51 protein-coding genes and 2 pseudogenes (1 of these 53 running past the window's edge) are annotated in these 57,671 nt (G+C 39.5%); 38 read left to right on the top strand and 15 right to left on the bottom strand.

Annotation, left to right across the window (positions count from 1 at the left end):
• Positions 1-186 precede the first annotated feature (186 nt).
• The 4 genes from RFW85_RS09810 (at position 187) to RFW85_RS09825 (ending at position 5,387) form a co-directional block, all read left to right on the top strand.
• Complete coding sequence (locus RFW85_RS09810) at positions 187-1,809, top strand: BCCT family transporter (protein ID WP_170248869.1); 1,623 nt, start codon at positions 187-189, stop codon at positions 1,807-1,809.
• A gap of 118 nt (positions 1,810-1,927) precedes the next feature.
• A complete protein-coding gene (locus RFW85_RS09815; protein WP_170248870.1) occupies positions 1,928-3,994 on the top strand; it encodes a choline transporter in 2,067 nt (688 codons plus the stop codon).
• Positions 3,995-4,005: 11 nt separating this feature from the next.
• Positions 4,006-4,620, top strand: coding sequence for a MarC family protein (locus RFW85_RS09820; RefSeq protein WP_002117499.1), 615 nt, complete (start codon positions 4,006-4,008; stop codon positions 4,618-4,620).
• Positions 4,621-4,871: 251 nt separating this feature from the next.
• Positions 4,872-5,387, top strand: a complete 516-nt coding sequence (locus RFW85_RS09825; protein ID WP_005070756.1) for an acyl-CoA thioesterase — start codon at positions 4,872-4,874, stop codon at positions 5,385-5,387.
• Between the two features lie 132 nt (positions 5,388-5,519).
• Here the strand turns inward: RFW85_RS09825 and RFW85_RS09830 are convergent, their stop codons facing one another.
• Positions 5,520-5,720: a hypothetical protein gene (locus RFW85_RS09830; protein ID WP_000761577.1), complete on the bottom strand. Its 201-nt coding sequence runs from the start codon at positions 5,718-5,720 to the stop codon at positions 5,520-5,522.
• Between the two features lie 501 nt (positions 5,721-6,221).
• Between RFW85_RS09830 and RFW85_RS09835 the strand changes: the two genes are divergently transcribed.
• A complete protein-coding gene (locus RFW85_RS09835) occupies positions 6,222-7,220 on the top strand; it encodes a GTP-binding protein (RefSeq protein ID WP_170248872.1) in 999 nt (332 codons plus the stop codon).
• Between the two features lie 45 nt (positions 7,221-7,265).
• On the opposite strand, the gene dctA is transcribed toward RFW85_RS09835, so the two are convergent.
• Positions 7,266-8,528 (bottom strand): C4-dicarboxylate transporter DctA, encoded by a 1,263-nt coding sequence (gene dctA / locus RFW85_RS09840; RefSeq protein WP_170248873.1) that lies wholly within the window; start codon positions 8,526-8,528, stop codon positions 7,266-7,268.
• A 189-nt stretch (positions 8,529-8,717) separates the two neighbouring features.
• Here dctA and RFW85_RS09845 point away from each other — a divergent pair, with 189 nt between their 5' ends.
• The 5 genes from RFW85_RS09845 to pgaD all read left to right on the top strand — a co-directional run bounded on the left by RFW85_RS09845 (position 8,718) and on the right by pgaD (position 13,691).
• A complete protein-coding gene (locus tag RFW85_RS09845; RefSeq protein WP_033848544.1) occupies positions 8,718-9,248 on the top strand; it encodes a YaeQ family protein in 531 nt (176 codons plus the stop codon).
• 87 nt (positions 9,249-9,335) lie between these two features.
• Positions 9,336-9,674, top strand: coding sequence for an FKBP-type peptidyl-prolyl cis-trans isomerase (locus tag RFW85_RS09850; protein ID WP_002117532.1), 339 nt, complete (start codon positions 9,336-9,338; stop codon positions 9,672-9,674).
• 246 nt (positions 9,675-9,920) lie between these two features.
• Positions 9,921-11,915, top strand: a complete 1,995-nt coding sequence (gene pgaB / locus RFW85_RS09855) for a poly-beta-1,6-N-acetyl-D-glucosamine N-deacetylase PgaB (protein WP_170248874.1) — start codon at positions 9,921-9,923, stop codon at positions 11,913-11,915.
• Between the two features lie 13 nt (positions 11,916-11,928).
• Entirely contained in the window at positions 11,929-13,188 is a 1,260-nt protein-coding gene (gene pgaC, locus RFW85_RS09860) for a poly-beta-1,6-N-acetyl-D-glucosamine synthase (RefSeq protein ID WP_170248875.1), read from the top strand.
• 83 nt (positions 13,189-13,271) lie between these two features.
• On the top strand, positions 13,272-13,691 hold the full coding sequence (gene pgaD, locus RFW85_RS09865; RefSeq protein WP_216076560.1) for a poly-beta-1,6-N-acetyl-D-glucosamine biosynthesis protein PgaD: 420 nt from the start codon (positions 13,272-13,274) through the stop codon (positions 13,689-13,691).
• 102 nt (positions 13,692-13,793) lie between these two features.
• Here pgaD and RFW85_RS09870 read toward each other — a convergent pair whose 3' ends face one another.
• The gene (locus RFW85_RS09870; RefSeq protein ID WP_216076561.1) at positions 13,794-14,582 is read right to left on the bottom strand and encodes a crotonase/enoyl-CoA hydratase family protein; all 789 of its coding nucleotides are present in this window, start codon (positions 14,580-14,582) and stop codon (positions 13,794-13,796) included.
• A gap of 246 nt (positions 14,583-14,828) precedes the next feature.
• Between RFW85_RS09870 and pnuC the strand changes: the two genes are divergently transcribed.
• From pnuC to RFW85_RS09890, 4 genes are read left to right on the top strand one after another with little or no spacing between them, the layout of a single operon-like run.
• Positions 14,829-15,419 (top strand): nicotinamide riboside transporter PnuC, encoded by a 591-nt coding sequence (pnuC, locus tag RFW85_RS09875; protein ID WP_170248876.1) that lies wholly within the window; start codon positions 14,829-14,831, stop codon positions 15,417-15,419.
• Positions 15,420-15,465: 46 nt separating this feature from the next.
• A complete protein-coding gene (locus tag RFW85_RS09880; protein WP_170248877.1) occupies positions 15,466-16,065 on the top strand; it encodes a hypothetical protein in 600 nt (199 codons plus the stop codon).
• 21 nt (positions 16,066-16,086) lie between these two features.
• Complete coding sequence (locus RFW85_RS09885; protein ID WP_118978859.1) at positions 16,087-16,554, top strand: hypothetical protein; 468 nt, start codon at positions 16,087-16,089, stop codon at positions 16,552-16,554.
• Positions 16,555-16,576: 22 nt separating this feature from the next.
• On the top strand, positions 16,577-16,876 hold the full coding sequence (locus RFW85_RS09890; RefSeq protein ID WP_170248878.1) for a hypothetical protein: 300 nt from the start codon (positions 16,577-16,579) through the stop codon (positions 16,874-16,876).
• Positions 16,877-16,922: 46 nt separating this feature from the next.
• Here RFW85_RS09890 and RFW85_RS09895 read toward each other — a convergent pair whose 3' ends face one another.
• Positions 16,923-17,735 (bottom strand): IclR family transcriptional regulator, encoded by an 813-nt coding sequence (locus RFW85_RS09895; RefSeq protein ID WP_309171494.1) that lies wholly within the window; start codon positions 17,733-17,735, stop codon positions 16,923-16,925.
• Positions 17,736-18,008: 273 nt separating this feature from the next.
• On the opposite strand from RFW85_RS09895, the gene RFW85_RS09900 reads away from it, so the two are divergent.
• The 14 genes from RFW85_RS09900 (at position 18,009) to RFW85_RS09965 (ending at position 31,462) form a co-directional block, all read left to right on the top strand.
• A complete protein-coding gene (locus tag RFW85_RS09900) occupies positions 18,009-18,314 on the top strand; it encodes a non-heme iron oxygenase ferredoxin subunit (RefSeq protein WP_000118513.1) in 306 nt (101 codons plus the stop codon).
• Between the two features lie 27 nt (positions 18,315-18,341).
• The gene (locus RFW85_RS09905) at positions 18,342-18,641 is read left to right on the top strand and encodes a recombinase-like helix-turn-helix domain-containing protein (RefSeq protein WP_170248880.1); all 300 of its coding nucleotides are present in this window, start codon (positions 18,342-18,344) and stop codon (positions 18,639-18,641) included.
• 16 nt (positions 18,642-18,657) lie between these two features.
• Positions 18,658-19,725, top strand: a complete 1,068-nt coding sequence (locus RFW85_RS09910) for an aromatic ring-hydroxylating dioxygenase subunit alpha (RefSeq protein WP_005070727.1) — start codon at positions 18,658-18,660, stop codon at positions 19,723-19,725.
• Positions 19,718-20,482, top strand: a complete 765-nt coding sequence (locus RFW85_RS09915; RefSeq protein ID WP_161281796.1) for an SDR family oxidoreductase — start codon at positions 19,718-19,720, stop codon at positions 20,480-20,482. Before RFW85_RS09910 ends, RFW85_RS09915 begins: the two co-directional genes overlap by 8 nt.
• 11 nt (positions 20,483-20,493) lie before the next feature.
• Positions 20,494-21,423, top strand: a complete 930-nt coding sequence (locus tag RFW85_RS09920; RefSeq protein ID WP_069037295.1) for a VOC family protein — start codon at positions 20,494-20,496, stop codon at positions 21,421-21,423.
• A 28-nt stretch (positions 21,424-21,451) separates the two neighbouring features.
• Positions 21,452-22,663, top strand: a complete 1,212-nt coding sequence (locus tag RFW85_RS09925) for an NAD(P)/FAD-dependent oxidoreductase (RefSeq protein WP_170248881.1) — start codon at positions 21,452-21,454, stop codon at positions 22,661-22,663.
• Positions 22,664-22,705: 42 nt separating this feature from the next.
• Positions 22,706-23,929 carry an MFS transporter gene (locus RFW85_RS09930; RefSeq protein ID WP_005803015.1) on the top strand — a complete coding sequence of 408 codons (1,224 nt, stop codon included), beginning with the start codon at positions 22,706-22,708 and terminating at the stop codon, positions 23,927-23,929.
• A gap of 23 nt (positions 23,930-23,952) precedes the next feature.
• Positions 23,953-24,474 (top strand): cupin domain-containing protein, encoded by a 522-nt coding sequence (locus RFW85_RS09935; protein ID WP_170248882.1) that lies wholly within the window; start codon positions 23,953-23,955, stop codon positions 24,472-24,474.
• A gap of 35 nt (positions 24,475-24,509) precedes the next feature.
• Positions 24,510-25,334 (top strand): alpha/beta fold hydrolase, encoded by an 825-nt coding sequence (locus RFW85_RS09940; protein WP_170248883.1) that lies wholly within the window; start codon positions 24,510-24,512, stop codon positions 25,332-25,334.
• A gap of 15 nt (positions 25,335-25,349) precedes the next feature.
• Positions 25,350-26,144, top strand: a complete 795-nt coding sequence (locus tag RFW85_RS09945) for an SDR family oxidoreductase (protein WP_004703156.1) — start codon at positions 25,350-25,352, stop codon at positions 26,142-26,144.
• 15 nt (positions 26,145-26,159) lie between these two features.
• A complete protein-coding gene (locus RFW85_RS09950) occupies positions 26,160-26,951 on the top strand; it encodes an aspartate dehydrogenase (protein WP_057077353.1) in 792 nt (263 codons plus the stop codon).
• Positions 26,952-26,964: 13 nt separating this feature from the next.
• The gene (locus RFW85_RS09955; protein WP_005124539.1) at positions 26,965-28,431 is read left to right on the top strand and encodes an aldehyde dehydrogenase; all 1,467 of its coding nucleotides are present in this window, start codon (positions 26,965-26,967) and stop codon (positions 28,429-28,431) included.
• Between the two features lie 38 nt (positions 28,432-28,469).
• Positions 28,470-30,110, top strand: a complete 1,641-nt coding sequence (locus tag RFW85_RS09960; RefSeq protein WP_170248884.1) for a thiamine pyrophosphate-binding protein — start codon at positions 28,470-28,472, stop codon at positions 30,108-30,110.
• A gap of 155 nt (positions 30,111-30,265) precedes the next feature.
• Positions 30,266-31,462 (top strand): hypothetical protein, encoded by a 1,197-nt coding sequence (locus RFW85_RS09965; RefSeq protein WP_216076562.1) that lies wholly within the window; start codon positions 30,266-30,268, stop codon positions 31,460-31,462.
• 62 nt (positions 31,463-31,524) lie between these two features.
• On the opposite strand, the gene RFW85_RS09970 is transcribed toward RFW85_RS09965, so the two are convergent.
• A complete protein-coding gene (locus RFW85_RS09970; RefSeq protein ID WP_170248885.1) occupies positions 31,525-32,823 on the bottom strand; it encodes an MFS transporter in 1,299 nt (432 codons plus the stop codon).
• A gap of 235 nt (positions 32,824-33,058) precedes the next feature.
• Here RFW85_RS09970 and def point away from each other — a divergent pair, with 235 nt between their 5' ends.
• Both def and RFW85_RS09980 read left to right on the top strand, forming a co-directional pair.
• Positions 33,059-33,541: a peptide deformylase gene (def, locus tag RFW85_RS09975; protein ID WP_170248886.1), complete on the top strand. Its 483-nt coding sequence runs from the start codon at positions 33,059-33,061 to the stop codon at positions 33,539-33,541.
• Positions 33,542-33,719: 178 nt separating this feature from the next.
• Positions 33,720-35,042, top strand: coding sequence for a glutaminase (locus RFW85_RS09980; protein WP_068566367.1), 1,323 nt, complete (start codon positions 33,720-33,722; stop codon positions 35,040-35,042).
• Here RFW85_RS09980 and RFW85_RS09985 read toward each other — a convergent pair.
• Positions 35,009-35,797, bottom strand: coding sequence for a helix-turn-helix transcriptional regulator (locus tag RFW85_RS09985; protein WP_170248887.1), 789 nt, complete (start codon positions 35,795-35,797; stop codon positions 35,009-35,011). The two genes, RFW85_RS09980 and RFW85_RS09985, sit on opposite strands and share 34 nt — an antisense overlap.
• Positions 35,798-35,903: 106 nt before the next feature.
• Between RFW85_RS09985 and RFW85_RS09990 the strand changes: the two genes are divergently transcribed.
• Complete coding sequence (locus tag RFW85_RS09990; RefSeq protein WP_216076563.1) at positions 35,904-37,124, top strand: MFS transporter; 1,221 nt, start codon at positions 35,904-35,906, stop codon at positions 37,122-37,124.
• A gap of 67 nt (positions 37,125-37,191) precedes the next feature.
• On the opposite strand, the gene RFW85_RS09995 is transcribed toward RFW85_RS09990, so the two are convergent.
• On the bottom strand, positions 37,192-38,337 hold the full coding sequence (locus RFW85_RS09995; RefSeq protein ID WP_170248888.1) for an aldose epimerase family protein: 1,146 nt from the start codon (positions 38,335-38,337) through the stop codon (positions 37,192-37,194).
• A gap of 193 nt (positions 38,338-38,530) precedes the next feature.
• Between RFW85_RS09995 and RFW85_RS10000 the strand changes: the two genes are divergently transcribed.
• Positions 38,531-38,977 carry a hypothetical protein gene (locus RFW85_RS10000; protein WP_170248889.1) on the top strand — a complete coding sequence of 149 codons (447 nt, stop codon included), beginning with the start codon at positions 38,531-38,533 and terminating at the stop codon, positions 38,975-38,977.
• A gap of 24 nt (positions 38,978-39,001) precedes the next feature.
• Positions 39,002-39,226, top strand: a pseudogene (locus RFW85_RS10005) (transketolase family protein); the annotation flags it as partial.
• A gap of 80 nt (positions 39,227-39,306) precedes the next feature.
• On the opposite strand, the gene metH reads toward RFW85_RS10005, so the two are convergent.
• Positions 39,307-42,993 (bottom strand): methionine synthase, encoded by a 3,687-nt coding sequence (metH, locus tag RFW85_RS10010; protein ID WP_309171496.1) that lies wholly within the window; start codon positions 42,991-42,993, stop codon positions 39,307-39,309.
• A gap of 464 nt (positions 42,994-43,457) precedes the next feature.
• Between metH and RFW85_RS10015 the strand changes: the two genes are divergently transcribed.
• A complete protein-coding gene (locus RFW85_RS10015) occupies positions 43,458-45,089 on the top strand; it encodes an inorganic phosphate transporter (RefSeq protein ID WP_161281807.1) in 1,632 nt (543 codons plus the stop codon).
• Between the two features lie 166 nt (positions 45,090-45,255).
• Positions 45,256-46,590: a D-serine ammonia-lyase gene (locus RFW85_RS10020; protein ID WP_170248891.1), complete on the top strand. Its 1,335-nt coding sequence runs from the start codon at positions 45,256-45,258 to the stop codon at positions 46,588-46,590.
• 46 nt (positions 46,591-46,636) lie between these two features.
• Here RFW85_RS10020 and RFW85_RS10025 read toward each other — a convergent pair whose 3' ends face one another.
• The 5 genes and pseudogenes from RFW85_RS10025 to RFW85_RS10045 all read right to left on the bottom strand — a co-directional run bounded on the left by RFW85_RS10025 (position 46,637) and on the right by RFW85_RS10045 (position 52,000).
• Positions 46,637-48,184: a hypothetical protein gene (locus RFW85_RS10025; RefSeq protein ID WP_170248892.1), complete on the bottom strand. Its 1,548-nt coding sequence runs from the start codon at positions 48,182-48,184 to the stop codon at positions 46,637-46,639.
• A gap of 557 nt (positions 48,185-48,741) precedes the next feature.
• A complete protein-coding gene (locus RFW85_RS10030; RefSeq protein ID WP_086264877.1) occupies positions 48,742-48,906 on the bottom strand; it encodes a hypothetical protein in 165 nt (54 codons plus the stop codon).
• Between the two features lie 109 nt (positions 48,907-49,015).
• Positions 49,016-50,020, bottom strand: a pseudogene (locus RFW85_RS10035) (SUMF1/EgtB/PvdO family nonheme iron enzyme).
• Complete coding sequence (locus tag RFW85_RS10040; RefSeq protein ID WP_170248893.1) at positions 50,017-51,213, bottom strand: sulfatase-like hydrolase/transferase; 1,197 nt, start codon at positions 51,211-51,213, stop codon at positions 50,017-50,019. Before RFW85_RS10040 ends, RFW85_RS10035 begins: the two are co-directional and overlap by 4 nt.
• Positions 51,214-51,382: 169 nt before the next feature.
• A complete protein-coding gene (locus RFW85_RS10045) occupies positions 51,383-52,000 on the bottom strand; it encodes a rhomboid family intramembrane serine protease (protein WP_017387134.1) in 618 nt (205 codons plus the stop codon).
• 158 nt (positions 52,001-52,158) lie between these two features.
• Here RFW85_RS10045 and nfuA point away from each other — a divergent pair, with 158 nt between their 5' ends.
• Positions 52,159-52,797 (top strand): Fe-S biogenesis protein NfuA, encoded by a 639-nt coding sequence (nfuA, locus tag RFW85_RS10050; protein ID WP_262451756.1) that lies wholly within the window; start codon positions 52,159-52,161, stop codon positions 52,795-52,797.
• A 165-nt stretch (positions 52,798-52,962) separates the two neighbouring features.
• Entirely contained in the window at positions 52,963-55,002 is a 2,040-nt protein-coding gene (locus tag RFW85_RS10055; RefSeq protein ID WP_170248895.1) for a ligand-gated channel protein, read from the top strand.
• Between the two features lie 22 nt (positions 55,003-55,024).
• On the opposite strand, the gene RFW85_RS10060 is transcribed toward RFW85_RS10055, so the two are convergent.
• Both RFW85_RS10060 and RFW85_RS10065 read right to left on the bottom strand, forming a co-directional pair.
• Positions 55,025-56,032, bottom strand: coding sequence for a hypothetical protein (locus RFW85_RS10060; protein ID WP_170248896.1), 1,008 nt, complete (start codon positions 56,030-56,032; stop codon positions 55,025-55,027).
• 26 nt (positions 56,033-56,058) lie between these two features.
• Positions 56,059-57,084: an alpha/beta fold hydrolase gene (locus RFW85_RS10065; RefSeq protein WP_170248897.1), complete on the bottom strand. Its 1,026-nt coding sequence runs from the start codon at positions 57,082-57,084 to the stop codon at positions 56,059-56,061.
• Positions 57,085-57,368: 284 nt separating this feature from the next.
• On the opposite strand from RFW85_RS10065, the gene RFW85_RS10070 reads away from it, so the two are divergent.
• Positions 57,369-57,671: the 5' portion of a carbonic anhydrase gene (locus tag RFW85_RS10070; RefSeq protein ID WP_002117769.1), read on the top strand. Its footprint extends 312 nt past the window's final position; 303 of the gene's 615 nt are visible here — the first part of the coding sequence; it begins with the start codon at positions 57,369-57,371; its stop codon lies beyond the right edge, outside the window.

The raw sequence follows: 57,671 nt of genomic DNA on the forward strand, positions 1-57,671 counted from the left end.
ATACTTGTTATTGATTGAACGTTCAATCAATAACAAGTATGATATGTAAAAATCAATGAATTTTTGAACATGCTTCTAAAAAGAAAGAAGTGAAATCAAAGGTTCTAAAGGATAGGATGATGCGCATAAGTACATTACTTATCACGTTATTTTGAGAAAAATACACCGATTGCAAGGAGCAATAAGATGGTGTTGAAAAGTGATGGATATTCTTCAGACCATATTCGGTTAAATCGTTTCGTATTTTGGAGTTCAGCCATCAGTATTGGTATTTTTGGCCTACTTTTTGTGCTGTTTCCAGAAAAAAGTCAGTTTTGGTTGACCTATGTACAAGAGCAAGTAAATCACTTTTTCGGGTGGTATTACATGCTGGTTATTGTGCTGTGTCTGGGCTTTGTCGCTTGGCTCGCTTTTTCAAAAGTAGGACAGATTCCTTTAGGAAAAGATGACGACAAACCTGAGTTTAGTTATTTGGCTTGGACTTCAATGCTGTTTTCGGCAGGGATTGGTATTGCGCTACTTTATTATGGTGTGGCCGAACCTGTTGACCATTTTTTAAGACCGCCAGAAGGCGAGTCAGGAACGATTCAGGCAGCCCGTAATGCGATGACGTATAGCTTTTTGCATTGGGGGATTCATGGCTGGGTGCTTTATGCATTGCTCGGAGTTACTTTAGGTTACTTTGCTTTCAGACAAAATTTGCCATTGGCACTTCGCTCGGCGCTTTACCCAATTTTTGGAGAGCGAGTGCATGGCTTGGTGGGTGACTTTGTTGATGGCTTTGGAATTTTAGCGACGGTCATTTCCTTGGTCACCAACTTGGGAATTGGAGCGCTGGTGCTTGTATCGGGTATTTGTTACTTACTGCCACAAATTCCGGATAACTCTGCGACTTTAATTACTGCCGTGCTCATCATGATGTTCGTTGCTACGATTACGACAGTGGTGGGTATTGAAAAAGGTTTGGCATGGTTGTCGCGTATTAATTTACGTCTGCTGTATGCCTTACTTTTATTTGTATTTTTAACAGGTCCGACAAACCATTTATTAAATGGTCTGGTGCAAAATACGGGCGATTATCTCAATAATTTTATTAGTAAAAGTTTTGATATGTATTTATACAATCAAAAAGCCAGTGGCTGGTTGGGTTCGTGGACTGTATTTTATTGGGCTTGGTGGATTGCTTGGGCGCCTTTTGTCGGTATGTTTATTGCCCGCATTTCAAAAGGACGTACCATTCGTGAAGTAGTATTAGGTGTATGCCTGATTCCACTCGGCTTTACACTGGCTTGGATTTCGGTTTTTGGAAATACTGCAATTTATTTAATCTTGCAGCAAAAACAGAAAGTATTAGGTGATATGGTCTTAACTGATCCAGCATTATCTTTATTTAAATTACTCGAATATCTGCCGTTTAATCCTTACGTTGCGGGTATTGTTGTTGTAATTTGTTTCGTTTTATTTTTGACACCAGTTGGCTCTGGTACACTAATGATCGCTAATTTGTCCTCAAAAGGGGGCACCAATGATAGTGATTCACCGATCTGGTTACGCGTCTTTTGGTCTGTGGTAATTACCATTGTAAGTATTGGCTTACTTTTAGCCGGTAGTTTTAACTCCATGCAAAGTGCTGTGGTGTTATGTGGTTTACCATTTTCAGTTATTATTTTGCTTTATATGTTTGGTTTAGCCAAAGCGTTAAAGCAAGATGATTTTGACCCTCAATTAGTGAAAAAACAGTTAGCTGTTTCAAAAGACATTTCGGTCCCATCGAATTGTGACCAGAATAAAGTGACTGAGGTTTTATAACCTCAATTGATCACATCTATATATTATTTTCCGTTTAAAGTCGTCTTTTCATTGTTTTAAATAAGAGTGAAAAGACGAAATTAAATATTTTGTTTTTATTTTATTCCTTGAGGATTGTATGGCAACAGATAATCCAAGAGCAGTTGATGATTTAAAATTATCTAAATCTAAAAAAGACCCGCTCAACCGTGTGGTTTTTTATTTTTCAGCTGTACTTATTTTAATTTTTTCCCTCGTCACGTTTTTGTTCAACGATTTTGCAAATCGAGTCATGAATGCTGTGCTTCAGTGGGTAACTTCAACCTTTGGTTGGTACTATCTGTTAGCTGCAACACTATATATGGCCTTCGTGATTTTTATTGCCTGCTCAAGATATGGCAGTATCAAATTAGGACCTAAGCATTCAAAGCCTGAGTTTAGCTTACTGAGTTGGTCTGCCATGCTGTTCTCTGCGGGTATTGGTATCGACCTCATGTTCTTCTCGGTCGCTGAACCACTATCTCATTACATGCAACCTCCAGTCGGAGCAGGTCAAACTTATGAAGCAGCACGCCAAAGTATGGTTTGGACATTGTTTCACTACGGTTTAACCGGTTGGTGTATGTATGCCTTGATTGGTATGGCACTTGGCTATTTCAGTTATCGCTATAATTTGCCACTCACCATTCGCTCAGCTTTGTATCCAATCTTTGGTCAAAAAATTAATGGGGCAATCGGGCATAGTGTTGATACGGCTGCCGTGATCGGGACAATTTTTGGTATTGCAACGACCTGCGGGATTGGTGTAGTACAGCTGAATTATGGTCTACATGTGTTATTGGGGTTACCAGAAAATATCTGGATGCAATTTATCCTGATTGCTGTTGCAGTGGGTATTAGTATTATTTCGGTGACATCTGGGGTCAATAAAGGTCTGCGGATTTTATCTGAAATTAATATTTATGTTTCGATTGGGCTTTTACTGTTTATTTTATTCTTGGGAAATACAGAGTTTTTACTCAATGCCCTTGTCCAAAATATTGGTGACTATTTAAGCCGTTTCCCGAGTTTAGCTTTACAAAGCTTTGCTTTTGAACAGCCTAAAGAGTGGATGAGTAGTTGGACTTTCTTCTTCTGGGCGTGGTGGATTGCTTGGTCTCCATTTGTAGGACTCTTTCTGGCACGTATCTCAAGAGGGCGTACTATTCGTGAATTTGTATGCGGTACCTTAATTATTCCACTTCTATTTACACTTACGTGGTTATCTATTTTTGGTAATAGTGCACTGCACAGCGTTATTTTTGAAGGCAACCAAACCTTAGCAGCGACGGTGTTAGCAAATCCGGCTCATGGTTTTTATGACCTGTTAGCACAATATCCAGGCTTTACCTTTATCGCTTCAATTGCCACCGTAACAGGGCTTTTGTTCTACGTGACTTCTGCCGATTCGGGAGCTCTGGTTTTAGGTAACTTCACCACAAAACTTACTCATATCGATAATGATGCTCCACGTTGGTTAAGCGTGTTTTGGGCACTGGCGATTGGTTTACTCACATTAGCTATGCTCATGACCAACGGCATTACCGCCTTGCAAAATGCAACTATTATTATGGGTTTGCCGTTTAGTTTTGTGATGTTCCTTGTGATGGCAGGGCTTTATAAGTCACTCAGACTTGAAGATTACAGGCATGCTAGTCGCAGTATGAATGCAGCGCCAGTGGTAGGGAACGTTGATATTCTGAACTGGAAACAGCGTTTAACTCGAGTGATGCATCATCCGGGAACCACTGAAACACACCGCATGCTAGATACGGTGTGTTTGCCAGCTGTTCAGGCTGTTGCTGATGAGTTGATTAAGCAGGGTATGAATGTGAACGTACAGCAAACCCCGCTTGAAGATGAAGATACGCTTTACCATCTAGATCTCACTATTCATCTGGAAGAAGAGCAAAACTTTGTTTATCAGATCTGGCCTGTACGCTATAGCGCGCCAAACTTTAGCCAGCGTGTAAAACGAGGCAAACAGTTCTATTTCCGACTTGAAACCTATCTTTATGATGGCTCTCAAGATAACGATCTGGTCGGTTACAGTAAAGAACAGGTCATTAACGATATTTTAGATAAATATGAAAGACATATGACATTCTTACATATTAATCGTATTAGCCCCGGGAATCGTCCATTGTTCCCAGATCCACAAGCTTAAGAGGAAAATGCATGGCTTCTCCTTATCTACATTCTTTTGCTTTATTTTTCTCTTTGCTCAATCCATTTTTAATGAGCATTTATATGATTGGCCTGATTCGCCATTCAGAAGCTAAGGTGTTTAATAAAGCACTGATTCAGGGAAGTTTGATTGCTTTTGTTGTCTTCATGCTATTTGCATGGGGCGGCGAAACAATTTTTAGTAAATATCTGAATGTACGTTTTGAAGCCTTTCAGATTTTTGGAGGTCTTATCTTTTTGGTGATTGGCTACCGCTATGTGTTTCAGGGTGCCGACACCATCGGTGAAATGCGTGGTGCTCCAGAACATCTGGCTGGCACCATTGCCATGCCGTTTATGATCGGCCCAGGGACTATTAGCGCTGCTGTAGTCACAGGGATTGAAATGTCAATTGGTGAGGCAGCGCTAGTAATTGCCTTCACCTTGTTTTTAACTTGCAGTATTTTGATTTTGATGAAATTTTCACATGATCATTTACGCTATAAACATGCCAAACATATTGACCGTTATTTTGATATTGTCGGGCGTTTATCTGCTTTATTAATTGGTACGATCGCCATTGATATGATCATTAATGGTGTGACAGGCGTCATTAATAAAGTTTAGTAAAATCACTCATAAGAACCTGCTATGCCATTGAATATGGAATAAAATGGCATAGCATCTTCTAAAAAATTCTAAGATAAATAAAATAGCTTTAAAAAATAACTTTAAAAATAGTGCCTTAAAAAATTAAATTTTAAAAAACAATCAAAGATATTAAAAAATACGATGCTATGTTGTGGATTTAAGCATGTTTTTTTTGTGAATTATCAACCATAATGTTGACTGAGCTTGTTTTAAGACAGAGTTGAGCTATGCCTACATTAGATGAAATGACCACAGCAACTGATGATCAGTCTGAATTGACGATGTCAGTTTTGATGACGCCTGACATGGCAAATTTTTCAGGTAATGTTCATGGTGGTACGATTCTAAAACTACTAGACCAAGTCGCTTATGCTTGCGCAAGTCGTTATTCGGGTGGCTACGTGGTGACTTTATCTGTAGATAAAGTAAATTTTAAAGAACCTATTTATGTTGGTGAGTTGGTAACCTTCTTGGCAAGTGTGAACCATGTAGGCCGTACTTCAATGGAAGTCGGAATCCGTGTTGAAGCACAAAATATCCAGAAGCGTACAGTGCGCCATACCAATAGCTGTTATTTCACGATGGTTGCTGTTGATGAACAAGGCAAGCCATGTGAAGTACCTCAATTAAATCTCAATACAGAATGGAAGCGTTGCCGCTTTGAAGCTGCTGAGCATCGTAAGGTTTTACGTCTTCAAGAAAACCATAATCCCTCTTGTAGCATGTATAAGAAAACTTCTTAAAAAAATAGATCGAATTAAAAAAAGGATCGAACCGCAGCATGGTTCGATCCTTTTTCTTCTTTACTAAAATTCAGCGTCCATTTTTCATTTCAGTAAAATTATCTCTGAGCTTGGAGGAGAATGCTGAGAGAATTAACGAGTTGCAGGAGCAGCTTCAGAAGCAGAACCTACAGCATCAGATGCAGCATTTGCAGTGTTTGCTTGTTCTTGAGTTGAAACAACAACTTTTTCTTCACCAGCAGTGTTATGTGCTTGGTCGTGCTTAGAAGCAGCAAAAGTTGAAGCAGCAGTTAAAGCAAGTGTAGTAGCGAGTAAAGTTTTAGCTAATTTCATTGTATGGCATCCTTAAATTTCATTTAAAAATAAATTAAACCTAATCGTTCATACATACCTGAAACCTGTATGGCTGAATGACTAAGCTAGGACACATGCTAAGCCGGGCTCGTTATTACATCAATTAACTTAACAATCTATTACGGCTATCTTAACAATAATGAAATATACGGACCGTTTATGTGAGCAATCTGTAAAATAAAAGGGCTTAAATGCACCTTAAAATGTGAAAAAATATTTCATATCGAGTGAAAAAAAGTCAACTTTGTTATGTAAACCTAACACTCTGGCATAAATTATGAATACGTCTAAATAGAATATTCCGTTTGAATTATAATTATCAAAAGTTAATTTAGATTTTAAGTGAGATGTATGTCACATATTAACTATTTTGGCCTGATACTTGAAAAGTATATCTTCAAAGTGAAAAAACATTTTCATGCGATTTAAACAGTGATATACCTTTCTTAGTTTTTTATACCTTGTTGATTTGAGCCGCTTGTGAAACTGATAGCCCCAAAAACTGTTCCTACCCATATTATTTCCGGTTTTTTAGGGGCAGGAAAAACCACATTATTACAGCATTTGTTAAGACAAAAGCCTAAAGATGAGGTGTGGGCTGTATTAATGAATGAGTTTGGGCAAATTGGAGTAGACCAACAACTCTTACCTCAAGATGAAGGATATGCAGTCAAAGAGCTATTAGGGGGCTGTCTATGTTGTAGCAGTCAATTGCCTATGCATATTGCTTTAGCCCGTCTATTGAGTGAACAAAAGCCAGATCGACTCTTTATTGAGCCGACTGGACTTGGGCACCCTTTTCAGTTATTTGACCAACTGACTGAACCTCATTGGCAAAGTAGTTTAGCTATGCGAGCACTGATTACTGTTGTAGATGGTAGCCGCTTGCACGATACCAATTGGGTTAAACAAAACCTTTATGAAGATCAGTTAAAAGCTGCTCAAATTGTGGTGGTGTCACATACTGATGTGATGACTTTTGAAGATGATCAGGCGCTTGAGCTATTAAAAGATGAATACCAACCTTATCACCAAGAGTGGCTTAAAATTGAACATGGTCAGTTAGCTTTAAATAAAATTGATATAGCTGCTCGTTTAACCGAGCGATCTATACAACCTTTACTTAAACTTCAAAAGCAAATGGCTGAAATCGAAGTCGCAAATGAAATTAATCAATTACCTTATCATTATGTCGAGTCAGCACAAGGTTATATTGTGGCAGGTTGGAAATTGCCTAAACGCTGGAAATTCGAGTTTTACGCTTTGCTTGATTTATTATGTGCACAGCAAGACTGGCTACGAATTAAGGGAATTTTTAACACAGATCAAGGGTGGAAAGTTTTTAACTTTAATCCTGATCAGTTTAATTATAAGTCGGGCGAAGAGGGTATTGATAACCGGATTGAGATCATTAGCGAACATAACCATGATTGGTTAGCTTTTGAAACAGCATTACTTGCCTGTCAGCTTGAAGAATAGAGAACATTAAACCAAAAGTAATTCAATGTTCTCTGAAGAGTGGGATTAAGGTTTGCTATCTAACACAGCTTTAGCTTGCGCATGGTCAATATCTTTTTCCCAGTGAGCAATCACTACGGTCGCGACACAGTTACCGATTAAGTTGGTACACGCACGAATAATTCCAATAAACCAGTCCACTGAAAGTAGAAGTACTAAGCCAATCGCAGGGAGACTTGGTATCACTGAAAGTGTGGCTGCAAGAATAACTAAAGCTGAGCCTGGAATACCATGTGCACCTTTAGATGTAATAAGCGAAACCAGCAAAATAGCCAGTAAGTCATGCATAGATAAATCAATATTGCAGGCTTGCGCAATAAAGATCACCGCTAATGTTAAGTAAATTGAAAACCCGTCTAAATTAAAAGAATAACCGGTAGGTATGACTAACCCTACAGTTGAATCTTTGATTCCCAAATTTTTGAGTTTTTTCATAATTTGTGGAAGAACAGAGTCAGAAGAAGCGGTACCTAAAACAATAGCGAGTTCATCTTTAAAATAGCCCACAAATTTGAAAATATTGAGACCGGTAAGTTTTAAAATTGAACCTAAAACAATAACGACAAATAAAATGCAGGTTGCATAAAACAGTAAAACTAAATAACCCAATTGTAGGAGTGAATCTAAACCAAATTTGGCAGTCGTATAAGCCACTGAACCGAATACACCAATTGGAGCTAATCGAATAATAAGTCCCATAATTTTAAAGAAGACTTCCGAAAAAGCTTCAAGCGCTTGACGTACCAGCTCTGCTAAATGTTTAGGAATTAAAAGTAGGGAAACACCAAATAAAATAGCAATTAATAAAACCTGTAAAATATCGCCGTTTGCAAAAGCAGCAGTGAAGGTTTTCGGAATAATATTGAGTAGAAATTCCGAACCTGTATGCATCTCGTGGGCACGTTCGGTATAGGTACTTAAATCTTTTGCATCTAAATGGCTAATATCGATATTCATACCGACGCCCGGTTTAAATACATAGGCCACAACAATGCCTAAAATTAAGGCAATAGTAGTGACCACTTCAAAATAAAGAATGGTTTTTGCACCGACTTTGCCCATTTTTTTAATGTCGTTTGCACCATATATTCCCAGTACAACAACACAAAACACAATTGGTGCAATCAGCATCTTAATTAAAGAAATAAAACCATCACCTAATGGCTTGAGAGATAGGGAGAAATCATGGAAACCGATTCCAACTGCAATCCCAAGAAAGAGAGCACAAAGAACCTGTAAAAATAAACTACGCTTGAGCTTTAGCCACATAAGTCATCAATTTTAGCAAGAGGAAAATATCTCTCTCTAAAGCAAAAAGCCGGCCAACTATAACTGGAAGGGAGCGTTTTGGAAGAATATGCAAATTTCACATGACTATGCTTTGGATTGTTCAGTTTTTTTATAATTTCTTATCCAAAATCGAGTATCCTTAGCGCCAAATTTTGGGACATATTAATCATGGCGCTTAAAGCAACAATTTATAAGGCAGACTTGAATATTGCCAATATGGATGACCATATTTATGGTGATTATCAACTGACGCTTGCCTTGCATCCCTCTGAGACTTTAGAACGCTTAATGGTTCGTTTGATGGCCTTTGCTCGTTTCGCAAGTGATGAGCTTGAGTTTACTAAAGACCTTTTTGAAACTGACGAGCCAGCGTTATGGCAAAAAGATTTAACGGGTCAGTTAGAAACATGGATTGAAGTTGGTTTGCCATCTGAAGATAAAGTCAAAAAAGCCAGTGCACGTTGTAAAACAGTGGCGATTGTCGTTTATGGCACACAAGTCGAAGACTGGTGGAAACGAAACAGTAAAATTAAAACGTTAAGTAACGTTCAGGTTTGGCAAATTGCCCCTCAAAGTACAGTAGAGCTAGAGCAACTGTGTGAACGTACGATGCAGCTACAATTAAATGTCATGGACAACGAGTGGACGCTTTTAGGTGAAAAGGGTCAAGCAACTGTTGTGTGGACACAGTTACAGTAACACAGAAAAGCGCAACAAATTCTACAGATTCAGTTGGTACACTAAGTACCAACTGCGATTTTAAAGATTCAGATTAAGGGGTAAACCATGTCAAATGAATTAGAAATTATCGATTTAAAAGTAGGCGAGGGTAAAGAGGCTGTTAAAGGCGCTTTAATCACGACTCACTATACAGGTTGGTTAGAAGATGGCACAAAATTCGATTCTTCAATTGATCGCGGTAATTATTTTGAATGTGTGATTGGAACAGGCCGTGTAATTAAAGGCTGGGACCAAGGCATTATGGGAATGAAAGTTGGCGGCAAGCGTAAATTAATCGTACCTGCTCATTTAGCTTATGGTGAGCGTAAAATGGGTAAGATCATCCCAGCTAATTCTAATTTAATTTTTGAAATTGAATTATTCGATGTCAAAACTCGTGACTAGTGAAGAACTTAAAGCCCTTTAGAGGGCTTTCTTGTTTATATGAGCTTTAAATATAAATACATTATTAATTTATATTTTAGCTTTATGAATATTTAAGATTATTTTCAGATTATTTGATTATAAATGCTAACTGAAAAACTGTTCATTTGTGGGCAGGATGATATTAAGACCAAATTTCAAAAAAGTTTGCGTTCTAAAAATCAAACTTCGCATAAATAATCTATATTGTTATTGAGACGCTATTTCATGATTATCCGCTTTGCATCTCCTTTGTTGAACATATCAATTGGCTTGGCTTTGGCTGGCTTGTCGGGTATGGCATTAGCCAAACCACCTAAACTGGACGCATCAACACTTACGGTGATTGGTTATCATGAAATTACCGATACTAAAAATGCATTAATTCCTCAATATGCAGTAACGACGCAACAATTTACACAGCATGTTGAATGGCTGCAAAAAAATGGATTCCATTTTATTACGGTTGATCAGTTGATCCGTGCTCATCAAGGTAAATTTCAACTGCCTACAAAACCTGTTCTATTAACTGTAGACGACGGTTATCAATCTTTTTATCAAAATGCTTATCCTGTCATTAAAGCTAAAAAAATCCCTGTTGTCCTTGCAGTGGTTGGTTCATGGTTAGAGCCAAAAGCAGGGCAGAAAGTCGATTTTTCAGGGGAAGAAATTCCACGCGATAAAATCTTAAGCTGGCCTGAGCTGAAAGAAATGCAAGATAGTGGCTTTGTAGAGATTGCAAGCCATAGCTACCATTTGCACCGCGGTATTACAGGCAATCCACAAGGCAACTCTGAACCTGCTGCAACAACTCGTTTTTATGACGCTAAAACTCAAACTTATGAAAACGATGAACAGTATCAATCACGTATCTATAATGACTTAAAGAAAAATAACGAATTACTCAAAGCTCATGGCTTGCGTTCACCACGTATTATGGTCTGGCCTTATGGTCGCTATAATATGCAAACAGTTCAAATTGCTAAAAAGCTTGGTATGCCAATTACCATTACACTTGATGATGGGGCAGACCACGCAAAACAATCTCTTCAAAATATGAGCCGTATTTTGGTAGAAGGCGATATGACGACTGATGATTTGGCTCAAGAAATTAAAAATCGTGAATTGAATTTAACGGATAACAACCGTCCGCAAAAAATTATGCATGTCGATCTGGACTATATTTATGACCCGGATCCGAAACAGCAAGAACGTAATTTAGGTCATTTGTTAGACCGAATTAATGCGATGGGTGTAAATACTGTCTATTTACAAGCATTTTCAGATCCAGATGCGAATGGCTCTGCTGATATGGTGTATTTTCCGAACCGCCATATTCCAATGCGTGCTGACTTGTTTAACCGTGTTGCATGGCAAATTCAAACGCGTACGCCTGTAAGTCGTATTTATGCGTGGATGCCTTTATTGGCATGGGAACTACCAAAAACTGATCCAGTTTCTAAAGACTTAGTTGTGACAGAACAGGCAAAATCCGGTGAACACCTTAATATGGGTTATATCCGTTTAAGTCCATTTTCACCAGAGGCGCGCCAAACTATTCGCGAGATTTATCAAGATTTGGCGAAGTCATCTTCATTTAACGGCATTTTATTCCATGATGATGTCACCTTATCTGACTATGAAGATGCAAGCCCAGAAGCATTAAAAGCCTATGCAAAACAAGGCTTGCCAACAGATTTGGCAAAAATCCGTGATAACGACCAAGATTTGCAAAAATGGACGGCATATAAGACAAAATATCTAGATGATTTTGCAATGCAACTCGTTGATGACGTGCGACAATATGAACCGTTCTTGCTCACCGCACGTAACTTATACGCGCAAGTTGCTTTAAAACCATATGCAGAAAACTGGTATTCACAATCGCTTGAAGAGTCATTAAAACGTTATGATTTTACGGCTATTATGGCAATGCCTTATATGGAACAGGTAGATAATGCTGATCAGTTCTATAAAGATATGGTTGATCGCGTGAAACAATATCCAAATGGCATGAAGAAAACCGTTTTTGAATTACAGGCAACCGACTGGCGTAAAAACGAAAAGGTACCTTCAGCTGAAATGGCAGCAACAATTCATTCTCTTTATCAGCAAGGTGTAATGCATGTCGGATATTACCCAGATGACCCAATTAAAGATCATCCGGATGTGGACACTATGCATAAAGCATTTGCTGAAAAATCATCTCGTCTTGTGCCGTAGTTGAGGCTAAAACATGACAATCTTTGCTGCAATATGGTCGCATGCCTTAAAATTCGTTTTCTATTATCCATTATTCATGTCGTATTTATGGATGATTGGCGCGATCATTTTCTATTGGAAAGAACGTCAGGCTCCGCCTTACGATCAACCTGCTCCATTAGAGAGTTATCCAAAAGTCGCTGTGTTAATTCCTTGTTTTAATGAAGGGGATAATGCAGAAGAAACTATTAGCCATGCGTTAAAACTGGACTATCCTCATTTTGAAGTGATTGCGATTAATGATGGTAGCTCGGACAATACAGGTGAGGTACTCGACCGTTTAGCAGCACAACATGAAAAACTTCGTGTTGTTCATTTGGCTCAAAACCAAGGTAAAGCCATGGGGTTACAAGCCGGAAGCTTAATGACTGATGCCGAGTTTTTAATTGGTATTGATGGCGATGCTTTACTTGATCCTCATGCAGCAAAGTGGATGATTCGTCATTTTCAGGAAAATCCAACAGTTGCAGCTGTGACGGGTAACCCACGTATCCGTACTCGCTCAACTTTATTAGGGCGTATTCAGGTTGGTGAGTTTTCTTCGATTGTCGGCATGATTAAACGTGCACAACGTACCTTTGGACGCTTATTTACCGTATCGGGTGTAATTACGGCTTTTCGTAAGAGCGCTGTTCACCAAGTCGATTATTGGTCACCAAATATGTTGACTGAAGATATCGATATTACGTGGAAATTGCAGCGTGCAGGGTGGGACATTCGTTTTGAAACGAATGCCTTAGTCTGGATTTTAATGCCTGAAACTTTAAATGGTTTGTGGAAACAGCGTTTACGTTGGGCTATGGGTGGGGCACAGGTATTAATTAAAAATATTGATGTGTTCACTAAGCCAAAATTAAATTTTTTATGGCCTTTAATGTTTGAGCTTTGCTTAACCTTAGTTTGGTCATATTTAATGTTGGCGATGGCTTTATTATGGTTGGTACATTTTATTTTACCGGTCCCTGCTTTAGCCGTTGTGAGCTCTCCATTTTTACCGTATGGTAGCGGTATTTTATTGGGGGCAACCTGTCTCATTCAGTTTGCTTTAAGCAAATGGATGGATAGTCGTTATGAACCACATCTAGGAAAAAACTATTTCTGGATGATCTGGTATCCATTGGTCTTTTGGCTAATCACCATCTCGGCAACTATTGTGGCATTTCCAAAAGTTTTAAAACGTGGAGATGAGAAACGTGCGCGTTGGGTGAGCCCGGATCGGGGCATTCGTGGATGAAATGCAAGAGTCATGAGATTTTAAAGATCGTGCTGTATTGATGTCTGGGGAAAACCGCAACACTTCGTTAGGTAAAGAGAGAAATGAAGACAAATTCGTTGATTATTGATTTACGCCGTCAATTACCATGGCATAAACGCTATGCTTCTACAACAAGCACGGCCATGATGTGGGCGGTTTGGTTGTTGCTGTGGCGTCCATTTGTACTGATCTGGGTATTGGCTGAACTCCAAAAAACACATTTAGTTCACCGTTTGTTTAGTGCTTTTGGTGTAGGCATTGAACATGGCATTACCGCATTAATTGGCTGTGCAATTTGTTTATTATTGTGGAGTCATGTGCTGCCTGAGCATCGTGTTGGCGGTAATGCGCTTAAAGCAAAACAGACAGATGATTATGCGCGCTATTTTGATTTACCTGAACATGAAATTGAGCAGGGACGTAGTCAGAAAATTACAGTCATTCACCATGATGAACTAGGTAAAATCATTAGAGTTGAATAAAGCATATTAATGAAAAAAAGCCCGCATCATGTGGCCTTTTTTTACACTAATTTCGCTATATCCATAAGTTTTAAACTGTAGAGTGCAGTGCTTGTGCAGGTATTATTTACCTTTGAAAACAGGAGGTCTTTTTTGCAACATGGCAAAAACACCTTCTTGAACATCTTCTGTGGTGAGCAATGGTTGAAGATGGCTTTGCAATTGCTTAAAGGCAACCTCGTACCCTTCGTTAATAGCTTCGCGAGCAGAGGCGAGAGTCGCTTTTACAGCAAGAGGAGCAGCTTGCGCAACATGTTCAGCAAGTTCTATTGCACGGTTGAGCTGAGAGCCTTCTGGGCATATTTCGGTAATCAGGTTCATGTCAAATGCTGCTTTTGCATCGAAAGAGTCACCAGTGAGTAAATAACGCATGGCTTTGGCCCAACCTGCGGCTTGAATAAAACGTGCAGTTGCTCCGCCAAAAGGTAAGATGCCACGTTGAACTTCCATTTGAGCAAATTGGGTATTTTCACTCGCAATCGCAATATCTGCGTTGAGAAATAGTTCTATACCAGCGGTGTAACAATAACCTTGTACCGCTACTATCAAAGGTTTACTGAGCTTTTGGCCGATTGTGCCCCAAGGGTTAATCTCATTTTCACTAAAATCAAAAACACCTGTAGCGAGTTTAGGTTGTAACTCAACTAGGTCTAAACCAGCTGTAAAATGATCCCCATGAGCAAAAATAACCGCGCAGCGCAGGGCATCATTATTTTCATATTCAGTGAGTGCTAGTGATAAGTCTTTGATCATGTGACTATCAAAAGCATTACGTTTTGCTGCCCGATCTAGACCAATTAAAAAAATATGCCCGCGAGTTTCACGGCTGACTTTTCCTTCTTGATTTGACATATTGTCATGCTCTTTATTCGTCTTTAATCATGTTTTAAACAATCATTTAAAAACTAGCAAATATAATTTGTTGATGACTCGATCAGTATTTGTTTTGTCTGTGTATTGAGATAAATCGACAGCATTAGAAAAGAGTAAAACCTCAGACAACCTTAATTTCCATTATTTATTTAAATTAGCAGTTTGCTTCGCTTTATATTTTTCTCATAATACCTCGTCAAATTGATCTCAATAAGCAGCTGTTTTATGTCACCTCTAGAAATCTTTGCGGTCTTGATTAGCCTGATTGGAGTCGGATTAACGGTAATCCGTAATATGTGGTGTTGGCTGTTTAATTTCTTTGCCTTTGTTTTATATGCCTATTTGTTTTACGAATTTAAGCTATATGGCGAAACGATTTTGCAGTTCTTTTTTATGGTGGTAAATTTTTATGGCTTTTACTACTGGCTTAAAAGAAAGCAGCAAGATCACGATATTCGAATTGAACCGATTGCAGTTCAAACCGCTGTCATCCAAATGACCATTGCCGCGGTAGGTGGCTTGCTTTTTGGCTTAATTCTTAAAAACTTTACCGATGCAGCAGTGCCTATGCTCGACTCTCAACTTGCAGCATTTAGTTTGCTTGCAACGTATTGGACCAGCCGAAAACATATTGCGACTTGGGTACTTTGGGTATTTGTCGACATTATTTATGTCGGTATGTTCATCTATAAAGATTTATTTTTAACAGCCGCTTTGTATGCAGCATTTGTTTTGATGGCAGCTTATGGTTGGTATCAATGGGAAAAGGTTAAAAGAAAGCAGATTGATAATATAGATCTGAAAAAATCTGTTTGATTTATGAGAAAATATTAAAACAATAATCCTCTTTGGAAATTATTTGATGACTCATACTTTAAAAAAACTTTTATTTTGTTTATTTCTTTGTTCTGGATATGCAAATGCTCAGGTTAATGCTGTACCTTTAAATCAGCTCGGTAAATTACCTGATTCATGTCAGAAAGATGAACCTGTTGAAAATAATAAATTAGTTATACAGTCCTCACAGGTAAAAATACAAAGCTATTCTTGCTTTATGCCTAATATAGCTGATGCGCTAGGGTATAGTGTATTTGCTATCAATTTAGATAAAAATAAAACCTATTATTTTAAAGCGCAAACTCAGGATATATCCTCAATAGCTGGCCAGACCATACATAAAATTGATTCTGAAACCTTTGCTATAGACAATTATCAGGAGCGTGGTGGAAATTTCATTATTTTTTGGATAGCGGACTGGTCAAATATTTATACACAAGATATTTCTTATTATACGGATGATGAAACTTCCATAGATAGCTCTATTAAAGACAAACAGATTTATTTACAGAAGAAAAAATATTTGGATAATACCAAAACTACAAAAGTTGGATCTCCCTTAATCATTATGAAAGACAAACAAAAAGGTTTGATCATCAATAAGAGTAAGGCACAAAACTTTTAAATAATTAATTTCTGGATTTTTATGAAAAATTTAACTCATATATTTTTATTTTGTATTGGTTTCTTAGTAGCAACGACCTCTTATGCGCAAGTAAATATTAAACCTTTATGGCATGGTAAAGTATTGAACAGTTTTGATATTCCTTTAAATAACCTGAAAAAGCCAAAGCAGGTTATTAAAGGTGAGGCTGATGAATGCAATGGTGGTTATTTTCCAGATCAATGGGTATATGAAGATGGAGTGATACTCTCTACGGGATCTTTAGATAAGGTATATGTAAGCCAGCAAAATGGTCTAAAGTATGGTTCTCGATTATTTAATCATTTAACTACCGAGAATGAGTTTAAAAAGTTTTTTGGTAAGCAAATAGTTATATCTGAAAATCATACTTACTCTATATTTCCTTGGGAAGGTAGTAATGATGGCTTACATTTTCATTTCCGTAATGGAAAATTACACTACTATACGCACTCTATTGATGACTGCTAATGATTAACCTTTAAGAATAACCATGATCCTGGATTTAGTCATATATAAGCAGCAACAGTTTGATGTGATGGCCCAAAAAATTATGGCCGAGCCTGCAAAATATATAGATTTTAATTCTGTATCTGATTTTTATAACGCTGCGTGGCTCAACGGTTTTCCACAAGGTACTCAGGTCTCTGCGACAGGTTTAGATGATGGTGCTGAAGAGTTTTATGCAGTTATTCAGTTTAAAAAACAGTATTTAAGATTTGATATTAAAGAAAATAATTCGACAATTATCTTTAAAGATATGAATGGGAACGTTTTAAAAAGTAACTTTTAACTTATGAAATAAAATCTAAAAAAAAGCGACTTAACGTCGCTTTTTTTTAATAAATAAATTTGGAAATTTTATTCGCTGTTTCAAGAACTAGGTTTGCGATATCTTCTTTAAATGTTCTTTCATCATAAGTGGTAATTGGACAACTTACAGAGATAACAGCGACCATTTTACCATTTGACTGTTTAAAAATAGGCGCCGCGCACGCTGCCATATCATGATTGTAATGACCCCAGCTCACCATGGTTTTTTGAGTTTTTACATAAGAAAGTCTTTGCAATAAAGCTTTTAAATTGGTTGGCGTCAGTTCAGAGAAACTGTCCCAATCGCTAAAATTGCGGTAACGCTGACGTACTTCAGTTTCAGGTAAATCAGATAAAAGCATTTGACCAATGACGGTTGCATGGGCAGGCCAGCGAGTTCCTAAACTAATGTTGCTCGTAAAGGTTCCCATCGACTGGATATTATTTACAAAGACAATATGAGTGCCTTCTAAAATAGAAAGATGTACCGCAAGTTTGGTGTGGTCACGTAGTTCTTTCATTAAAGGTGTCGATAAATCAAGTAATGAAAGTTTAGATAAACTGTTAAAACCAAGTTCCATGACTTTGGAATCGAGAGCATAAGTTTTTTGAGATGCTTTTCTTAAATAACCGCAAGATTCGAGTGTATAAATCAGACGAAATGCACTAGAACGGTTCACTTCTAAAATTTCAGCAATTTCTGTAATGGTCATTTCTTGCGCTTGTTGATTAAATGCTTGCAAGATAGCTAAACCCCGTACAAGTCCGGGAACTAAATATCGGTCATCATTTTTTGTTGTTTCCGATTCGTGCGAATCTTCTTCAATTGCTATGCTCATTCGTGTCATTTTCCTATAAATAAAACATGATTCAATTTGGGGCATGCTGCTTTATTTTATAACTATTGTAATTGTTAAAAATGCATAAAACAATTTTTATATTTAAAACTTTGTTTCCTTCTTGAAACGTAACAAAATATTTAAAAATTAATAAGACAATGAATTTTATATTTATTTTTACTTTGACAAAAAATGATCAAGGGGATTATGCTTAGCTTGTGTTTTGAAAATCAAATTATGTTTTGTATATAAAACAAAATGAGGACGCAAGGTATGAGTTGGATCTCAGTTTGTCAGCAGGGTGACGTTAGCGAAGATGAGCCGAAAGCCATCGAAGTTGAAGGGAAAAAAATAGGCGTATTTTTCGTCGATGAAAATTACTTTGCTATCGAAAATGTTTGCCCTCATGCGTATGCCTTATTAACCGAAGGATTTATCGAAGATCAGACTGTTGAATGTCCATTGCACGAAGCAATTTTTGACATTCAAACAGGTGAGCTAAAAAGTGGGCCAGGGTGTAGAAACCTATGTACGTACCCAGTTCGTGTTGAAGGACAGGATATTCAAATTCAACTCTAGTCCTCACATGTACAAGGAAGCAGAACAATGAAGACATTTAATGAAAAGTTGGCAAGCTGGATTCATGCAACGCCGGCAACCGAAGCAGGTATCAACAATATTCAAATTCCAGGTCAATCTGAATTGTTGGTTTGGCAGACACGTTATAAAGAACCAACGCTCTATGAACAGGATTTTGTAAAAAACTTGATTCAGGCATTTTCTGCGGGCGCAACAGAGTTAGATGACGTTGTTTCTGCACTTAATAAACAGGGTTTCCGCTGTGAATCTGGTGATGAATGGACTTCTGCAAGCTTTACAGAAGAAATGCAACGTTTAGGTTATTGATTCAGGGAAGAATAAAATGAACGCAATCGTATCAACTTCACAAAGCGCTGAAGAATATTTAGAACTTGGTTTACGTGACCAATGGCATCCAGTTTTAGCAAGTTGGGAAGTCGCTGCTAATCCAGTCGGAATTACCCGTTTAGGTGAAAACATTGTGGTTTGGCGTGATGCCGAAGGTCAGGTGCATGCACTTGAAGATCGCTGTCCACACCGCGGTGCTCGTCTTTCCCTTGGTTGGAACTTGGGTGACCGAGTTGCTTGCTGGTATCACGGTGTTGAAGTTCGTGCTGATGGTGTAGTTGCTGATGTGCCAGCGGTTCATGAATGTCCAATGACCGGAACTAAATGTTTAAAGAACTATCCTGTCATTGAGCAACATGGCGCAATCTTTATCTGGTTTGGTATTGATGCAAATGAACAACCAGCACCGCTTGAGTTCCCGGAGCAACTTGCAAGTGAAGAGTGGAGTGCGTTCCTTTGCCAAGCAGACTGGAAAGTAAACCATCAATACGCGATTGATAATGTGATGGACCCAATGCATGGGACCTATTTACACGCGACATCGCACTCGATGGCAGATGGTGAACGTACTGCAGAGATGAAGCACCGTACCACCGATAATGGCTTTGTTTTTGAAAAAGAAGGTCAAACAGGTGTGAACTTTGACTGGGTTGAATATGGTTCAACAGGTGCAAGCTGGTTACGCCTTTCAATTCCATACCGTAAACAATTTGGTCCAGGTGGCGAATTTTGGATTGTAGGTTATGCAACGCCAATTGATGCCAACAATACTCGCGTATTTTTCTGGCGCTGCCGTAAGGTGAGTGGTTGGCAACGTAATGTATGGCGTTTCTTATATCGCAATCACTTAGAACAATTGCATTGGGATGTATTAGAACAAGACCGAATTATTTTAGAAAACCTTGCGCCAAATGCGCGTGAAAAAGAGTTCCTCTATCAACACGATGTTGGTCTTGCACGTTTACGCCGTTTAATGAAAAAAGAAGCTGAGAAGCAATTAAAGAAAATTGCTGCACTAAATGCATCAAACCGTATCGAGATGCAGGAAGAAGCTCATGGCTAATGTAGCGTTGTTGCAAGGCAAAAAAGTTTTAGTGACTGGTGCTGCGCGTGGTTTAGGTAGAGATTTCGCTCAAGCCATTGCCGAGGCAGGTGCTGAAGTTGTGATGGCAGATATTTTGTCTGACTTGGTACAACAAGAAGCACAAGTGTTACAACAACAAGGACTAAACGTTCATGCTGTCACCGTTGACCTTGCCAATGCAGACTCTATTGAAAATGCGGTTGCAAAAAGCGTGGAAGTATTACAAGGACTAGATGGCCTTGTGAACTGTGCGGCACTGGCGACCAATGTCGGTGGAAAAAATATGATTGATTACGATCCTGAACTTTGGGATCGGGTCATGAATATTAATGTGAAAGGCACATGGCTGATTAGTAAGGCATGCGTGCCCCATTTAAAGCAATCGGCTGCAGGCAAGATCATTAATGTTGCTTCCGATACAGCACTTTGGGGCGCACCGAATCTAATGGCTTATGTGGCAAGTAAAGGTGCAATTGTTGCCATGACGCGTTCAATGGCAAGAGAGTTGGGACAATCTAATATTTGTGTCAATACATTGTCACCGGGCCTTACTCTGGTTGAAGCAACCGAGTATGTGCCTCAAGAACGTCACGATTTATATGTCAACGGAAGAGCGATTCAACGTCAGCAACTTCCACAAGATTTAAATGGAACAGCATTGTATCTACTGTCGGATTTGTCCTCTTTTGTGACAGGTCAAAATATTCCGGTCAATGGCGGTTTTGTCTTTAACTAAGGAGTAGTCAAATGATTACAGGGATCGAGATTTTAAAGTTTGGAGTTGAAGATAGAGCCGCTTCAAACAAGTTTTTGGCAGATTTTGGTTTAAGCCAAAGTACTTCGGATATTGAAGGTACTGATCTTTACCAAACCCAAAATGGTAGCAAGATTTATCTATTTAATTGTGATGATGAGCGTTTGCCGACTGCTATTGAACAAGGTTCAACTTTACGTGAAGTGACTTGGGGCGTTGATAGTGCTCAAGACCTTGAAGACTTGGCAGCTCGTTTGGCCGATGTAGAAGGTTTTAAACGTACTGAAAATACAGTTGAGTGTATTGACCCAAATGGCATGACCATTCGTTTTGAACAAAGTTTTGTTAAAGAAGTACCTGAACTTAAAACGGAAGGTATTAACCAATACGGCAACATTCAACGTGTGAATGCAGCAAGTCCTGTCTATGAAAAAGGTCAACCTGTTGCGATTGGACATGTGGTGTTCTTCACACCGGATTTGGCAACAACTGAAAACTTCTATATTGAAAAAGTAGGTTTCCATTTATCTGATGCTTACAAAAATCGCGGTGCATTCTTACGTTGCCGCGGTGAAGGTTATCACCATGATTTATTCTTGCTCAGTGTTCCAAATAAACCTGCTGGCTTAAATCACGTTGCATTTGTTGTTCGCGATATCCATGAGGTGATTGGGGGCGGTTTAAATATGAATCGTTCGGAGTGGTCAACCTTTATTGGACCGGGACGTCACCCAATTTCTTCTGCGTATTTCTGGTACGTCAACTCACCATTAGGTGGTGCATTTGAATATTACACCAACGATGATTATTTGACAGAAGAATGGCAACCACGTGTAGAAGAACATCGTCTAGAGCTTTTCACTGAATGGGCGATTGAAGGTGGTCTTGATGACACAACCCGCCGTCAGGTGAAGCCTGTTTAACAGGTATTGCTTTACAAGGAAGATGGCTATGGAAAAGATCGTAATTGTAGGTGCCGGACAGGCAGCGGGTTGGGCAGTAAGTACCTTGCGTCAAAATGGGTATGTGGGCGAAATTCACGTGGTTTCAAATGAAGATCAAGTGTTTTATGAGCGTCCGCCACTGTCTAAGCAAGTACTTTCAAAAGAAGCAACGTATGAAAGTTTGAATCTGTTCTCTCCTGAACAGGTTCAAGAGTTCAACGTTCAATGGCATAAACCAGAAATTGCGACAAAAGTCGATCGTGAGCAAAAACAGGTTCATTTAGAAAGTGGTCAGGTTTTGCCGTATGACAAATTGCTGATCGCAACTGGAAGCCGTGCGCGTGTACCCGTCAATACATGGCAGTTCATTCCAAATGTTGTGACTTTACGCAATGTGCATGATTGTGAACGTTTGGCTGAAATTTTAAAGAATGCAAAAAATGTCGCTGTGATTGGCGGTGGCTGGATTGGTTTAGAAATTGCTGCAACTGCACGTAAGCAAGGTAAAGATGTTCATATATTTGAATATGGCGATCGTTTATGTGCAAGAAGCGTGAGTCCAGAAGTTTCTGCATTTTTAAAAAATATGCATGAAACTCAAGGTACAAAAATTCATTTAGACAGCAAGAGTCTTCATTTAGTTGAAGCGCCATATCAAAAAGTTGAAGTGGTGAATCACCCACAAAATAGTCAGTTATTTGACTGTGTCGTGGTAGGTGCAGGCGCTGAGATTGCCAAAGAGTTAGGTGTACATGCTGGTCTCGATGTGAAAGATGGCATTGTGGTGAATTGTTTTGGACAAACTTCAGATCAAAACATTTATGCCGCAGGTGATGTCGCGATTCATCCGGGTTTGGGTTATTGCATTCAGTCTTGGGCAAATGCACAAAATCAGGCGATTGCAGCAGCAAAGTCGATGCTCGGCATTGAAACTGAATATACCGATATTCCATGGCTTTGGTCAGATCAATATCACTTTAATATCCAGATTTTAGGTACGTATCAACCTGAAAAAACCAAAGAAGTGGTGATTCGCCAAGGTGGTGAAGATCAGGTGAGCTATTTATATCTGGACCATGAAAATCGTTTGCTCAACATGATTGCCATTAATGATTCTAAACTGGTCAAACTGGCAAAACGTTGGATGCAAGCTAACACCGTTTTAGATCCAAAACTATTAGCAGATGCTGAATTTAATGTCATGAAGTTAAAACCGTAAACATTAAATCTGGTTCTCATTACCAAATCGAAGGAATGACACATGAGTAATGAAGAAAAAAGTGGATTGAAGCATTGGGTACCTGCTTTTGTCCTTATGGTGTGTGTGGTACTGGCGTTTTTCGACAAGATTAGTATTGCGGTTTTATTTTCAGATCCTCATTTTCAAAGTGCAATGGGAATTGCTGAAGATAAGGCCAAGCTCGGATGGCTCATGACAAGTTTCTTACTTGCTTATGGTTTTTCATCAGTCTTTCTGAGCTTTTTGGGTGACATCTTTAACCCAAAGAAAATGCTGTTCTGGAGCGTAACGTCGTGGGGCGTACTCATGTTCTGTATGGGGTTCACCACTAGTTATTCAGGCATGCTGGTTTTACGTGTACTGCTTGGTTTAGCAGAAGGCCCGTTATTTGCCTTGGCATACACCATTGTTAAGCAGACTTATACGGACCGTCAGCAGGCACGTGCTTCTACCATGTTCTTACTTGGAACACCGATAGGTGCATTCCTTGGGTTCCCGATCACTGCAAATGTTTTAGCTCACCACGACTGGCACACCACTTTTTTTGTGATGGCTGCGCTAACCCTGATTGCCATTTTTAGCATTGTTTTTGGTCTGCGTAACTTGCAGCTCAAGAAAACTGTCGAAATTGAGGGCGAGAGTAAACGCACTAATTTCAAAGGTCACATTGCCAATACTAAATTGCTGCTCAGCAACAGCGCATTCTGGCTGGTTTGTCTCTTTAACATTGCGTTGATGACGTATTTGTGGGGCTTAAACAGCTGGGTTCCTTCTTACTTAATGCAAGACAAAGGATTCAATCTCAAAGAGTTTGGGATGTATTCAAGTTTTCCATTCATTGCCATGTTAATTGGCGAAATTATCGGTGCGTTTTTATCTGACAAGTTAGGCCGCCGCGCAATTCAAGTATTTAGCGGTTTATTACTCGCGGGCATCTTCATGTATGTGATGGTCATTATGACTGAGCCATTATTGATTATTGCTGCCATGTCTTTAAGTGCTATGGCATGGGGTTTTGGAGTAGCAGCTGTATTTGCTCTGCTTGCAAGAGTCACGACCTCAAATGTAGGGGCGACTGCGGGTGGAATATTTAACGGCTTAGGTAATTTTGCAAGTGCAATTGCGCCTGTTCTTATCGGTTACATCGTGATGCAAACACACAGTTTTAATTTAGGAATTACCTTCTTGGCTGCTGTCGCTGTCATCGGGTCGTTGTTCTTGGTTCCTCTTTTAAAACGTTATTAATTCACTGTATAGGAGTTTAAAAAATGACTACACAACAATTCGAATCGTGGGCACAACCAGAGGGTGCTTCTTTAGAAGATTGGTTAAACACACGTATTGCTCGCTTTGAGACACGTAAATATGACTTTGATGCTTTGAAGTTCCAAGCAGATTACGACCCGAAATATCGCCGTGCACAAATGCGTTACATGGGCACGGGTGCAACAGGTGTTGCAAATGACGGTAACACTGTACCAGCAGAAAACTTCACGTTTTCAACCATGGTTCTACCACCACAGTGTGAAGGTCCTTTGCACATTCACCACGATGTTGAAGAAGTGTTCTTTATGCTTCGCGGCGAAATTGATTTGTTTATTGAGCATAACGGCGAGAAATTCCAGACCCGTTTAAAAGAGCGTGACCTGATTTCAATTCCACCGGGTATTTACCGTGGTCTATTTAACCCAGGTCAAGAAGATGCCTTGATGTGTGTGATGTTAGGAACAGGTAAACCAACCATTCCGAACTATCCACCAGAGCATCCATTGTCTCAAATCAAACGTTAATTGTTTGATGAAGTGAATGAAGGAAAGAATTGAAAATGATGACACTCATTGAAAAGTTAGCAGAATTTCCGGTGAAAACCGTTACTGTTCAAGGCCAGCAGCAAGCCTATCGGGAAGCCGGTCAGGGTGAGTACCTTGTACTGTTGCATGGCATTAGTTCAGGTTCTGCTTCATGGGTAAACCAACTTGAAGTGCTGTCTCATCATTTTCATGTCATTGCCTGGGACGCACCGGGCTATGGCAAATCAGATGAACTTTTAACTGATCAGCCCAATGCTACTGATTACGCAAAGCGTTTGGCAGCATTGTTTGATGTTTTAAAAATTGAAAAAGCAATTGTGGTCGGACACTCATTAGGTGCCTTACAGGCCAGTGCATTTGCTGCACTTTACCCAGAGCGAGTGGAACACTTGGTTGTTGCTAACTTAGCTCAAGGCTACCAACGCCACGATGAGCAAACACAAATTCAGGTTTTTGAAAAAAGACCAAAAATGTTGAAAGAACTCGGTGCTAAAGGAATGGCCGAAAGCCGTGGACCTCATTTGATTTATAAACAAGAACCACAAGCCTTAGCTTTAGTTTCAGAGGTGATGCAGCAGTTGACCCTAAAAGGTTTCACCCATGCATCGTACTTACTGGCATATGACGAAATACGTAATTACTTAACCAATTTAAAAGTCCCATGCACAGTCATTGCAGGGCAGCAAGATCAAATCACTCCTGCGTTAGGTATACAAGAGCTTGCTCAGGAATTGCAGTTGGAACAGCGCTTCGTCATAGAGGATGCAGGACATTTAAGTTATGTCGACCAACCGCAAGCATTTAACCAAATTATGTTGACGATTCAGGAACAATCGTAAGAGAGATTAAGGATTATGAGCTTCCAAGTTGAAGGAAAAGTTGCAGTTGTTACCGGTGGCTCATCTGGGATTGGGCTGGCTGCTGTTGAAATACTAGTTGCAGAGGGTGCAAAAGTTGCTTGGTGTGGTCGCGATGAAGAACGTTTAAATGCTTCTAAGCACTATATTTTAGAAAAATTTCCACATGCCAATATTTTTACCAAAGCATGTAATGTGTTGAAAAAAGAAGAAGTTCAGCAATTTGCCAAAGACGTCAAACTCAATTTGGGCAATGTGGACATGCTCATTAATAATGCTGGGCAAGGCCGTGTTTCAAATTTTGAAAACACACAAGATGAAGACTGGATGAAAGAAATCGAGCTGAAATATTTCAGTGTTTTACATCCGGTACGGGCTTTTCTTGACGACTTAAAACAGTCGGCAAATGCCTCAATTACCAATGTGAACTCGTTACTGGCACTACAACCGGAACCGCACATGATTGCGACTTCATCTGCACGCGCTGCACTGTTGAACTTAACCCATTCGTTGGCTCATGAGTTTACTCAATATGGTGTTCGTGTGAACTCGATTTTACTCGGAATGGTGGAATCTGCGCAGTGGAAACGCCGTTATGAAACCCGTTCAGATTTAAATCTGTCATGGGAAGAATGGACAGGCAATATCGCAAAAAATCGTGGCATTCCTATGCAGCGTTTAGGCCGTCCAGAAGAGCCTGCACGTGCTTTAGTTTTCTTGGCATCACCATTGGCATCTTACACCACAGGTTCGGCAATAGATGTCTCAGGTGGTTTTAACAAACATTTATAAATATTAGGTGCTGTCATGAAAAAGTTGATGATGATTGGTTTTGGCGCAATGGCAGCAGAAGTGTATGCCCACTTGCCTCAAGATCTGCAACTCAAGTGGATTGTCGTGCCATCTCGCAGCATTGAAAAAGTGCAGTCACAAGTCTCTTCTGACATTCAAGTAATTTCAGATATTGAGCAATGTGATGGTACCCCAGACTATGTCATTGAGGTGGCAGGTCAAGCAGCAGTAAAAGAGCATGCTCAAAAAGTTTTAGCGAAAGGCTGGACCATTGGTCTGATTTCGGTGGGTACTTTGGCTGATAACGAGTTTTTAATTCAGCTTAAACAAACTGCCGAAAAAAATGATGCCCATCTGCATTTACTTGCAGGGGCTATCGCAGGCATTGACGGTATTTCTGCGGCCAAAGAAGGTGGTTTGCAAAAAGTCACTTACAAAGGCTGCAAAAGTCCAAAAAGTTGGAAAGGTAGTTATGCAGAGCAATTGGTCGATCTAGACCATGTTGCTGAAGCTACAGTTTTTTTCACAGGAACTGCGCGTGAAGCTGCCATGAAATTTCCAGCGAATGCCAACGTTGCAGCAACCATTGCACTTGCAGGACTTGGTATGGATGAAACCATGGTTGAGTTAACTGTTGATCCAACCATCAACAAAAACAAACACACCATTGTGGCAGAAGGTGGCTTTGGGCAAATGACTATTGAACTGGTGGGCGTGCCGTTACCAAGTAACCCGAAAACATCAACTTTGGCTGCGCTTAGCGTGATTCGTGCTTGTCGCAACAGTGTAGAAGCAATACAGATTTAAGAAGGATTTGATCATGGCAAAGGAAATTTATATTGCAGGTGAATGGCGATTAGGCCGTGGTGCAGTCATTCAAAGCCTGTTTCCGGCAGATCAGTCGGTAAACGCTGAGCTTTCAACAGCAACGCTTGAAGATGTAAATGAAGCAATTGAAAAAGCGGATCAGGCTTGGCGTCAACCGAGCTGGAGAAACAGTTTGCCGCATGAGCGCGCACGTATTCTCTACAAAGTTGCAGACATTATTGAAGCGCGTGTAGACGAATTAGCGAAATTACAAACCCGCGATAATGGTAAGCCTTTAACCGAAACTCGCGGTTTGGTGATGAGCGCGGCGGCGACTGCACGTTATGTTGCAGCAGCATGTGAAACGTTGAATGATGAGCTCACTACTCAACGTGCTCCAGATTTTATGACCATGAGTGTGCATGAACCTGTGGGCGTTGTGGCAGCTATTACCCCTTGGAACTCTCCAATTGCGAGTGAAGTTCAAAAGCTTGCTCCAGCTTTGGCAGCAGGAAATGCCGTGGTTTTAAAACCAGCAGAAGCAACTTCACTGATTGCTTTAGAGCTTGCCAAAATTTTTGAAGAAGCAGGTTTACCAAAAGGCTTACTCAGTGTGTTAGTGGGGCGTGGTTCTGTGATTGGTGATGCCATTGCTCAACATCCCTTGGTTCGTAAAATTTCTTTTACAGGTGGAACAACCACGGGGCGTCATTTGGCACACATTGCCGCAGATAAACTGATTACTACTTCGCTTGAGTTAGGTGGTAAGTCACCAACTATCGTTTTGCCAGATGCAGATGTCGAACTGGCAGCTAAAGGTGTCGCGTACGGTATTTTTAGCTCGGCAGGCCAAGCGTGTATCGCAGGTTCTCGCTTGTTTATTCATAGCAGTCTTTACGATCAGTTTTTAACGCGTTTGGTTGAAATTACCAAAGGCTTACGTGTGGGCCATCCGGAACAAGCGGGTGTGCATTTAGGGCCACTGGTCAATGACAAACATTTGCAGTCAGTTGACCGCTATGTGCAGCTTGCTAAAAGCGAAGGTGGTCAAGTTCTAATTGGTGGTGAAGCGCTTACGACTGGTGACTATGCCAAAGGAAGCTATTACTTACCGACCATTATTACGGGCTTAAATAACAGTGCTCAAACCTGTCAGGAAGAAATTTTTGGCCCTGTTTTAGTCGTTATGAAATATGACAACGAGCAAGATTTAATTGCCCAAGCCAATGACAGTTGTTTTGGCCTTGCTGCAGGTATCTGGACTGAAAGCTATCGCAAAGCTTGGCGTATTGCACGTGCCTTAGAAGTGGGAACGGTATGGATTAATACCTACAAAAAATTCTCGATTAGTGCGCCGTTTGGTGGCTTTAAAGACAGTGGAATCGGACGCGAAAAAGGCCGTTTGGGCATTTTATCGTACATGCAACAAAAGAGTATTTATATGGGGCTGAATGAACAGCCTAACCCTTGGTGCGATTAATAAATTCAAGGACTGAAAACAAATTTTGAGGAATAGACATGACTGAACGTGTAAATGTAGGCGAAGCAATCGCAAGAGTTTTAGAAGCGCACCAAGTTGATAGTATTTATGGTGTTATTTCCATCCACAATTTACCTATTGCCGATGCAGTAGGGCGCCGTGAAAAAATGCGCTTTGTCGCAGCTCGTGGTGAAGCGGGTGCGGTTACTATGGCAGATGCACACTCACGCTTTAAAGGCCTAGGTGTAGCGTTAACCAGTACGGGTGCTGGCGCTGGTAATGCAGTGGGTTCACTGATTGAAGCAATGAATGCGGGTAGCCCTGTATTGCATTTAACAGGTCAAGTTGAGCGTGAATATCTCGACCGTGATGCAAGTTTCATCCATGAAACTAAAGACCAACTTACATTCTTGCGCGCATCAAGCAAAGCAGCGTTCCGTATTACCAGCCCAGACAATGCTATTGGTGTAATACGTGAAGCCATCCGTGTTGCAACTACAGTTCCAATGGGGCCAGTAAGTGTTGAGCTACCAATTGATGTACAAGCAGCCGAAATTGATTTGCCACTTAACTTAGGGCCAGTCAAAGCACTTGAGTTACCACAGGCAGAGCAAGCTGAAATTGACCATCTTGTCAGTGAAATCAAAAAAGCAAAACGTCCGATTTTCTGGATTGGCGGTGGAACTTTAAATAGCGTTGCAGAAGTGAAAGCAATTGCAGATTCAGGTATTCCGGTTGTTTCATCGACTCATGCTCGTGGGGTGTTGGCAGATGATCATCCACGTAGTTTGGGTGCTTTCCATAACTCAGCAGGTGTTGAGCAGTTATTAAAAGATGCTGACTTGATGGTGGTAGTGGGTTCTCGTTTACGTAGTAATGAAACAAAAACTTATTCGGTTGAGTTCCCTGAAAACATTATTCAGGTAGATGCCAACCCAGTGGCTCAGCAACGTAATTACAAAATCAGCAACTTCATTTGTGGTGATGCCAAAGATGTCTTAACACGTGTGTTAGAACAGCTTCAAGGAACTTCAAAAATCGATGCTGATTACGATGCTGCTGTAGTAGCGGCTAAACAGGCTGCAATTGATGCGCTGCGTAAACAAATCGACCAATACGCTTTAATTTGTGATCACTTGCGTGCAGCTTTACCTCAAGACGGTATTTTTGTACGTGACATCACCATGTCGGGTAGTACATGGGGCAGTCGTTTATTCCCTGTACAAGCACCAAACCAAAACATCCACTCACTCGCGGGTGCAATTGGTTTAGGTCTTGCAACAGCAATTGGTGCTTCGGTTGCTAACCCTGACAAAAAAGTAATTGGTTTAGTCGGCGATGGCGGCTTAATGCTGGGTATTGGTGAAATTGCAACTATGGTGCAAGAAAACACCAACATGGTCTTAATGATTATGAATGACGGTGGTTATGGCGTAATGCGTGGCATTCAAAATAACTACTTTGGTGGTCGTCAGTATTTCAATGAATTGCATACGCCAGACTACAAACTTCTTGGCGAATCAATGGGTGTGAAAAGCTGGAAAGTCGGTAGTGCAGATGAGTTTAAAACTGTCATTCAAGAGGCGGTTGCATTTGAAGGGCCAACTGTGATTGAGCTCGATATGAACTCGATTGGACCATTAAACTTCGCGGGTCCACCGCAAAAGAAACTGTATTAACCAGTTTGGATGGTTTAGTACATATGCGATGGGAGCTGCTAAGCCATCCTTTTTTTAGATAAATTTTTTTGTCTAAAAAACAATAAAAACGAAGTTTTACAGGTAAAACAAATAAAGTTCCAGCAGGACGCTGGAACTCAATCAAGGATGTAGAGATGAAAAAGACTTCATTGATCATGGCATTCATTGCACCGCTTACGCTGGGGGTAAGCGTCAATGCATTTGCAAAAGACTCATTGCTTGAATGGAAAAGTGATGACGGCACCGACTCATTAAAGTTAGGTGGGGTGGTTCGGTTAAATCAACGCTATGAAGATTGGGAAGGGCCAAACCGTGGTTTCGGTAAGCTCTATTTTGATATTTTTAGGGTAGATCTTAAAGGTAAGTTTGATGATGCCTATATCAACGCCAGCTATCTATTTCAAGACCAACAGAAAACGTCCATTGAAAAAGCATATGTCGGCTATAACTTAGATGCCAATAACAGCATTGAAGCAGGTTTGGTTTATAAACCATTTACGATTTATCCCTATCCGCAAAATGGCTGGACCTACCACATCCCATTCTTTTTAGGTTATGGCAACAATATTGCGCCAGGGATTAACTGGAATTATCACGACAAAGATTGGGATGTAAAACTCGGTTATTACCCGCAAATGTTAGAGACTAACTTGCGTTATTCACCAGAAAGTGCAACTTATGATGACTTGGCAGGAAATGCATTTCCATCTCAAAAAGCCTATCAAAATGAAAAACGTCATCAGTTTAATACCCGCATTGTGCGCAAGTTAGAAACTGATTTCGGTAAGCAAGAGTTTGGTGTCTCGGGTGCAATCGCTCAGCTACATAACAAAGTGACCGATAAAGACGGTAAATATTATGCAGTCGGTTTGCATACCGAAAACAACTACAAACGCTTTAATTTACAAAGCTCGGTCATTCATTATCAATACGATGCTAAAAATCCGGATGGTGTAAATAGTGACATGACTTTAATGGGCAATAATGGTTTTACACCTGCTTATTTCATTGCTTCGGAAGGAACCATTGCCAGTTTAAACCTTGCTTATACGTTGCCTGTGACCAATATGGGCAAGCTAAAAGCCATTAAGTTTTATAATGATTATAGTTATCTCGATAAAAAACGTGATGATTGGTCAGACTCGCAAATGAATACCACAGGGATGATGTTTATTGCTTCACCATTTATGGTTTGGGCAGATTATACCTGGGGTAAAAACTCTAACATTATTGGTGGGGCAACCAACTCAACAGGGTATACCTCTGCAACTTCACCAAATAGTGATAAATGGCTATACCGTATTAACTTTAATATCGGGTTTACTTTCTAAAATAAGCAGCATTAAAAAAACCACGTAATAGGCGTGGTTTTTTATTTAATAAGTTAAAGCGTTTAATACCTGTTTTTTTCAAACTTATTCCAAAACACAAAGGCAGTTACAAAGGCCAAAATAGTTAGCGCGAAAATATAATACATCGCACCAATATCACTATATTGACTGAGCCAATGCACTAAAGGCAGGGTCATACCACCAACAATTGCATACGATAAATTATAAGAAAATGAAATGCCCGAGAAACGCACAGGCGCTGGGAACATTTTAACCATACTGCTCGACACCATGCCGACAGTACCAGAGCATAGACCCAACAACATATATAAACCAAAAATGGTTGAATGTGCCGCGTGCCCCAAACTGTTATAAAAAACTGCCGCTGTAAGTGCCACGGCAAGTGCACCAAACATCATGACTTTGCCACAGCCAAAACGGTCAGCAAAATAGCCTGCCAAAATACAGCCCACCATTTGCATGACAATGGCTGCACTTTGCATTTCAAAAGTCTGTGCGCGCTCAAAGCCAAATGAACCAATCAACAAATTTGGCATGGCTAAAATCACCACCACCACACATCCCGTTAAAAACCATGTAAATAACATGCCAATTGCAACGGCTGTTTTATGCGTTTTTAAGACTTGTTTTACAGGCATTTCTTTAGAAATTTCTTTACGGGCCTGCATGGCTTTAAACACAGGGGTTTCTTTCAAATACGTTCTTAAATAAAGTGCAACGAGTCCAAAAACACCACCCACAATGAAAGGAATACGCCATGCCCAGTCATGGATTTGTCTTTCACTAAAATTAAGTGAAATCCATAAAGACATGAGCGCACCTAGTAAAATTCCTAAAGACAGTCCGGCAGTTAATAAACCATTTGCTAGTCCGATTTTTCTTTCAGGCACGTGTTCAGATACAAAGGTCCATGCAGCTGGAATTTCACCCCCAATCGCAATCCCTTGCACCACACGCATGAGCAATAAAAGTAGCGGTGCCAAATATCCAATATTTTCAAAAGTGGGCAAAATCCCGATAAACAGGGTAGGCAGCGCCATCAGCAAAATAGAAAGCGAAAATAGTTTTTTACGCCCCACCAAATCACCAAAATGGGCCATGACAACCCCGCCTAAGGGCCTAAAAAAATAACCTGCTGCAAAAATGCCGTAAGTATTGAGCATGGCCCAAAACGGACTAAGTGTGCTGGGGAAAAAGAGGTCGGAAATGATTTTGGCGTAAAACACATAAATCACAAAATCGTAAAACTCTAAAGCTCCACCCAATGAAGAAAGGGCAAGAGTTCGTTTATCTTCTTTATTAAGATAGTTCGCGTCCTGCAAAGTTAATTCCTGATCCATTTTTTACTTAATTGTTGTAATTGAAGCTTGGATATTAATGGAAAAGTGAAGTAAAAGTAAATGGAGGAAATTTGTTCTATATGCCAACGTCGATTGGACCTGCTCAGATCAAAAAAGCTTTAAAACAAAAAACGCTTTAGATGAAACAAAAACAGATGTAGGAATGGCTTTTCTTTTGTTTCGTTCAGCGACACAATAAAACTTGTTATAGCCAGTTTAATGAGAGAGTCAAAGGATGAGTGTAGTTTTACCTGTCGCGAAGCGTGGTGAAGATATTTTGAAACTGACTGCGGCCCCTGTGTCGGCAAATGAGTTAAACAGTAATTGGCTTTATCAGCTTGCTGACGCTATGCATGCGACAATGCTTGAGCGTAATGGGGTAGGAATTGCTGCGCCGCAAGTGTATATCTCTAAACGCGTCATTATTGTGGCGTCTCGTCCAAACCCACGTTATCCCGATGCACCTGAAATGGAAGCAGTGGTCATGGTGAATCCTGAGATTTTAGAGTTCTCAGATGAAGTTTGTTTAGGTGAAGAAGGTTGCTTAAGTGTGCCAGACGAGCGGGGGCAAGTTGAACGCGCAGAAATGGTTAAGGTTAAATATTTAACACTTCAGGGCGAGACGGTGGAAACGATTTTCCATGGTTTTCCTGCTCGTATTGTTCAACATGAAGTCGATCATTTAAATGGGATCTTATTTGTAGAAAGAATAATCTAATCTTTAGTTTAAAGTTTTGAAAAACCTATAATGAGCTTGAAAAGGATAACTCATCGGAATTAGAATACTTATATCGTGATATTTAAATCATTACAAAAGATATAATTTTAATATTATCAGCAGGTTGTGCTGAAATTTTGCGCGATGTTGTAAATCTCCTCATTTAAGGTTACTGACCATGAAAACCCCTCTCCCAGAATATTTGGCAAATGTTATAGAAGCCTGTGACATCGATAACAGCGGTCATCTCGCCGATTATATTCCTGAGTTGGCAAATGCAAACCCAAATCGATTAGCTTTAGCAATGTCTACGGTAGATGGTGAAATTTATTCGGTTGGCGATGATGATGTTGAATTCACCATACAATCAATTTCAAAACCATTTGTATATGCCTATGTTTTACAACAGCTTGGCATTGATGCAGTACTTGCTAAAGTAGGGGTAGAGCCTTCAGGAGAAGCCTTTAATGAAATTTCATTAGGTAAAGATGGCCGTCCGAAAAACCCGATGATTAACTCTGGCGCAATTACTGTACATTCCTTGATTCAGGTCAAGCATGGTTTACATAGCGCAGAAATTCTACGCCGTTTTATGAGCGAGCTTGCTGGTCGTGAATTAAGTTTTGATGAGTCTGTTTATGATTCGGAAGTCAAAACAGCCTACCGTAATCTTTCGATCGGTTATATGTTGCGAACAGTGGGGATTTTGGAAACTGACCCTGTTGATATTGTGAATGGTTACATTCGACAATGTGCGATCATGGTTACAGTTAAAGATTTGGTACGTATGGGTAGTGTACTTGCCAATGGCGGGGTCGACCCTAGAACTGGAAAACGCCTATTAAACCGATCTGTAGTTAGACAAGTCCTCAGTGTCATGATGAGCTGTGGTATGTATGATGCTGCGGGTGACTGGCTTTCAACTGTAGGTATTCCTGCTAAAAGCGGTGTAGCTGGGGGGATTTTGGGTGTGCTGCCGGGTCAGGTCAGTATTGCTGCTTTTTCACCTCGACTAGATGAGCATGGTCATAGTGTTCGAGGAATCGATATTTTAGAACGATTATCTCGTGACATGGGATTACATCTCATGGAAGGTACGCCTTCTGCCCAGACCATTGTACAAAGTCATTACCGTACAGGAAAAGATGCATCATTAAGTGTATATGTGCTTCGGGGTGTATTGAAATTTACCGAAGCTGAAATGTTGTTGCGTATTTTACAAGACGAGACAACTGATCAAAGCACAATCGTTATTGATTTAACCCAGATTTCACTTATCCACGATGTGGGTAAACGTATGTTTTTAGAAGGCGTAGATCGTCTGATTGATGATGGTCATACTCTTGTTTTAGTTGATCCTGAACAGCGCTTAGACCATGCCAGAACCGCCAAAGATCGAGAACTTCATGTCTATCATGATTTCGATGATTTATTGGAAAAACATGAGATCCGCACTAAAAAAAAGACTTATAGCGACATCGCGGCACTTCTAAACTGCTGAGGTGTTTTTCCTAGATGTCGCTTAAACATTGCACTGAATGCGCTGGGGTTTGTATACCCCAGTGACTCTGAAATTTGGGTAATAGATTCGCCATTCGCGATTTTACTCAAGGCAAGTGCAATATGCATTTGCTGTACCCATGCCCGATAAGACAGCCCAGTTTCTTTTTGGAACATACGCATTAAAGTTCTAGAGCTCGTACCAATATCATCAGCCCAATCTGTTAAATCTTTTGAATGGTCAGGAGTATGTAATAACTCTTGGCAAATTTTTAAGAGTCTTTTGTCTTTAGGCCACGGAATCTGAATAGACAACAAATTAGCGCGATGGATTTCTTCAAAAATCAAAATTTGTAAAGAACGGGAAAGCTCTTGAGAGGTTGCTGTATTTGGAGTGTCCTCTCGTTCAATTTCATTTAAACGAATCAAAAGTTCATGTAACAGGTTACTGACTCGAATAATAAAGCAATGTTGTCCCATTAGAGCTGCTGCATTTATTTCAACCAACGCCGTATTTAACTTAACGTGACTCAGTGAAATCACGCTGTGCTCTACATGTGCTGGAATCCATAATGCACACATGGGTGGCACAATCCACACATGATTAGGTGTAAACACCTGAATGTTGCCAGTGGACGCATATAAAAACTGCGCACGTGTATGCGTATGGGTAGGAGTGATTTCTCGGTAAGAATGCTCGGAAGATAGCCCAATCACCAGTTCAGATAAATCAGACTGAATAAGAGAATCGGACATAAACTATCCTAAAAATTGTCACTTATACGATGATTATTGGAAGATAACTTTATAAGCGACAATTTACAATAAGCTTCTCATTTAAAAATATTGGAGTTTTTCAGGTATGACGTCTTCAATACAATTGAAAGATGGTATTGCCAATACCGTTGCAAATGATCAGCCTCAAGGAATGATTATTAAAATTGTAGGCGCCGTGGCAGTCGCACATTTACTGAATGATTTAATTCAGGCAGTGCTACCAGCCATCTATCCAATGCTAAAAGCAAACTTTTCACTGAGTTTTGCCCAAGTTGGCCTGATCTCGTTTGTATATCAAATTACAGGTTCACTGCTACAGCCTTGGATTGGACTTTATACCGATAAATATCCAAAACCATATCTTCTCCCACTCGGAATGGTTGTCACATTCTGCGGCATTATCTTGTTAGCATTTTCACCAAGTTTTGCAGTGTTGTTATGTGCATCTGCCCTCATCGGGGTTGGGTCTGCAACCTTTCATCCAGAGGCTTCGCGGGTGGCACGAATGGCATCGGGTGGGCGCTTCGGTACAGCACAGTCGACTTTTCAGGTGGGCGGAAACACCGGGACAGCCATTGGTCCATTATTAGCAGCTTTACTGATTGTTCCATTTGGACAGCATGCAGTTGCCGGCTTAGTGATATTTGCACTTTTGGCGATTTGGGTTTTATTTGGCGTAAGCCGTTGGACTGTGAGTCATGCTAAAAATCAGGTAGCTGCACGTGCAACTCAAGCACATAGTAAATTGCATGGCCGTAAGCTGATTATTGCTTTGAGCACAATTAGTGTGTTGATGTTTGCTAAATTTACCTACATTGCTAGCATTAGTAACTACTTTACCTTTTACTTAATTCAAAAGTTCCATATCAGCATTCAAACAGCTCAGTTGCATTTGTTTGCCTTTTTGGCAGCCGTTGCTTTAGGTACATTTGCAGGTGGCCCAATTGGTGACAAAATTGGCCGTAAAGCTGTGATATGGGTTTCATTTGTTGGTATGGCGCCGTTTGCATTAATGATGCCGTTTGCAAACCTATTTTGGACAACAGTTTTCTCAATTATTGCAGGTTTAGTGTTGTCATCGGCTTTTGCTGCAATGGTAGTTTACGCACAAGAAGCTGTTCCGGGCCGTGTGGGTATGATTGCAGGTTTAATGTTTGGTCTGATGTTTGGGGTAAGTGGTATTGCCGCAGCTGGGTTAGGACATTTAGCCGATATTAACGGCATTGAATGGGTATTTGGTTTATGTTCATTGTTGCCATTACTTGGTTTTGCAACTGCATTTTTACCCAACACAAAAGTAAAATAAATGAAAAGACTCTCAGCCATATTTAGCTGAGAGTCTTTGTAATATGAACCTAGCCTCATTGAAAAGATTATTTTTGAACACCAAACTTAAATACGGTGACACTGTTATAAGTTTGATTTGGGTTTAAACGTGTAGAAGGGAAAGCTGATTGATTCGGGCTATCTGGAAAATGCTGTGTTTCTAATGCTAGCGCATCTGCTTGTCGATAGAGTACGCCATTTGCACCAGTAACATTTCCGAGTAAATGATTGGCTGTATACATTTGAACGCTTGGTTCAGTGGTTAAAACCTGCATGGTTCGTTTAGATTTTGGGTCAACCACAATAGCTGCAAGATTGAGTTTCCCTTGAGACTTTTGATTAATTACCCAAGTTTGGTCATAGCCATATCCATAGGCCAATTGCTGATTATTCGCTCGAATATCTTTTACGATTGCTTTAGGTGTCCGAAAATCAAAAGGTGTACCTGCAACCGAAGCTATTTCACCTGTGGGTAAAGAGTTTTGATCGGTTACCAATATACGGTCTGCATTGAGTTGTACTACATGATCTAGCACGCCATAAGGGTTATTGCCAGCGCCTGATAAGTTGAAATAACTGTGGTTGGTAAGGTTGACGACTGTCGGTTGATCAGTTTTGGCTTTATATTCGATCTGGAATTCATTTTGATCTGAAAGACTGTAGATCACTTCTACATCTAATTTTCCGGGAAAACCTTGATCACCATTTGGACTGGTTAACTTAAGAGAAGCTTTAACGGTTTCACCTTTAGAAACGAGGGGCTTAACTTGCCAAACACGTTTATCAAAACCGGGATTACCGCTATGTAATGAATTCGGCCCATTATTTTTTTCAAGGTTATACGTTTTTCCATCTAAGTTAAATTTAGCATTGCCAATACGGTTCGCATAACGACCAATTAATCCGCCAAAATGAATGCCTTCCTTGGTATCAGTGACTTCATAACCTTTTAGATCATCAAAGCCCAAAACAATATTATTTTGTTTGCCTTGTGCATCGGGAGTCAAAATCTGTGTAATTACACCACCGAAGCTAATAAAAGATACCGAGACTCCTTTGTTATTGCTCATGGTGTATAAATCAACTTTTTGACCGTCTTGAGTCGTACCATATGGTTTTACATTTAATGTGGCTGCATTGGTAAGTTGTGCAAAGCTATAAATCGTAATACCTAAAATTGCTAAATTTTTCATGTTTATACTCTATTTTTTAATCGTAGGATTGGATGAATATAAGATTGATTTTTCATCTTTTTAAAGAGGTTTTTATTATAGATAGTGTTAATGATGCTTAGTGCCATTAACTCTAAATATTGAACAAACTTGCACAATTTAAGGTTATAAAGAAATTAATCTTATGAGTAAAACTCAACGGTAAGCTATTTTTATGATTCATCCCGACTCGGTTTTAAAATTTTCGCTTGGTCTAAATAGTCTCTCGTTTGATTTAGATAGCCAACACCTTCACCTTGAGCAGGGCTTAGGTTTTATTAATTCAAAAAGTATTAGCAATGGTGTTATTGATGAGCTTGCGATTGAAAAGATGATTTATTTTATTGAAGAAATCATCGAGTCGCAGCCCCTCAGAAATTTAAATATAAGTGGTGTAGCTGTTACGTCTGATGCTGTTATGACACAACTGAGTCAGTTATTTTTTAATGCTAAAAAGCAAATCAGCCGTACTGAGCTTGAGCATGGATTTAATGGTTTTATTGAACATTTAAGTTACTATACAAACCAAGTGGCTCCAAATCAGCTTTATATTTTTACCTACTTTGTATTTGTTCGAGAGATGATGCATCACTTAAGAGTTAAGGAAATTCAAATCATTTAATAATTACTTTCTCAATCCGCTAACTCATCAGGTGGCCGACCTGTTTTAACGGCCAAAAATCATTCAGTGATTGGTGGGTTAGGCGAAGCAGTCGGCTCACTATTTCTAAGAAATGGACAACATCCTCGTTTTGACATGATTGGTTTGCCAGATGCATTTTTAGATGCAGGGGCATTGCCCACTTTGCATGATCGCTATGGTATTTCAACTGAAGCAGTTAAAGAGAAGATTAAGGTACATTTGAAGTAAAAGATTAAATTTTCAAATTGAAAAGGGCGTGATGGATTTCCTTCACGCCCTATTTTTTAATCAGGTTTATTTATATCAACTTAAGCAATCGAATCATCTAAATTCGGCGCTAACCAACGTTTCGCTTCATCCAGTGTCCAACCTTTACGTTTTGCATAATCTTCAAGTTGGTCTTGAGAGATCTTGCCCACGTTAAAGTATTCGCTTTGAGGATGCGAATAATAGAAACCACTCACCGAAGATGGCGGCATCATTGCGAAGTGCTCAGTCAGTTTGGTACCGATTTTATCGGTAGAACCCAACCAGTCAAACAATACTGCTTTTTCAGAGTGCTCAGGGCAAGCAGGGTAGCCCGGTGCAGGGCGAATACCGACATATTTCTCTTTAATCAGTTCTTCATTGCTGAGCTGTTCGTCAGCTTTATAACCCCAGAACTCTTTACGAATGCGTTCATGCAAGTGTTCTGCAAAAGCTTCAGCAAAACGGTCAGCCAGTGATTGAACTAAAATTGCAGAGTAGTCATCACCTTTAGCTTTGTATTCATTTGCCAGTTCTTCTGCACCAAAAATAGATACAGTGAATCCGCCTAAGTAGTCTTGTTGCTCACGGTCCTTACGAATGTAATCTGCCAAAGATAAGTTTGGTTTACCTGTCACTTTGTCAGATTGCTGACGTAAGTGCTCAAAAGTATGCGTAACATTTTGACCCGCTTCATCAAATACGCTCACTGTGTCTGCGTCAGTTCGCTGTGCAGGGAACATACCGAATACAGCACGAGCATCAAAACGGTTGTTGTCTATAATATCTTTCAACATTGCTTGAGCTTGGTTGTACAAATCTGTTGCAGCTTCACCCACCACTTCATCTTCTAAAATTTTCGGGAATTTACCTGCCAAGCTCCAAGAAATGAAGAATGGTGTCCAGTCAAAATACTCTACAAGCGTTGCAAGAGGGTAGTTGGTGAGGACTTGTGTTCCCAAAAGATTTGGTTTTGGTGGTACATAGCTTTCGTCAAGTTTAAAACCGTTTTCAACTGACTCAGCATAGGTCAATTTTGCAGCTTTTGGCTGTTTGTTGGCTAATCGCTCACGAATCTTGGCATATTCAGCACGGTGTTCTGCAATAAAGTTTCCACGCATTTCTTTAGAAAGCAGGGTCGTTGCAACACCCACAGCACGTGAAGCATCTGCCACATAAATCACAGCATCGTTTTGGTACTGAGGATCAATTTTTACTGCTGTGTGTGCTTTAGAAGTAGTCGCGCCACCAATCAATAAAGGAATGTTAAAGCCTTTGCGTTGCATTTCTTTCGCAACAAAGACCATCTCATCTAAAGATGGAGTAATCAGACCTGACAAGCCAATGATGTCACATTTTTCATCAATAGCAGTTTGCAGAATTTTTTCTGCTGGTACCATTACGCCAAGGTCAACAATGTCGTAACCATTACAGCCAAGTACAACCCCTACAATATTCTTACCAATATCGTGTACGTCACCTTTAACAGTTGCCATCAGGACTTTACCTTTAGATTGGCTACCTGTTTTTTCAGCTTCAATATACGGGTTGAGCCAAGCCACTGCTTGTTTCATGACTCGGGCAGATTTTACAACTTGTGGTAAGAACATTTTGCCTGACCCGAACAAGTCACCAACCACGTTCATACCGTCCATCAAAGCGCCTTCAATCACATCTAAAGGACGTTTGGCTTTGAGGCGAGCTTCTTCGGTATCTTCATCAATGTAAGTGGTAATACCTTTAACTAAAGCGTATTCAAGACGTTTTTCGACTGACTCATTACGCCATTCAAGGTTCTCGGCTTCTTTGGTAGCACCGCCTTGTCCGCGGTATTTTTCTGCTACTTCAAGCAATTTTTCAGTCGCAGCTTGACCAGACTCACCTTGGTTTTGGTTTAAGATGACATCTTCAACTGCTTGTTTTAGCTCGGCTGGAATATCATCATAAATTGCCATTTGGCCAGCATTCACAATACCCATGGTCATGCCTTGCTTGATGGCATGGTACAAGAACACAGAGTGAATGGCTTCACGAACAGGCTCGTTACCACGGAATGAGAACGAAACGTTCGATACACCACCAGAAATCATGGCGTGAGGTAAGTTTTGTTTAATCCAACCTGTGGCCTCAATAAAATCGACGCCATAGTTATTGTGCTCTTCAATACCTGTTGCTACTGCAAACACGTTCGGGTCAAAAATAATATCTTCAGCAGGGAAGCCTACATCGTTAACCAAAATGTCATATGAGCGTTTACAGATTTCACGCTTACGTGCAGCAGTGTCGGCCTGACCTGTTTCGTCAAATGCCATGACAATAATCGCAGCACCATATTGACGGCACAGGCGAGCTTTTTCTACAAACTCGTCATAACCTTCTTTTAAAGAAATTGAGTTAACTACAGGTTTACCTTGTACACATTTTAAGCCAGCTTCAATGATTTCCCATTTTGATGAGTCAATCATGATTGGCACACGTGAAATATCTGGCTCAGAAGCCACAAGGTTTAAGAAATGCACCATCGCATTTTGCGAATCGAGCATCCCTTCATCCATATTAATGTCGATAATCTGTGCGCCAGCTTCCACTTGTTGCTGTGCAACTTCTAAAGCTTCAGCAAAGTATTCCTCACGGATTAAGCGTAAGAATTTTTTCGAACCTGTAACGTTAGTACGTTCACCCACGTTAACGAACAATGAGTCATCATAAATATTAAATGGTTCTAAACCACTCAAACGGCATGCAGGTACAGTTTCAGGAACTTGACGAGGGGCAATATCTTTTACCGCATTGGCAATCGCACGGATATGATCAGGTGTTGTACCACAGCAACCACCAGTAATATTAATTAAACCGCTTTCTGCAAATTCTTTTAAGAATGCCGCAGTTTGCTCTGGTGTTTCATCATATTCACCAAAAGCATTTGGTAAGCCTGCATTTGGGTGCGCTGAAACAAACGTATCAGCTACATCGGAAATGGTTTTTACGTGAGGACGCATGGCATCTGCACCAAGCGCACAGTTAAAACCAATCGATAGCAAGTCACCATGACGTACAGAGTTCCAGAACGCTTCCGCAGTTTGACCTGTTAAGGTACGACCCGATGCATCGGTAATGGTCCCTGAAATCATAATTGGTAATTCGCGACCAATCTGTTTAAAGACTTCTTTTACCGCAAAAATCGCAGCTTTACAGTTTAATGTGTCAAATACGGTTTCAATCAAAATGATATCTGCACCGCCTTCAATCAACGCATGAGTCGCTTCAATATAGTTTTCTTTTAGCTCATCAAAGGTAATGTTACGAAAGGCAGGGTCATTTACATTCGGTGAAATGGAACAAGTACGCGATGTTGGCCCAAGCACGCCTGCAACAAAACGCGGCTTATCTGGAGTCGAATACTTCTCACAGGCTGCTTTGGCTAAACGTGCTGCTTCACGGTTAATCTCTGGAACAAGATCTTTCATGTGGTAATCAGACATAGAAACACGCGTGCCGTTAAAGCTGTTGGTTTCAATAATGTCTGCACCAGCATCAAGATAAGCTTCATGAATACCTTGAATGATTTGAGGTTGTGTCAGAACCAAAAGGTCATTGTTACCTTTTAAGTCATGTGCCCAATCGGCAAAACGCTTACCACGGTAGTCAGCTTCTTCCAATTTATGGCGCTGGATCATAGTTCCCATTGCACCATCAATAATCAGAATGCGTTTAGCAAGAAGCGCTTTTAGGGTGGCAAGCGTAGACATAGAAAACCCCGATCTTTTATATGAATTTAAAAATGCGGCGCTATTGTAACAGAATAGTTGCGCAATTGATGATCTATAACGACCCATCATTCACTGTAATAGATTCATTAAAAAACGGCTTTTATGACAAATGAAGACTGTTTTTTCATCAAATATTCATAAAATGATCATGATATTGAAATATTTCATCTCCAATATTCGGTTTTATGACAGTTGCGGTGTTTAAAAAGTAGTCGTTTAGGTAATTTTTTAGATATTTTTGCTTCAAAAATAGTCATAAAATAGATGGGTGGGGATTTATGTAAATTATTGTATTTAAATAAAATAATAAAAATCATAGAGGAAAGGTGCATCAAATGAGGTCAAAATGTGAAAAATTGACTTCATCAGGCGCTGCTTTGTCATATAATTGTCATAATTTAATTTAAGAATACAGAGGATTTTTTTATCCTCTTACCGTCTGCATGAATTCTAATCTACCCCCTGTTTCGGATTCAAAACTTGCGGCAAACCTGCAAGTCAAATCGACGAATGTACATGTCCCGACACCTAAGTTTTTTATGCCGGTGTTTCTGACGATTATTGTTGCAACACTTATTTATATTGGATTTCAGGTGAGTGCGGATTTGGCGCATGTACCACCTTTGAGTCTTTATTCAGTTATTCTTTTATCAACTGCACTCTTGATTGCTTTAGGCTTTGAGTTTGTAAATGGCTTCCACGATACTGCAAATGCAGTGGCAACAGTGATTTACACCAATGCTTTACCAGCACCAGTTGCAGTCATGTGGGCTGGTTTTTGTAATTTCCTTGGGGTAATGGTTGCAAGCGGCGCAGTCGCTTACGGCATTATTGCATTGCTGCCTGTTGAACTGATCATGAATATGGGTAGCGGTGCAGGTTTCGCAATGGTTTTTGCATTGTTGCTCGCTGCAATTCTTTGGAATCTTGGTACATGGTTCTTAGGAATTCCTGCGTCTAGCTCTCATACTTTGATTGGTTCAATCTTGGGTGTGGGCATTATGAACCATCTATTGAGTGCATCGACCGGCGTAACGACCAGTGGTGTTGATATGGATCAGGTGATTAAAGTCGGTAAGGCATTATTATTTTCACCTTTAATTGGTTTCGCTTTTGCAGCGATTGTATTCTTGTTGGTTAAAACTATTTTTAAACGCCAAGTAGAATTATTCCAACCACCGGAAGGTAATAAACCACCACCAGCAATCATTCGTGCAATTTTGATCTTTACCTGTACAGGTGTAAGTTTTGCACATGGTTCTAATGACGGTCAAAAGGGTATGGGACTCATCATGCTGATTTTGGTTGGTCTGGTGCCATTGGCTTATTCATTAAATAAAAATCTTGATACACAACAAGTTCAATCATTTCATCAGCTTTCTTCTCAAACTGCCGTATTGTTGAAGCAAAATCAGCCAGAATTAACTGATGAAAAAGCACGTGTTATTCTGACTAAATATATTCAAACTAAACAGCAAACTCCAGAAGTCGTGCCTGCATTGGCAAGTATGACTGACCACTTGGGTGAGCGAGTTTCTAGCTATAACAACTTAAAAGATATTCCTGAAGCTGCAATTAGTGAAATTCGTAATGATATGTATTTAAGCACCACGACGTTTAAGCGTTTGGATAAAGCGGATGCTTTACCAAAAATGGATCAATCACAAGAAAAACTTGTGAAAGAATATCGTAGTAGCTTAGATTCATTCTTACAATACATTCCGACTTGGGTAAAAGTAGCTGTTGCTTTAGCACTTGGCCTAGGCACAATGGTTGGTTGGAAACGTATCGTTGTGACTGTAGGTGAGCGTATTGGTAAGCATCACATGACTTATGGTCAAGGGATGTCTGCTGAACTTGTTGCAATGAGTACAATTGCAGCTGCTGATGGTTTAGGTATGCCGGTTTCAACAACGCATGTTTTAAACAGTGCTGTTGCGGGTACGATGGTTGCGAATAAATCAGGTTTAAACTTTAATACAGTTAAAACAATTTTATCTGCATGGGTATTTACTCTTCCTGCAACAATCTGTTTGTCAGGTGGTTTGTACTGGTTATTCTTGCAGTTTGTATAAAAGCATTTAAAAAAATTAAAGCCACTGTTCACAGTGGCTTTTTTATTTGTTTAGTTTTTAAAGTTGAGACTATTTTTCATATATATTCATCTATAAATTAATAAGTTGTTATAGGCCATTAAGCAGCTTTATAGGCTGGGCTTAAACTTTTATATCAGGATATATTATGAATGCGGTTCAAATAGATCAGTTAAAACAACAATTTCCACTTATTGAAACACTTCAAGCCTATCAAGAGACATTTTGGTTTACACCTCATCGATATCCTTTAAAAGAAGCTTTAGAAAAAGTTGGACTAACTGCTAAGGACGTAAGTGAAGCAGAAGCAAGACTAGTGCGTTTCGCACCTTATTTGGCGAAAGTATTTCCTGAAACTCAAGCACAACATGGAAAAATTGAATCAGATATTGTTGAAATTGCTCATATGCAACAAGCGCTTTCTTCAGCAAAACAAGTACAACTTAATGGAAAATTCTGGCTGAAAAAAGATAGTCATTTACCTATTTCAGGCTCCATAAAAGCACGTGGTGGCATTTATGAAGTGCTCACACATGCAGAAAAACTTGCCATGCAGGCGGGGCTACTCAAACCAGAAGATGATTATATTAAACTCGACCAAGACGCATTTCGAACATTTTTTTCTAAGTATCAAATTGCGGTAGGTTCTACAGGCAACCTTGGGCTTTCGATTGGTATTATGAGTGCCAAACTCGGCTTTAGAGTCACTGTTCATATGTCGGCTGATGCTAGACAGTGGAAAAAAGACAAACTACGTTCCCTCGGCGTAAACGTTGTGGAATATGCTAGTGATTACGGCGTAGCTGTTGAAGAGGGACGAAAAGCCGCAGAGCAAGATCCACACTGCTTTTTCATTGATGATGAAAACTCAACCACATTATTTTTAGGTTATGCCGTTGCAGGAATACACCTAAAACAACAATTTGAGCAAAAACAAATTAAAGTCGATGCTGAACACCCCTTATTTGTTTATTTGCCGTGTGGCGTCGGTGGTGGGCCTGGTGGGGTGAGTTTTGGACTAAAACTGGCTTTTGGTGAGCATGTACATTGTATCTTTGCAGAACCCACACATTCGCCGTGCATGTTACTTGGTGTCCACACAGGTTTGCATGATCAGATTTCAGTTAATGACATTGGCATTGATAACGTTACTGCGGCAGACGGGCTTGCGGTAGGGCGTGCTTCAGGTTTTGTTGGACGTGCTATGCAACAGTTAATTGATGGCTATTACACCATTCATGATCAACGTTTATATGAGCTTATTGCGCTTTTAAATCAAACTGAGAATATTCAGCTTGAGCCTTCTGCGGTAGCAGGTATGATGGGGCCCTATTATGTTCAGACGACTCCTGCTTACTTGGCTTTACACCAGTTAACAGCTGAGCAGTTGCAGCAGGCAAATCATGTGATATGGGCTACCGGGGGCGGCATGGTGCCATCTGATGAAATGCAAAAATATCTATCGCACTTTCAAGATAAATAAAGGCACTTTAGAAAAAGCCCAATTCTAAGATTGGGCTTTAATCAAATTATTTTTTAGATGATTTTCTAAAATGGAGTTTTTCGGTAGCAAAACCATAAATTGCGGCAAAAGGCAGGGCAGTTCGTGCTAAATAAGCGACACGCCATAAGCCGCCGTGATTGGCACCTTCCATCATAAGCTCAAGCGGATGATCAAGTACAGTTTCAGGATTCGCCACTGAAGACTCATTTCTTAAGTCATGAATCCAGAGTGCTGCCATAATGGCATTGGTAGTTTCAGGGCTAAATGCTTCTACATCAAAAAGCTCTGCGCCATTAAAAGCTGCTTTCAACAATGGATTTTTAGTCACAGAGTGGGTCGTTGTCGATGGAGCAATATTAATGCTAACGCGTTGGCCTTGATGGCGGGCCAAAATAGCACGCCATTGTTGAATACGTTTTGCCAAAGCATAGTTTGGACCTTGTTCAACCACTAAACAGTCTGCAATACCATAAGTTTTGCCATTCTCACACTTAATCAAGTCTTGGTATGGTGCTTGAAAAAAACGATTGAGCGAAAGCGTAGAAACACCTTTCACTGCCAATTTTTGCATTTTTGTGCGGGATTTAAATTTTTGTTGTGCGGCCTCGGCAACTTCTTTAGGTACTGCATAAACATCAGTTGGCGTGCACATAAACATAAGGCTTGTATCGGGCTTATACTCGCTCACGAATTGCATGATGCTATCCATCGCCATGGAAACACGTACATGCTTTTCACCATCTAAATAGGCGATTGCAGCTAAATCTAATTTTTGTGGAAACTGAACCAACCACTGTGCAATTTCAGGTAATTGGGTGAGTAAATTTGCTCCCAACTTATCTTTTAATTCAGAGGCTTTTGCTGATGCATTCACTTGTTCTACAGTTGGTGCAATGAGAGTAGCATTCCCTTGTTGAATCGTATTTAAAATTTTGCTCCAAACTCGTGGGTTTGGTAAATCTACGGCAACAATATTCGCTTTCCATTTTGCTAACCAAGGCAGTGGTCCTGCTTCGGAGCCTGCACCAAATAACACCATTGTACGGTCAGATAAATCGAACCATTCAGGATGAGCAATAGCTTCACGAAGTGCTTTTGCATGACTTGGCTCAATAATACCAGTCTCTTCCCAGCGTTGAATTTGGTCCAGTAAGCTTTGTCCACTCAGCTTTTGTCCTTTATAAGGAACATACCACTCCGGTGCTGCATCACTTTCACCTTTAAGTTTTACTGTATAAAGCGGCTTGGATGAGGCAATATGAACGGCATCTTTTAAAAGGTAGTGTTTACCATCACGATAATAATCAAAAATATGGTGAGCTTTATGCAATCCTTGCTTCGCGATAGTAATGGGGTTGTTGATATTAGAAATCCCTTGTTTAACAAGTGCTTTAAAATATACAGGATAGTTTTTTCGCCAGTTTTTTTCATTCAACACTTGTTGTGCGGTTTTATTATCTACAATAGATAGGGCCTCCGACAAAATCTCTTGACCTGTAAGAGATGTACTTTGTTTTTTTGTTAAGGCGTTTACCGGAAATTGCAGACCTTCGACTTGACTTGTGCTGGACATAAAATATCTCGTTTATACGACTGGGTTAATATACAGATGTATACATTATCTATGCCAATGAAAGGAAACGAGTGGCAATAACTGACAAAATAATATTGATTATTTATGTGATGAAACGTGAAAGAGAAACTTATTATGATAAATTCATCTCATTTTGGTCTTAATTTTTTTCACATTTTTAGAACCTTTTTATAGACTTACGTTACATAAATGTTTATTTTGTATTAAGCAAATACATCGGTTTTAGCCTGAAGGTAAAATGTTCAAAATGTATCAATAATAGAGATACAGAAATGATTAAAAACTGGACTTTTTTCTTAAGGAATAAGGAAAGTCGGACGGAATAAGAAAGAATTGGGGTGAAACTAGATAGAAGACAACGTAAGATTGTCTTTTAAAAATCTTGGGGATATGGTGACTTTTTTTACACCATAATTTTCTAGTTTCATCCCATCTATTTTTGGGTTGGAACCCTCCATTTTTAGTATTCAATTCAGTACAGGATTGAATTCTATTTCTTTAGAGTAACTTAAAAATTACTTTAAAAGAGCCTATGCTTAGCAACGCCCTTTTTTCGCTTGTCCTGGTGGGCAAAAGTCTCCCGGATGGTTATGATGAGGTGAATCGGGATCAATCACAATACTACCATCGGGCGTGTGGACTGCACATGCTGATAGTGACATTGTAAAAATTGCTGCGGCACAAAGAAGTAAAGTTTTCATCTTGTTCTCACTTTTTTATCATTCTCCTTTGTACTATAGAAATATTTTGATTGTTTTTCGATCTAATTTTGGTTAAAAAATATCTTTAATACGCTTAATTAAGAAGAGATTAAGGAGATCGCAAAATTGTTCGAAATCCTACATGTGTTGCGGCTAAGTCAAAATCCTGAGGATAGCGACTACTGCTACGATAACGTGAACAATAATTTTGTGCACAAAGAAAAGATCCACCTTTAATTACATATTGCGTGCTAGTGATTTGTTGTTGTCGTAAATCAGAATAATTTCCCATATGCTGGTCATGTGCACCCTGATAGGGAGATGACGTCCATTCCCATACATTTCCAATCATATCAAATAGTTTGAAATTGTTTGATGCAAAACATCCAACGGGTGCAACACCTTTAAAGTGATCTTGATTCAGGTTTTGAAAAGGGAACTCACCTTGCCAGTAATTGGCTTGCGGATGTTGATGTTCATCAGTAGGGGCCTGATGTAAAGGTGTATCAGTCTTTGAATTGGCTTTAGCTACATATTCCCATTCTAGTTCTGTGGGTAAATCACGTCCGAGCCACACCGCATAATGTTCAGCATCATTTTTACTTACATACCTTACAGGCTCATTAGGATTTGCAATAGCTCCATTACTGCCGTTTGGCGTTTTCCATGTATAACCTGATTTTAGCTGCCACTATTGCTGTGGGTGATCAGGATCAGGTGAAAAAACAGCGGCCTGCTTTTGTTTTTCGGCATCGGTAATATAGCCAGTTGCTTTTACAAAACTTGCAAATTGAGCGACCGTAACTTCAGTTTGGTCAATCCAAAATTCTTTGACTTTGCGCTGTTTTTTTCCAAAATTAAGTTCGTCGGGATAGGCTTTCTCAGAACCAAAATTAAAATTCCCATCGGCAATTAAAACCATTCCAGCTGTAGGTTGTTTGAGCGAACCCTGAGGCAAACCAGTATAGTTTTGACACTTTTCAATAGACCCTAAATCAGCTAAAGAGGTTTGCTGTTGCGTTGAGGGTGCTGATTCAGAAACTTTTGAAGATTGGCTACAGCCTATCATGATAGACAGGCTGATGGTGGTGACTAAAAAGGGTTTCAATTTCATTTAGGGTTATATTCCTGCACAGCATTTTTCTCAGTATACTTTTGATAGACCGATAAAAGTTCTTGAACTTTTGCAGGATAAAGCTGAGCAACGTTTTGTCTTTCTCCTCGATCTAATTTAATGTTGTATAGCTCCCAAGTCCCTGTGCCTAATTCAGGGCGCCCTTGAAGTGCGATTTTCCATTCACCTTGTTTTGCATATTTGCTCCCATGTAACTCATCGGCAAAGCTAAAATTTGCAGGGCGAATAGTATTGGTTTTGTTTTCAAGCAAAGGTTTCCATGAAATCCCAGTTGGCGTATTAATGGTACGACCGTTATATTGGCCTTGAGGTACTGGAATATGAGCATATTCTAGTAAGGTAGGGAAAACATCGAGTACCGATGCAAAGCTATGATTGGTTTCTTCTGCTTTTTTCTGGTTCGGTAATTTCACAATAGCAGGGGCAATCGTTGCGCCTTCGTCTGCCGTATCTTTCCATAAGTGGAAAGGTGCCGCACTGACCTCGGCCCAACGTGGCCCAATATAGTGATATGAAGTAGGTGTGCCAACATTAGCTAACGAGTTATCAAAACCAGATTCACTGCCATATCCGCCACGTACAAAACCTTCTGCACCATCTTCTGTATAAGTTGAATTTCGTTTAAAGGCGCTTAGAGCTTGTTTAAAATGATGGTCTAAACCTTGTAATAAGGTAAATGAATGATCAAAACCTTTTGCATGTGCATTGGTTTCAGGGGTTAAGCCTAAATGCCATTTACCACTGATGTACGTGCCGTAACCATTGTCTTTAAGTACTTGTGCGATAGATAGAGAGCGTTCATTCAAATATCCCTCGTAACCTGGTTGTCCCTTCAAATGTTCTGGGGTGAGTTCCGCCATTGCGCCAATACCAGCTAAATGGTGATCAGTACCGGAAATAAGTTGAGAGCGTGTTGGGGAACAGGTCGGGGCAGTATGATAATCCGTTAAAAGGCGTCCTTCTTGAGCCAGACTATCAATATTAGGGGTGTGAATTTCACCACCAAAAGCTCCTAAATCAGAATAGCCTAAGTCATCAGCCATAATAAATAATATATTAGGTTGCTTAGGCGTGCTTACAACATTTTCTTGATTATCATTGTCATTACATCCAGCCAAAGATAAGCTAAATAATGCAATAGAAAGGCTAGATAAAATTGCTTTGTACTTCATTGTATCATCTGAATTATTAAAGGAATTGGCACGAGTTTAATCAGATGGTTTTTGTAAACAAAACAACGAATTGATCAAAGAAAAGCAGAAAAAAGACTGAGAATTTATGCAGATAAATAAATCAGAAAAAAGAAAAGCCCATAAGGGGCTTTTCTTAGATTTATATGCTTTAAAAAGGAAGGCGAGTAAGCTGGTCTAAGAAATGTGGAATAACTTTAGGTTCAAGTAAAATGGTTACGATGATTCCGTAAGCTGCACCCCACAAATGAGCGCTATGATTAATATTGCTATTACCACGCTTACCAGCCCAAATACTGTACGCCACATATAAAATAGCAAAAATAATAGCGGGTACAGGAATGAAGAATACAAAAATCAGCTTCCATGGCTGAAACAGAATATAAGCAAATAAAACTGCTGAAACAGCACCTGAGGCACCTAGGCTGGCCCAATTCGCATCATTTTTATGTTGTAAATAGCTTGGCAAAATCGCAAAGATTAAGCCACCTAAATAGAACAACACAAAACCCATGTCATAGAAATATTGGCGGTAAAAACTTTCAATGATACTGCCAAAGAAAAACAGGGTAATCATGTTGAAAAGTAGATGTGTTCCGTCGGCATGGATAAAGCCATGAGTAATGAATCGATCAATTTGTCCACGTTGCATTGCAGGCGGCCAAAAAATCAATCGGTTCATTACATTTTGATTGCTAAAAGCAAGTAAAGAAATAATGACCGTAATAATAATAAGAGTAACTGTATGGTTAAACGGCAAATGCAACATAAGAAATATTTAAAAAATGATCAATACTGAGCTCAATAATGCCATTAAAAACTTAACTTGAAACCCTGTTGTGTATAAATCCGACAAATTTAGTTGATTTTTTTTAAATCCACCTCATCTTCGGTTAATATAAAGGCATCAGCTTGAGGAATATTGTTATGTCGACTGAGAACACCAACACTGCTGTTGCAGAAGAAATTCCAAACCTTTTGATTACACCATCTGCACAAGAGTATTTGCACGATTTACTAACGAAGCAAAATACTCCGGGAATTGGCGTTCGAATTTTTGTTGAGCATCCGGGTACGCCACGTGCGGAATGCTGTATGGCATATAGTGCGCCAGACGAAGTGATCCCAACGGACTATAAACAGGACTATCCTGATTTTCCTGCGTATATTGATGCGCCATCTATTCCTTATCTTTTAGATGCCGTAATTGATTACAACAAGGACCGTTTTGGTGGTCAGCTCACTTTCCGTGCTCCAAACTCTAAAGTTCCACGTGTTGGTCCAGATGCTTCGATTGAAGAACGTATTACTTACATTCTTCAAGCAGAAATTAACCCAGGTCTTGCAGGGCATGGCGGAAATTGTAGCTTGGTAGAAGTACAAGATGATCCAGAACACGGTTTAACTGCTGTATTGAAATTTGGTGGTGGTTGCCAAGGTTGTTCTGCAATTGATGTTACCTTGAAACAAGGTGTAGAAACTACTTTAAGAGAGAACATTCCTGAGCTTCAACGTGTGGTTGACCAAACAGACCACACACAAGCTGAAGGTGCTTACTTCAAATAATTAAATTATTTGAAAAGTGAAATAAAAAAGCCTCGCAATGAGGTTTTTTTATAGCCTTACAATTGAAAATAATTATCAATATTATTTATTTTTTTATTTAAATTTGTTACATTTGTTTAAGTAAAACTTAATATTTATTCATAATTTAATATGTTGGAGTAGGGTATGACGAAGAGTATTTTCCAATCTGTATTATCAATTTCGGTACTTACAGTAATGTTTCCTGCGGCTTATGCCGCTGAAAGTGAAAATATTTTAGTTGATTCTTCCATAAAGAATGAAAAAGAAAGCGAAGTTGCTCAACTTGAAAAAATTGTCGTAACAGCAAGTGGTTTTGAACAAAATATAAAAAAAGCAGCAGCTTCGATTTCTGTTTTAACTCAAGATGAAATTAATAAAAAAGCATATCGTGATGTAACTGATGCACTTAAAGATGTCCCTGGTGTAGTTGTTACAGGGGGTGGAAGCTCATCTGATATCAGTATTCGTGGGATGGGAAGTGCATATACCGTTATTATGGTTGATGGTAAGAAAGTAAATACACGTTCTGTGCGACCAAATAGTGATAATTCAGGTATTGAGCAAGGTTGGTTACCGGGAATCGAAAGTATCGAACGTATTGAGGTTATTCGTGGTCCAATGTCGGGCCTATATGGTTCGGATGCGATGGGTGGTGTGATTAATATCATCACTAAAAAAGTTGCAGATGTTTGGAACAGTTCTGTTAAGTTAGATACAACAATTCAAGAAAATAATAAATCTGGAAATCTTTACCAAGCCAATACTTATGTGTCGGGACCTTTAATTAAGAATTTACTTGGTTTAAAAGCCAATGGCACATTTTCACAAAGAGATGAAGATGAAATTATTGGTGGTTATAACAAACAAAAAATTCGGGCGGGGGGGGCTACTTTAAGCTTAACTCCTAATGATCAACATACCATCGAGCTTGAATACCAGCGTTCTATCCAAAATCGTAATGCCACAATAGGTAAAACAGTTTCACCAATTCAAACTGGTCGTAATCCACCAGCGGATTCATTAACAGACTATTACCGTACAGAATATAGTTTAACGCACCGTGGTGACATTGGTCCTGTAAAGACTCATTCTTATATTCAACGCGAAGAAAATAAGAACCCGTCTAGAAATATGGAAGCTGTAAATACTACATTTAACACGCTTAACCAGATCACACTTGCAAATCATGCGCTTAGCGTGGGCGGAAGTTATCTAAAAGAAGAATTAGATGATTTAGGTAACCAATTAAAAGTGGGTGGCTCACAACCTGTTTCTAATTTAGATCGTTATAGCTGGGCATTATTTGCAGAAGATGCATGGAATATTATTGATCCTTTCACTTTAACAATGTCATTACGGATGGATCAGGACGAAAAATTTGGAGATCATTTCAGTCCTAAACTATACGGGGTATGGACCTTAAATGATAACTGGATTATTAAAGGCGGTGTATCAACAGGCTATAAAACACCTGCATTAAGAGCGACTGTAGCAGAATGGGGACAAGCTACAGGAGGAAGCAGTTCTGCAGGTGTAATTGTTGGTAATCCTGATCTAAAGCCTGAAAAAAGTACAAACTATGAGCTCTCATTCTCTTGGGATAGTTTAGATAACTTGAATGCTGGCTTAACGATCTTTAATAGTGAATTTAAAGATAAAATTACAGAAGTTAGAACCTGTTCAGGAGATGCAGGTACTTATAATTGTGATTGGTTAGGTACAAAATTTGATTTTGTCAGTCAACGCACAAATGTGGATAAAGCCAATATGAGAGGAGTTGAAGCGACGTTTGGTTGGCTCATTTCACCTGACTTAAAGCTAAATGCCAATTATACCTATACAGATACAGAGCAAAAAAGTGGTCAATTTAAAGGGCAACCTTTAAACGAAATGCCAGAACATATGTTTAATACCACTTTAGATTGGCAAATTAATGACTTAGTCAATATGTGGAGCCGTTTGAATTTCCGTAGCAAAACTTCTGAATATTTAAGCCGAACGTCAATGGCTGAAGGAAAGCCTGCTTATGGACTGGTTGATATTGGTATGAACTATAAACCGACTGACAAAATACAAGTTGCGGCAGGGATTTATAACTTATTTGATAAAGACATTGATGTGGCAACTTATAATTATGTTTTAGACGGACGTCGTTATAATTTAGGAATTATTTATAAATTTTAATTAGTTAAATAACAAAGGCGCTTTAAGCGCCTTTGCTATTTAAAATATCTAATGCTTTTTCAGAATAATAGAATTTTTCTAAGTAAACACGGGCACGGCGTCTTAAATGTCCTGTTGTAATTAACTGCTGTAATACAGGTACAAGTAGCTTGGTCAGTTCATGTTGCACTAAGCTTTCATCAATATTGAGGTCACGGAGCAATAAATCAAAACTACGCTCTTGATTACGTACATACCAAGTATAGATACCATCATGTACTTGTTGTTTTAAATAATCAGTTTGGCGAATGTGATCCCATATTTCATGCCCTAAACCAACCGTTTTTGATAAGTCTTGAGTTTCTACATAATTTTTTAAAACAGAAAGTGGCATAGTTTTAACTTTATGCCAAACATTTGCCTGAAAATGGTAGAGCTTATCATTGTCAAAATGTTGGTTTAAAACACGCTCACTCATTTGGCTGAGTTTTAGAATATTCTTTTGCAAATAATGATTAATCGTATCGTCCAGATTGGAATCGGTTACTGTTTCTAAAACAGATTTCCCCATTTTCATAAAACGCCCTACACCAGGTACGCGTTTTGACATGGATTCATCTAAATAATCATGCATTGTTTGCTGAATCAGTTGCGTGAGTAGGGCCGAAAAAGCAGGATTATTCACAATTGTTTTAATGAGCTTTTTACGGTGCTGCTCTTTACTCGCAACGTATTGTGCAATTCTATCAATCGTTAAAACAGGAATAACATCCTCAATAGTTGCGGTGTCATTTGCAGGATGAATTAATGCAAAGCGAATATGCTCAGCAATTTGTTCAGTTAGAAAATCAGAAGCAGGCGTATCTAAAATCTGCTTTTGAATGAGCTGTTGAATTTGTTCAAAAGTCCACAGATGCTGTAATTGCCGACTCCCCAACCAATGATAAAATTGCTCAAACTCTTGCTGGATCACCTGAGCCTGAGCAAATTTCTCATCTAAAAAATCTAGATGAGCTTCAATAAGTTTTTCAATAAGTGGTTGGGTAGACATAAGGTCTCACAAGTCCGAAGTTTTATTTAAGGTGTGGTCGTTTTTGACGACTGATTTGTTTCTACTTTAAGTAAAAACGGTAGATATTGTTGCATAACCAATTGTTCAGCTTCCAAAATCGGCATATGGCCTACATTTTCTAAAATAACTGGAGGCTGAGCATTCTTTAAAAGCCGTTTTAGTTCACTTGCTACTTCGACATTAATAATCTTATCTTGTTTACCCCATAAAATGAGCGTCGGTGCATCGATCGTTTTGGTAAGTACCGCAAATGAGTCTGGTGTATAGACTTTATTAAGTGCAATCAATTGATCAACCAGTTTTTGTGTTTGAGGTGCTTGATCAATCATCAACTTTTCTTGAGCTTGAAGAAACTCTTTAGGAATAAACGGAGGATTAAACATGGTTTGTTTTAATAAATAATTAAAGTCACCTTTTTTAGACACTAAAAGTTGTTTTAGGTAAGCAGGATCTTTTAAATAAATTGTATTGGCTGAGCGAAAAATACCGCCGCTATCCACCAAGAATAGACTTTTGGTTTCAAATGGATATTGTCCAGCATAGAGTAGGGCAATAGATCCGCCGAGTGAGTGCCCAGCAATATGAATTGGACCTTTTAAATTTGCAGCCTCAACAAAGCGACGTAACTTTTCAGCAAGATTTGGTACTGAATAATCGAAATCTTGTGGAACGATAGTTTCGCCACTACCTGGCAAATCGGGAATAATGACATGATAATTTGTGGTGAGATAACGAGCCACTCGGTTCCAGTTATCACGGCTGCCTGCTAGGCCATGAATAAGCAGTAAAGTCGGTTTTGCTGTGGAGCCGCCTTCGCTATATGACCAAGTCACATCACCGACTTTTAAGCTTTTACTTTGTAAACCTGCCCAGCTACGTTCTTGCTGTAAAACATTCTGGAACGTCACATCAATATTATCGGCTGCCTGTGTTTGAGAAATACTCATCAATGACAATAAGCTACAAGCCAAAGTCAGGGCGGTAGCAGTTTTTTTCATAGAGGCCTTAATTGATGTGGACACCCTTGTCATAGATTTCATCCTTGAAGCTTAAGCGAGTTTGAAAAATTATTGAAAAACTTTGCCAATGAGTCATTTGCCAAATGTTTGGAATAAAGAAAATTATAGTCAATCCGAGAACCAAAGTATGTCTATTTTTTCACTAAACAGTAGCGAATGTGCAGTGAGCTCTTCATTAAAACAAGTTAAGTATTTTTAAATTTTTTCATAGAAAAGGATTTATTTTTTGTCAGTGACATTCAAATTTTGACACATTAAAATGATTTCCAACCTTGAAAAAACAATGGAAATATAAAATGCCTACTGCGCAAGAAGTTTTAGATCGTCTGAAAGCCGGTAATCAACGATTTGTAAATGGAAATACTTCCCTTGCAAAAACCTTATCTCATCAAGAACGCGCTGAAATGGCAAAGGATCAAAATCCATTTGCAATTGTACTTGGCTGCTCAGATTCTCGTGTTCCAGCAGAGATGGTATTTGACCAAGGTCTTGGTGATTTATTTGTAATCCGTGTTGCTGGTAATGTGGTTGCACCTTCACAAGTCGGTAGTGTCGAGTTCGCAGCAGAGCGTTATGACTGCCCGGTTGTAGTCGTATTA

The sequence above is a fragment of the Acinetobacter sp. 12966 genome, assembly GCF_031196995.1.
GTDB classification, from domain to species: domain Bacteria; phylum Pseudomonadota; class Gammaproteobacteria; order Pseudomonadales; family Moraxellaceae; genus Acinetobacter; species Acinetobacter geminorum.

What these genes read in the sequence shown, in the direction of transcription:
- RFW85_RS09810 (WP_170248869.1), top strand. Translation starts at nt 187, where the DNA reads ATGGTGTTGAAAAGTGATGGATATTCTTCAGACCATATTCGGTTAAAT.
- RFW85_RS09815 (WP_170248870.1), top strand. Translation starts at nt 1,928, where the DNA reads ATGGCAACAGATAATCCAAGAGCAGTTGATGATTTAAAATTATCTAAA.
- RFW85_RS09820 (WP_002117499.1), top strand. Translation starts at nt 4,006, where the DNA reads ATGGCTTCTCCTTATCTACATTCTTTTGCTTTATTTTTCTCTTTGCTC.
- RFW85_RS09825 (WP_005070756.1), top strand. Translation starts at nt 4,872, where the DNA reads ATGCCTACATTAGATGAAATGACCACAGCAACTGATGATCAGTCTGAA.
- RFW85_RS09830 (WP_000761577.1), bottom strand. Translation starts at nt 5,720, where the DNA reads ATGAAATTAGCTAAAACTTTACTCGCTACTACACTTGCTTTAACTGCT.
- dctA (WP_170248873.1), bottom strand. Translation starts at nt 8,528, where the DNA reads ATGTGGCTAAAGCTCAAGCGTAGTTTATTTTTACAGGTTCTTTGTGCT.
- RFW85_RS09845 (WP_033848544.1), top strand. Translation starts at nt 8,718, where the DNA reads ATGGCGCTTAAAGCAACAATTTATAAGGCAGACTTGAATATTGCCAAT.
- RFW85_RS09850 (WP_002117532.1), top strand. Translation starts at nt 9,336, where the DNA reads ATGTCAAATGAATTAGAAATTATCGATTTAAAAGTAGGCGAGGGTAAA.
- pgaB (WP_170248874.1), top strand. Translation starts at nt 9,921, where the DNA reads ATGATTATCCGCTTTGCATCTCCTTTGTTGAACATATCAATTGGCTTG.
- pgaC (WP_170248875.1), top strand. Translation starts at nt 11,929, where the DNA reads ATGACAATCTTTGCTGCAATATGGTCGCATGCCTTAAAATTCGTTTTC.
- pgaD (WP_216076560.1), top strand. Translation starts at nt 13,272, where the DNA reads ATGAAGACAAATTCGTTGATTATTGATTTACGCCGTCAATTACCATGG.
- RFW85_RS09870 (WP_216076561.1), bottom strand. Translation starts at nt 14,582, where the DNA reads ATGTCAAATCAAGAAGGAAAAGTCAGCCGTGAAACTCGCGGGCATATT.
- pnuC (WP_170248876.1), top strand. Translation starts at nt 14,829, where the DNA reads ATGTCACCTCTAGAAATCTTTGCGGTCTTGATTAGCCTGATTGGAGTC.
- RFW85_RS09880 (WP_170248877.1), top strand. Translation starts at nt 15,466, where the DNA reads ATGACTCATACTTTAAAAAAACTTTTATTTTGTTTATTTCTTTGTTCT.
- RFW85_RS09885 (WP_118978859.1), top strand. Translation starts at nt 16,087, where the DNA reads ATGAAAAATTTAACTCATATATTTTTATTTTGTATTGGTTTCTTAGTA.
- RFW85_RS09890 (WP_170248878.1), top strand. Translation starts at nt 16,577, where the DNA reads ATGATCCTGGATTTAGTCATATATAAGCAGCAACAGTTTGATGTGATG.
- RFW85_RS09895 (WP_309171494.1), bottom strand. Translation starts at nt 17,735, where the DNA reads ATGAGCATAGCAATTGAAGAAGATTCGCACGAATCGGAAACAACAAAA.
- RFW85_RS09900 (WP_000118513.1), top strand. Translation starts at nt 18,009, where the DNA reads ATGAGTTGGATCTCAGTTTGTCAGCAGGGTGACGTTAGCGAAGATGAG.
- RFW85_RS09905 (WP_170248880.1), top strand. Translation starts at nt 18,342, where the DNA reads ATGAAGACATTTAATGAAAAGTTGGCAAGCTGGATTCATGCAACGCCG.
- RFW85_RS09910 (WP_005070727.1), top strand. Translation starts at nt 18,658, where the DNA reads ATGAACGCAATCGTATCAACTTCACAAAGCGCTGAAGAATATTTAGAA.
- RFW85_RS09915 (WP_161281796.1), top strand. Translation starts at nt 19,718, where the DNA reads ATGGCTAATGTAGCGTTGTTGCAAGGCAAAAAAGTTTTAGTGACTGGT.
- RFW85_RS09920 (WP_069037295.1), top strand. Translation starts at nt 20,494, where the DNA reads ATGATTACAGGGATCGAGATTTTAAAGTTTGGAGTTGAAGATAGAGCC.
- RFW85_RS09925 (WP_170248881.1), top strand. Translation starts at nt 21,452, where the DNA reads ATGGAAAAGATCGTAATTGTAGGTGCCGGACAGGCAGCGGGTTGGGCA.
- RFW85_RS09930 (WP_005803015.1), top strand. Translation starts at nt 22,706, where the DNA reads ATGAGTAATGAAGAAAAAAGTGGATTGAAGCATTGGGTACCTGCTTTT.
- RFW85_RS09935 (WP_170248882.1), top strand. Translation starts at nt 23,953, where the DNA reads ATGACTACACAACAATTCGAATCGTGGGCACAACCAGAGGGTGCTTCT.
- RFW85_RS09940 (WP_170248883.1), top strand. Translation starts at nt 24,510, where the DNA reads ATGATGACACTCATTGAAAAGTTAGCAGAATTTCCGGTGAAAACCGTT.
- RFW85_RS09945 (WP_004703156.1), top strand. Translation starts at nt 25,350, where the DNA reads ATGAGCTTCCAAGTTGAAGGAAAAGTTGCAGTTGTTACCGGTGGCTCA.
- RFW85_RS09950 (WP_057077353.1), top strand. Translation starts at nt 26,160, where the DNA reads ATGAAAAAGTTGATGATGATTGGTTTTGGCGCAATGGCAGCAGAAGTG.
- RFW85_RS09955 (WP_005124539.1), top strand. Translation starts at nt 26,965, where the DNA reads ATGGCAAAGGAAATTTATATTGCAGGTGAATGGCGATTAGGCCGTGGT.
- RFW85_RS09960 (WP_170248884.1), top strand. Translation starts at nt 28,470, where the DNA reads ATGACTGAACGTGTAAATGTAGGCGAAGCAATCGCAAGAGTTTTAGAA.
- RFW85_RS09965 (WP_216076562.1), top strand. Translation starts at nt 30,266, where the DNA reads ATGAAAAAGACTTCATTGATCATGGCATTCATTGCACCGCTTACGCTG.
- RFW85_RS09970 (WP_170248885.1), bottom strand. Translation starts at nt 32,823, where the DNA reads ATGGATCAGGAATTAACTTTGCAGGACGCGAACTATCTTAATAAAGAA.
- def (WP_170248886.1), top strand. Translation starts at nt 33,059, where the DNA reads ATGAGTGTAGTTTTACCTGTCGCGAAGCGTGGTGAAGATATTTTGAAA.
- RFW85_RS09980 (WP_068566367.1), top strand. Translation starts at nt 33,720, where the DNA reads ATGAAAACCCCTCTCCCAGAATATTTGGCAAATGTTATAGAAGCCTGT.
- RFW85_RS09985 (WP_170248887.1), bottom strand. Translation starts at nt 35,797, where the DNA reads ATGTCCGATTCTCTTATTCAGTCTGATTTATCTGAACTGGTGATTGGG.
- RFW85_RS09990 (WP_216076563.1), top strand. Translation starts at nt 35,904, where the DNA reads ATGACGTCTTCAATACAATTGAAAGATGGTATTGCCAATACCGTTGCA.
- RFW85_RS09995 (WP_170248888.1), bottom strand. Translation starts at nt 38,337, where the DNA reads ATGAAAAATTTAGCAATTTTAGGTATTACGATTTATAGCTTTGCACAA.
- RFW85_RS10000 (WP_170248889.1), top strand. Translation starts at nt 38,531, where the DNA reads ATGATTCATCCCGACTCGGTTTTAAAATTTTCGCTTGGTCTAAATAGT.
- metH (WP_309171496.1), bottom strand. Translation starts at nt 42,993, where the DNA reads ATGTCTACGCTTGCCACCCTAAAAGCGCTTCTTGCTAAACGCATTCTG.
- RFW85_RS10015 (WP_161281807.1), top strand. Translation starts at nt 43,458, where the DNA reads ATGAATTCTAATCTACCCCCTGTTTCGGATTCAAAACTTGCGGCAAAC.
- RFW85_RS10020 (WP_170248891.1), top strand. Translation starts at nt 45,256, where the DNA reads ATGAATGCGGTTCAAATAGATCAGTTAAAACAACAATTTCCACTTATT.
- RFW85_RS10025 (WP_170248892.1), bottom strand. Translation starts at nt 48,184, where the DNA reads ATGTCCAGCACAAGTCAAGTCGAAGGTCTGCAATTTCCGGTAAACGCC.
- RFW85_RS10030 (WP_086264877.1), bottom strand. Translation starts at nt 48,906, where the DNA reads ATGAAAACTTTACTTCTTTGTGCCGCAGCAATTTTTACAATGTCACTA.
- RFW85_RS10040 (WP_170248893.1), bottom strand. Translation starts at nt 51,213, where the DNA reads ATGAAGTACAAAGCAATTTTATCTAGCCTTTCTATTGCATTATTTAGC.
- RFW85_RS10045 (WP_017387134.1), bottom strand. Translation starts at nt 52,000, where the DNA reads ATGTTGCATTTGCCGTTTAACCATACAGTTACTCTTATTATTATTACG.
- nfuA (WP_262451756.1), top strand. Translation starts at nt 52,159, where the DNA reads ATGTCGACTGAGAACACCAACACTGCTGTTGCAGAAGAAATTCCAAAC.
- RFW85_RS10055 (WP_170248895.1), top strand. Translation starts at nt 52,963, where the DNA reads ATGACGAAGAGTATTTTCCAATCTGTATTATCAATTTCGGTACTTACA.
- RFW85_RS10060 (WP_170248896.1), bottom strand. Translation starts at nt 56,032, where the DNA reads ATGTCTACCCAACCACTTATTGAAAAACTTATTGAAGCTCATCTAGAT.
- RFW85_RS10065 (WP_170248897.1), bottom strand. Translation starts at nt 57,084, where the DNA reads ATGACAAGGGTGTCCACATCAATTAAGGCCTCTATGAAAAAAACTGCT.